The sequence below is a fragment of the Shewanella sp. MBTL60-112-B2 genome (assembly GCF_019655055.1).
In the GTDB taxonomy this organism is placed as follows: Bacteria; Pseudomonadota; Gammaproteobacteria; order Enterobacterales; family Shewanellaceae; genus Shewanella.
This window is the reverse complement of the sequence record NZ_BPFA01000003.1, coordinates 173,014-230,684: the sequence shown is the minus strand read 5'-3', so window position 1 is coordinate 230,684 and position 57,671 is coordinate 173,014. Positions and strand designations below refer to the sequence as shown.

The window sequence follows — 57,671 nt, the reverse complement described above, 5'->3', positions numbered from 1 at the left end:
AGCGTTAAAGAAGAAACTGATGAGTCACTCTATGATGCCGTGTACGAAGGTACGGTTGGTCGTTTACGTCCGGTATTGATGACGGCACTGACGTCTGCGCTTGGCTTGATCCCAATTCTACTCTCTTCAGGGGTTGGTAGTGAGATCCAGCAGCCACTGGCTGTGGTGATCATCGGTGGTCTATTTAGTTCGACAGCTTTGACCCTACTGGTACTACCAACGATTTACCGTTGGTTGTATCAAGGGCGTAAGTAATGCTTGTCTGTTCACGGCTCTCTTGAGCCGTGGCTTATTCACTTAATTCTTTATCAAGGACGCTAAAGGAGCTTGATAATGGCGGTGACGCATTAGTCTGCCATCACCGCTGCATCTTGTTTTTTAGGTACGGTTCGCGAGTCGTTAAATGCGGCTTTGTTCATTAGGGAGCGCGCAGAGGTTGAGTTCGCGGTTATGCCTAACCACCTGATTGACGAAGTACTCAATTGAGCTGGCTTATTTAGTACGCGGAGCAGGACTGCTCCGCATTTTTCTACCATCCTCTCGACCAAAGAAGCCGCCTTAGATACCAAGGAATAAAAAATAAAGCGAAGCACAAGGTATACAAAGCGCTGAAAAGAGGGCTATCACCCCGTTTTGGCCTGTATTAAGCGTTATAGCCCGTGTAACCTATAAGGGCATAACAAAACCCCACACTCCCCGATAACAGCAATAGCGCTTCAGTTAGCCCCTCATTTTGTGATGCTAAATACATAAATAAAGCCATAGGCAACACCATCAACAAGCTGCCAATCAGCTTTGCAAAAAATTCTTTCGCTACGGTTCTGCGCATAAAAAACACCTAAAATTCCCTTTTAATCGACCTTAGCACAACCTAGCATCGCTTGTTAACTGGCGCGAAAAAGCAGTCAAAGCCTGCTTAGCTAGACGTAGTTAGCAATATGCCCATCTCCAGTTACGCTCGATAGTAATCTCAACTATCTTTAATGAAGAGCTCAATTCGAGTGGCCGAGAGGTTAAAGTTAAGTTTTGGAGGTTTGGCGTGATAATAAGTTGGTTACGGCCCTTGGCTTGGCAATCTTTGCTTCAGTATCGGCATCTGTGCCTGAGTTTAAGTTTGTTACTGTGCTCAAATGTGTTTACGACGCCATTAGCACAGGCTAATGAGTGGGAGGCTGTAGATACGCCCTATGCGAGTCAAGCCAGCGCCATTGGCGGTTATGCTAATGGTTGCCTAAAAGGGGCTAAGGCTTTGCCGCTAGATGGAGCGGGCTATCAGGTTATCCGTCCTCAGCGACAGAGGTACTTTGGGCATCCACAGCTTATCGAATTTATTGAACAGTTTTCCATTAGTCTTAATCAGCAGGGCAGTGATGATATTTTGATTGGTGATATGTCTATGCCTAGGGGAGGTAACTTCACTCACGGCCATAGTAGTCATCAGATCGGGCTGGATGTCGATGTTTGGTTTAAGCAAGCGAGTAAGGTACTCAGTGCTGATGAGCTAGCGCAGCCGACAGTGCTCGATCTCGTTAATAAGAAACAGTTTACACTCAACACTCGATTATGGTCGATGCAGCAGACGCAAATGATAAAGATAGCTGCGGAAGATCGTCGAGTTGCACGGATTTTTGTTAGCCCGGTGATAAAGCAACATTTGTGCGACTTAGGGCTAGATAATGATGCTTGGCTTCAGAAGGTGCGCCCTTGGTGGGGGCATACTTATCATATGCATGTTAGGCTCCGTTGTCCTAGTGACAACCCTCTGTGCCGAGATCAGGCTAAAATTCCCATTGGTAATGGTTGTAATGAACTTGGCTGGTGGAAAAGCCAGTTGATTCAAGCTCAACCGAAACAAACAACCGTTGCCAAAGTTAGCAAGCCTGCCAGTAAGCCGAAAAAGAAAAAGGCCAAAGTTAAACCTGAGCAGTGCGCACGGATGATCGCAACAAAGTAGTTGCAGCAAAGTAGAGGGACTCAAAAGCCGCTAACAGTGATTTATCGGCGGCTTGGGCTTCTAGTGCTGAGGAGCGCTATGTTTAAGTTGGCGCTAATGGCTTTGTTTACACGCTAATGGCTTTAAATATCCGCTAATGGCTTAATGCATAGCCGCCTTTTAGGTGGGATATTTGTGAAAAGCCTAATCGGTGCATGGCTTGGGCGGCGACCATAGAGCGGCTACCACTGCGGCAAACCAGCACCCAAGGCTTATCTTTATGATGTTGCTGCTCATGGATAAACTGCACTAGGCGGGTTAAAGGCACATTTTGACTCGAGTCTTGTGAATGATTTAGGGCATACTCGTGAGGCTCACGAATGTCGATGACCTGCAGCTCATCTTTGCAGTCTATCGCGGCAGCTAAGCTCTTTGCGTCATACTCATTGATTGCGGACTTATCGCAGCTTCCCACATAGGCTCCACACATGATCTCTGTGCCCACTTCATCATTTAGGTGACTGTCGAGTTGCGCCTTGCGGGCAATGAAGTCTGCCAATGATACTTGCTCCTTAACTACGGAATTTAGCAAGGCATTGCGCAACATTTCAGCCTGCAGATTAGTGGTGAACTCATTGTTGTAATCATGGCTGGCACAGATAAGTGTATCTGGGCTTATTGTGCGGCTTAGCAACTTAAGGCTATGAAATAGTGCCTCGCTTGAGCTTGAGTCGAAATTAGTACGTCCTAGGCTACCCATTAAGATAGTGTCGCCACAGAAAGCGAATTTAGCTTGCTGTGGCAATGTCTTATCAGCTAACGGCTTTGTGCATAGAATGAGGCTAATGCTATCGGCCGTATGGCCTGGAGTCGGCACCTTAACTAACAGCTGTTCACCAACCTCAATAGACTCATATTGAATGCCTAAATACTCAACTGTTTGAGCCTGATAGGGCCAACCCTGTATGTCGCTGTCTTGCTCGGCTAAGTAACGGTTCGCTAACACGTCACGACCCGAAACATGGTCTGCATGTCCGTGGGTATCGATAATCGCTTTTACTTCGAGTTGCTGGCATTGGATCAGTGTATCGAGTCTATGTTGTAACTCTGGCAGCGGGTCGATAATCAGGGCTTGCTTGCTGTTTTTATCAATATAGACCCAAGTGCAGCTTGCGCCAGAGTTGAGTTGTAACAAGCCATCTAGCGGCGTCTTTTCAGCAAGAGCGGGAGAATGATCCAGCACCATACAACTTTGAGTGAGCGCTTGTGATGCGGTTTTGATCCGTTCACATGCAAGATCAACTTCGGCCTGGGTCATGGCTGGACCAAATGACATTCTAATCGCTGATTCGCTTTGCCAAGCTGGCAGGCCCATGGCATCGAGTACAAAGCTTCGGGTCACCTTAGAGCTGCAGGCAGAGCCTGAGCTAACGCGAATGTTGGCGGCATCGAATAGATCCATGATCTCTTTGCTGCTAAAGCTCGGTACGGCAAAGTTAATCGTGGTCGGCACACTGTGCTCAAAACTATTATTAAATACGATGCGGGGAAAGCACTCGATTAAGGTATCGGCAATTTGCTGTCGAAAACCTTGTAACTTTTGCTGGTCGCTAAAGGCGGAGTCTTGAGGGTGAAGCAACATCTTAAATATGACATTGAGTGCCGCCATACCTGGAAGGTTTTCGGTACCTGAGCGTAGACCGCTCTCTTGTCCACCACCCGCAATAAAGGGCGTGAAAGGCGCACCTTCACGAATATAGACAAAGCCGATCCCTTTCGGCGCATAGAGTTTGTGACCACTAAAGGGGGCGTAATCTATGCTGGTTTGCGCTAGGTTTAGTGCCGTTTTACCCAGAGCTTGCACGCAGTCGACCATCCAGAAAATATTGGGGTTTGCATGACGAATAGTGTTCTCTAATTGCTGAAGATCTTGAAAGACACCAGTTTCATTGTTAACTGCCATGGTACAAATCATCAGTGCGCTAGGAGCGTGTTGAGCAATAAACTTATGGTCCAAAATACCAAACTCGTCCACAGGGATAGCAACCACTTCAGCTGCGATATCCAATACCTTAAGCCAATGTTTTAGCGATTCAGGCACCGCTTTGTGTTCTGTTGCTCCATAAAGAACGCTGTAGTTTTTCTCCGGTTTAATTCGCTTTTTTGCCGCGATTAAGGCGGACAGAATAGCTGTCTGGATCCCTTCCGTTGCGCCACTAGTAAAAATGAGTTTTCCCTTACCTGTGCCGAGTAAGGTCTGTGCTCTTTGGCGAGTCTGCTCCATAAGATCTTTCGCCTTCAGACCCGTGATATGGCTGCTACTTGGGTTACCAAACAGTGTTTGCATTGCGGATAATGCTGCATCTGCAGCTTCAGGTAGCACAGGAGTTGTTGCATTGGCATCGAGGTAAACTTGGGTTAGTTCATTGTTATTTGGCATGGTGTAAGGCTCTTTATTGTTATTTTATTTACAATGAAAACTTCATATTCTTTTTAGGTATAACTAATTCTAGTTGGCTATATTAGCAGTTTGGTAATAATGATCAAGATCACATTTTTTATGCGGGGCAAGGTCTAATTAGAGGTTGCTTTAGAGCTCACTCTGGTGGTTGTCATGAAGGAAAGTGATGGGGGATTAATGCCATCCAAGATAAAAAAAGCGCCTAAATAGGCGCTTTTTAGAGGGGCTATAAGCTTGGTAAGCCAAGTCTATTGGGCTATATCAGATTTTACCTGTTCAATCAGAACTTGCCATTGAGGGTACTCTTTTAAGCTTTGTGACAGCTCTCCCCATGGCGCCATGACTTGTTGTTGGTAAGCCAATGAGTCTCTTTTGCCGCGTTTTAACTGATACAGATAATAAAATGCTGACGCTCGATAATTGGCTGCGCAGTGCACTAAAACTTGTTTGTCTTGGTTAGCGTCCATAATGGCAAAAAACTGCTGAACATTTGCAAGCGTTGGCTGTTTCCAGTCCACATCAATTTGCGCGTAATCCATACCTGCTTGCTGAACAAGTTCTGCTTCATTGGCATAACCCGTCTGATTATCTTTAGGGATCAAGTTAATCACTAGCTCAACCCCAGATGCTTCAAGTGTCTTGAATTGGGATTGCGTTGGTAAGCCTGCAGTGATTACCTTATCGCTATTAAACTGCACAGCTTTAACTTGCTGTAAAGCATCCGGTGTTATGGCAGCAAACGCCAAAGGGCTAAGCAGGCTAGTTAGCAATAAAATAAAGCGCATCTTGGTTTCCTTTTATGTAATCAATATCGACTTACATAAGAGTGAGCCTGAAGACATAAGTTCAAGTGGCTGAACTAATAGTTAGCCTTAATAATGCTTTGACCTAATGCTTAGACTTTGACCTTAATCACCACTTTACGTACTTGGCTCGCGTTATCGCCAGTGCCCGGCATATGGATATCACCTGGGAAGAAGAGGGCAAACATGCCTGCCTTAAGTGGAATAAAGGCGGCATCATCTTTATTGGACTCATAATCGTAGTTAGCGAAGTCATGATCTGCAAAATAGGCCTTAGACTGTGTCTGATTGGCGAGTGGCAGATAACCAAATTCTTCTTCACCACTTACCACATACTGCACATCAATATATTGCTCATGGGCTTCAAACGCTTGTTGCTCTTTAGGCTGGGTTTGATAGTCATTAACAATCACAAATAGATTTTTACCATCGAGCTCATATTTGCCGACTTCTAGTTGGCTAAAGTCTGTTGTTGCAAGGTGCTCAAGTGCGCTAGCAATACGAGGGTTAATGGCAGTGTAGATGTTGCGGTTAGCTAAAGTATCAACAATCATGGTGTTTGCTCAAAATAATGCCTAGTGACCTTTGGTCAACAGGAAAGGTTAGACATAGACAAACCTGTTAGATTTGTCATTAATGGTGGCAAGTGTAGCGCTAACTTGAGTTAGGGGATATAGGAGTTGGTCTGCTTATTGCCTGAGTACGCATACAAGTTTAGGCTAGGTGCATGACCACTAAGTTGAGTATTTAAGGAAAAATGTGTCTTCATTACGGTTTATCGCAGGCCCAAAAGCCTTTAAAACGCTGAGCGAAAACGAGTTTAAGCCAGAGCTGTTTACCCAGCTTTTGGCCGCATCGGGTGGGCCTAAGTGGATAGGTATTGCTGCGCTAGACCGCTACCTGTTTACCGAGTTTTTTAAAGATTTGAATCAGCCGCTACATACCCTCGGAGCTTCATCTGGGGCGTGGAGGTTAGCCTGTCTAGGTCAGGCTAATCCGAACTCTGCTTATGATCGTTTAGAGGAACTCTATATTTGTCAGCGATACGATACTAAGCCTACTGCGATAGAAGTGTCGCAACAGGTGGCAGGAATTATTCAAGGCTTGCTGGGCAGTACAGGTGCTGATGAGATAGTCAATCATTCGCAGATCAATAGCCATTATATCGCGTGTCAGGCACGCCACCTTAACCGCCTTGGTGGGCAAGCGCCGCTGGCACTGGGCTTAGCGACTGCAGCAATGACAAATCTCGTTACACGTAAGAGTTTGGCGTGGCACTTTAAACGCTGCGTTTTTGGCGTCGAGCAAGGCACTTCACCTTTTGCTGAGCTTAAGGATCTTCCCAGTGAGTTTTATGCTCTGTCGCAGAGCAATATCCACCAAGTCTTATTAGCAACGGGTTCAATCCCTTGGGTGTTAGCGCCAGTAAAGCGTATTGATGGCGCGCCTAACGGACATTATTACGATGGAGGGATCACCGACTATCACTTTGACCTACCACTACAGCAAAGCCAAGGTTTGACCTTGTATCCCCATTTTTACCCTAAGATGGCACCGGGCTGGTTCGATAAATCGCTACCTTGGCGTTTGGCTAAAGTTAATTATGATAATGCACTTATCTTAGCTCCCAGCGATGCATACCTACAGAGTCTTCCCTACGGCAAACTACCCGATAGAGGTGACTTTAAGCATTTAGACAGTGACAGCAGGATTAAATATTGGCAAAAGTCGGCGGCGATGAGCAAAATTTTAGCTGATGATTTAGCTGAAGTTATTGATAAAGGCCAACTGGCGGAGCGTTTAGAAAGGCTCTAGATCTGAGCTTTTTTCTGCAATAAATTATACCGCCCCCCTGTCTATTTAGTGAGTGATTGCTCATTTGAACCCACTGGCTGAAATTTGTGCAGATGCTACACTTTAGCTTTATTGGCAGCTGTAAAAATGATGTGACCTACCTATCGAAGGGGGGAGGTTATTATGCAGACACAAGAGATGGCATTATTGGCGCACGACGCCTTATTGTTGCCTGGAGGACGAGTCGAGATCCGCGTGATTGCTCCTCGCTGTCTGAATATGATCGCCGAGACCCTCAAGGGACATTACCCTTTGGTATTCGGTATGAGCAAAGCCAATAGTAACCCTCCCTGCTATGAGACCGCGACTCAGTGCGAAGTCATTGATTTTAATCAGCTCGACGATGACTCTTTAGGTATTATTCTTGAAGGTAAGCAAAGGGTTAAAATCCTATCTGCGGCTGAGCGACGAGATGGAACTTGGATCTGCCGAGTATTGCCAAGCAACAATTGGCAGCATGAGCCTATTTATGGTGAGTTTGAGCTTATTAGTGCCGCACTGCAGCAGTTTTATGAGGTCAACCCAGAGCTGTTTGGCCTCTATGAAAATGATATCCACCTTGAAGATGCTTCCTGGGTTAGTCAGCGTTGGTTAGAGGTATTACCGCTGTACAATCAAGATAAATTACGTTTGCTAAACCAGCCTAATTGCCATAAGACGATGAGCTTTGTGTTAGAGCTAATTAAGTCTCACGCCAGAGACAACCCACATTCTTAGCCTAATATGCTGATATCTGGTAAAGAGTGGCTTGGCTGATACAGGTCAGACTTACTTTTAGGCCGACTTTCAGCAGAGCTTGTTTCTGTACCCGCTGATTTTTGTTAGTGATAGCTTTTGATACTAGAGCAAGTTTTGCTAAAGTAGCGCCACTTCTGTTGTTAACTTTCTTATGTTTCGAGTCCTATGAGCTCCTCTGTACGCGCAACCCAAGCTTCTTATGTAGTGTTACCTGAAACGGTAACTGATAAACCAACCGTGCTTAGCTTCCTCGTGAGTCAATTTCCAGCAATAGCCGAATCGGTTTGGCAAAAGCGTATTGTTGACGGCAAAGTACATTGGCAGGATGGCACGCTTATTAAGGTTGAAACGGCATTTATCCCCCGCGAGCGGGTATATTATTACCGAGAAGTTGAACAGGAGTCGTTGATTCCTTTCCAAGAGAAACGTTTGTTGCAAACAGACGAGTTTATGCTGGTCTATAAGCCGCACTTCTTAGCAGTTAACCCCAGTGGTAACTTCGTTAATGAGTGCTTAGTTAATCGGTTACGCTTAAAAACGGGTGAGCAGCAAATTGTCGCGGCTCACCGTTTAGACAGAGCAACCGCGGGCGTGATGTTACTGAGCCTAAAGAGTGAGACTCGCCATGATTATCATGAGTTGTTTAAGACAGGCCAAATTCAAAAGACCTACCAAGCAATAGCACCGCTAACTAATCAGCTTAAGCAAGCATTAGAGCAAGGCTCGCTAACTTTGCCTATGCATTGGACTGTGAAGAACCGGATCACTAAAACGACTCCTAGTTTTAGGATGTGTATTAGTGAAGGCGAGGCAAATAGCCATTCGGAGATCCGTTTAATCGAAGTATTAGCGGGTTATGGTTTGTTCGAGTTAGAGCCTGTCACGGGCAGAACTCATCAGCTTAGAGTGCATATGATGAGCCTAGGCATGTCTATTCTCAACGATAGGCTCTATCCGGAATTACTCGATAAAGCGGCTGATGATTTTGCAAAACCACTTAAGTTAATGGCGAGGCGACTCTGTTTCATCGACCCTATCAGTCATGAGCAAATCGATGTGAGTTGTGACGGCTTTAATCTACAAGATGAAGTACCTAGAACTTAACACCTAGGATCTAGGACGCTTAGTGGTTAGAGCGAACAGCGTCCTGCTTTTTATGTTTTGCCGTAAGCGCAGCGTTCGCTAGGCCGCAGGCCGTTCGACTCTTATCGTTTTGCTTTTACCTAGGATCTTGAACCTGCTTTTCCTAGGACCTAGCTTCTGAATCAATGCCTTGGCGGTAAAAACTCGGTTTCGCTCATATCTGAGTGCAGTACGCCTATTTTTGTCGGCGCGCCGTCGGCCGCAATCTCCACGATTCCTATACCACTGTTATTCACTAAGCGTTTGCTGCGCTCGGCATTGGGGCGTCGGCCCCGAATAGACATACGCTTACGCTTGGTGAAAAAGTTAAGTGGAGAAAAGTGGCCGTATAGCCAGCCATTAAGCTTATCAAAAACCGGTAGTAGCTTTTCAGGGAACTGATTCTTAAAACCACTACAAGTGATCTGATAAATTTGTGGTCCGCCATGACGAAAACGAATACTGATGTCATAGCTAAACGAGTAGTGCACATCGCCGGATAGAATGATGAATTGCTCCGGCGTTTTCCTATGTTGGAAAATACTCAGTAAGGTGTTTGCGGTGCCCGGATGCGCCATCCAGTTTTCGGCATCAACCAGTAATGAACCACCACAAAAGGTCGCTATTCTTTGTATGGTTTCAATCAACTTCACGCCGTACATAGGGGCGGGGGATACGATGATCACATTTGGCTGGTTAACCAATTCGGCTTGAAACTCCATCAAGGCTTCCCAGTCCATTAATCCTGAGGGTTTACCTAGGTTAGACTCACTGCGCCAGCGCCGAGTACGGGTATCGAGAACGAGTAACTTAGGCGTGGTTTGTAAACTGTAATGCCAGTGTTCAAAGCTCAGTAGTTTTTCGATGAGTGCATCTTGAGCTTCGGCAGTCGGTTGCTCAAAGAAGCGATTAAGATCTGCGGTGATCTCAACATCGAATCGAGAAGGTGCATTGCCGAGCCCTTGGAAAAGTGTATAAGCAATCAATGCATTGCCTATTATCCGCTTTGAAAAATGATGCCCATAGGCGGCGAGCTCCCACCTAGCGGTGAGATTCCAGTCATCGGTGACATCATGATCATCAAAAATCATATAAGTGGGTACATGCGCCATTAAGCGCCGCACCTGTTTTAAGCCTGCTTTAAACTCTAATAGGTGAGTCCATTCGCGCTGCCACCTTTGGTTATGGGTTGCACTGAGACCGGTGACATCTTTAGGAATATCGATTAACTCCCACAGCTCTGGTGACCAATAAAGCATATAGAGAGCAATTAACTCATTAAGGCTAACCAGATGATTTTCTGCAATCGAGGAGGTGAATATAGGATGGTTGATGTACCAGCTCGCAATGGCCGTTTTAGCCTTGTACTGAGTCTTAGGTAACAGATTGATGTGACGCTGATACATGGCGGCAGGCTGATAACTTATCTGACTTGAATCTGTAAGCGGTGCATCGACAAACTCTTCTTGATTCAGGCCTAATAGTTCGATGACTTGGCCGATGGCAAAGAGCATTGGGCCTGCAACATCATCAACATACACCTGATCGCCACTCATCATTAGCAAAGCAGGGCGTTCATTAATATCGGCACATTGTACTAGTTGAGTATCGGCAGCCACCAAGGCATCGCCACTATGGTGGTGCGCGTTACGGCAAGAGCCGTGCAGCAGCTTATCTATCTGAGGCTTTACGATAAACTCGCAAGCCGGTTTGTCGGGGTAATTTAGTGCGTCTAAGTCATCAAATAGGTTTGTCGCGTTAGCATCAAATACTTGATACTGCAGTGTGCTGTCTCTAGGCAGTAGCTTATCTTGTGAAACGTTTATCAGGTATTGAAACGCATGTTCACCGAGGCGAATACAGTGCGCTTCCTTATCGTTTAGCTGCCGATCAAACTCTGCGCCCATTAATGCCAAACGTAAATTTGATAATCGCTCGCGGCTAACAAACCACAAGGTGAAATGCTGCTCGTCGCAGTGGCGCAGAATAGGTCCGGCAATGATGAGAGGCAATGAGTTGGCTGATGACATGGAAACACTCTTCGATAAAAGTAAGCTTTATCAAGAGTAAACCAGTGCTTAGAGGATGAAAACCCCTTAAGCTAGCTCACAAGAATGTAGTTGATGATTGGAGGTTCAAGCTCGATGCTAGCTTAGATGCTATCAGTCGTAGCATTGGGACTTCGCCTATAGAGTCAATCTAAACACATAGTCTACACAGTTAGCCTAAACACTCGGTTTCATTACTCTTACTCTACACCGGGCATTTGATCGCTGTGATATTCCCCACAGATAGCGTCAAACATCCAAAGGGCTGCAAGCTAAGCTGTGAGCGACTTGCCAGTTTAGAGATTAAAAGCAGGATATCTTTTAGCGTTGGATTAGCGTTGGAACAAAAACGCCTTGCAGCTGTATTGGTTTCTACAGCAAAAGCTTACCGTAAAAGATGTAAGTGATAACAAAAAAGAATGATTACCCATGATGACAATTAGCCCCATGATGAATACGCGTTTTAAAAACTTACTGATACGTAATCTTGGCGCGACCGACCAATTAGCGTTATTGAGATTTGCCGCCTTATTGCTGAAGATAGGCTTAACCTTTTTTGCTGCAGACACCTTTGGCTTGTCTCTGACTAGCCCTGTTCTCTACTGGGGAATGAGCCTAGAAGCTCTCTATTTAGGTTTTACTTTCTGGCATCGTGGAGCGATTGCACGCTCGGAGAACGGCTTTTTCATCGTGTTGCTGATTGATACTCTGTTTTGGATCTCCTGGCTCTACTTTACGGGAGGGGCTACCAACGCATTTATCTCTTTGTTGCTACTACCGATTGCAATCGCAGCGGTGGTACTGCCTCAGTGGGCACCTTGGGCCTTAGCCTTATTGTCGACCTTTGCCTATAGCTTGATGATTTTTTCCGTGCCAGAAAACCAGATGAAGCACCATGGTATGGACATGAGTTCTCACTATCTAGGGATGTGGTTTAACTTCTTGATTTCGGCATTAGTGCTGACTACCAGTGTGGCCTACATTGCGCAACGAATGCGTAAGCAGGAGGTGGAGTTAGGCTATATGCGCGAGGCGCAACTACGGCAAGAAAGGCTGTTAGCACTAGGTACCGCCTCGGCGCAGATGGCCCACCAATTAGCTACGCCACTAGCGAGTTTGCGCTTGCTGGTGGATGAAGCCGTAGAAGAACAAATCAGTGAGCCAGAGGTATTGCAAGAGATGAATACGGCTCTAGTCCGCTGTGAGCAAACATTGACCTCGCTGCGAACGGCTACCGAATCGATACGCCAGCAAAAGCAAAGCTTATTAACAGCTGATGAATTACTTGAAACTCTTAAACAGCAAGTTTTACTGCTAATGCCTGAGGTAGATTTACAGCTGAATAATACTACAGAGAGCCAAACTGAAGGGCATCCAGCTAAGGCCATAAAGACGGATGCCAGTTTGCTTCCAGCGCTGTTAGCATTAATTGAAAATGCCAGTAGTGCGAGTTTCGCTCACATAGGGGAGGCTAAGGTGGTTGTGTCGGTTATGGCCGCAGCAGACCGAAACAGACTGTGTATTTCTGTGAGGGACTATGGCGTAGGGATCCCTAAAAGTATGCAGCTGCAGCTTGGGCATAAATTGATTGAGAGCGAACGTGGCATGGGGATGGCACTGCTTTTAAGTAATGCTAGTTTTGAGCGTTTAGGCGGACAATTGCTATTAGGTAGCGCCAAAGAGGGGGGCACGGTTGCAGAGGTTTGTTTCCCAATTAGCCACGATAGCGCCAATGGAGAGCATCATGGCTAAAAAGTTACTGATTATTGAAGATGATACAGCGCTTGCAAGTGTGCTCGGAAGGCGGATGACTAAGCAAGGATTTGAATGTCAGCAATGTCACGATGCCACTCAAGGATTACTGCTAGCGAGACAATTTCGTCCGACTCACGTGCTGTTGGATATGAAGTTAGAGCAGGAGAACGGCCTTAAACTTATCTCACCGCTGAGGCAATTGCTCCCCGATGTAATCATGGTGCTGCTAACGGGATATGCCAGCATAGCCACGGCGGTGGAGGCCATTAGGTTAGGAGCCGATAACTATTTAGCCAAGCCGGTAGATACTCAAACCCTATTAAATGCACTATCTGTGACGTCATTTGATAATGATATGCAGCCGTTAGTTGAGGAGCCGTTATCGCCTAAGCGTTTAGAGTGGGAGCATATTCAGCAGGTACTCAATGCCAATAGCGGTAATGTATCAGCTACCGCTAGGCAGTTAGGCATGCACCGGCGCACACTGCAGCGAAAGTTATTAAAGAAACCAACGGCGGATCATCGTTAAGGCTATTTGGCAATACAGGTGTATTGGCCATTATTATGACTCGAATCGCTATATTGCCGGATTTAATGGGTGCGACTCCTTAGAGGGAATAGTCTGAGCAAGCTCTGCGACAAGTTGTAGCTGGATAATCGGACTGAAAGCTTTTGAAGAAGTGTTACCACAATACTTGGATTGAGCTCTCAAGTATTGTGGTCTATACAAGGCTAAAGCAGCGGCTTAAAGCGATGTTACTTGTGGCTCATTACGATTTTATATCTGAATAGATTAGCCATTGACGTCGGCCCATCTCAAGTACAATACCGGTTGCTAATCCGGCTGCGGTATTAACGAGTAAGCAGATAGTAGCCGTGGATAAAATCACAAAAATACAGAAAGGTTTACCGTCGATAAACCGCTGTGACCAAGCTAACTGAGTACCAGCAATAGCAAGCAAACTACCTAAAACTGCCAGCGGAATAAGTGATAATACACCAGCGATTCCTTGGCCCCAAAACGCCGCAATGAGTAAACAGGTACTACCAAAAATAGTCGGTGCTAACCAAGTACGTGCGCCAAAGTGATGCTGTACGGCGAGCCCTCCTGCGCCGTGGCACATGGCTGTGGCGCCAAAAGGTGCTAGCAATAAGTTGGCCCAGCCTGAGCTGGTGGCAAAGCGTTGAGGTGCAAAAGCTGCATCGCCATCTTCTGGAAACTTCTGTTTTGCCATCGCTGAAGTGGCGATAACGGCGTTGGTTAAAGTAAGAGCAAGCTGGGGTAACACCAATAAACCCGCGGCAGACGTCCATTCATCTATGCTTGGCCAAATAAATTGCCAAGGGGTTGAGACTGATAGATCGAAGCTCGGCGCTGTGCCGCTATTAAGCTGCCAAATAATGCCGAGTACGATGACAAGTGGCATTGCCAAGTAGCGCATTGGTAGGAACTTACTCGAAAATAATGCGATAAAAGCCACTAGACCAATAAGCCAAGTCTGACTCATCATCTGACTGCCCATCCAAATAAGCTGCAAACCGATTGCTAACTGAATACCGATACTGATGGCGGGAGACAACTGCTTTGCCATCCAAGTAATGGCGCCGCTGTATGCAAGGACTAATAGAATGATCCCCATTAACATGCCGCTGGCTTGTAGCATCCCCGGGGTTAACCCTTGCGCGATGACTAAAGCGGTAATGACCTTCATAGGTTGCACGGGGATTGGTCGACGGTAATAAAACGCGGTAAATAACGCAAATAGACCAAAGCCCATAAATATCCCTTGTGGGGAGAAATGGTTAAGGGCTATTAAACCTAGCGCGAGGGGGAGGAATGTACCTAAATCGGCGAAGGCGCCGCTAAACTCTCCTGAATACTTGTTAACACTATCAAATTTATTGGTCTTACATCTCATATAGCTTGCCGTGGGAAAAGAACGCTTTAACTATCGCAAGATTAGTGCCACATTTTACAAGAAAAATTGGGAGTAAAATGCTGTTAAGACGGCAATTGTCCAACCGAGTAGAGACAAGTTGACTAGGCTTAAAAACCAAAGTGGTCAATTGGTCTAATATTCGTGATAACTGAATTTTATAGAGCAATTTTGCTAGCAGACCGCAAAGCATAAGTTGAACAAACTTTATACTTTACAGAAAGCTAGCAGTAAGAAGCTGAAGTTTAATTAAGCTTGATTATGCATATCGTTAAGAGCCTGATGTAGTAGGTCATCATCACCTGTTTGAAGATCGCTTTGATGAGCAAGTTGATCGTCAAAGGGGGAAAGGTCGAGCTGCTTTTCATGTTTATCGTCATCAATTAGCGGGTTATCAAATGTATCCACGCGGGCAGTATCAAGCATATCGGTATGTGGATCATTACTCACTAATGTTTCAACTTGCGGTAAGTTATCAGTTGTAGCCGTTGATTCGCTAGCGTGCAGATCTTGCTGACTCATTCCAAGCATTTTTAAGTAATGATCTACAGGAGCTGAAGCCGTTAATGCTGCAGGTGAATCGTGGATATCGTTAGCTTGTACGTGACTTGAAATCGGCTCATCGGGTAACGAGGCCGCAGTATCACTTTGGAGGGCATCATCAACCAGATCAATATTCACTATGATATCGCTACTTTCTTGCGGGGCATCATTTGCGATGAGAGCTGGTGGAGGGGCTTGATGGCCAATAACTGGAGTCACCGTCATATCTAGCACTTCAGAGCCCAAAGTCAATTTGCCGCTATGGCCGGGACCATGGCTTAAAATGCTAACTTGAACATGCATGACTACATCGTTATGGTGCGAGCCTTGAAGGGCGACTTCAAATCTATCTTCGTGTACGCCAACATTCTGAGTACTCCCATGGGGACCAGTATGGGTATTTCCATGTTCTTGATAACTTAACTGACCGTTCTTAGGGTCAATCGTTAGCGTACCCCATTCGCTGGTATAGGACGTTTGGTAATGACCGTTGACTAAAATTTTCCAACCTTGCTCTGCGACAGGTACCGGAGTTTGCCCCGGAATGAGTGTTGGTACGCCTAATGAGGTTCCAATATGGTGACTGCCTGGCGGCGCAGTTACCACTATAGGTTCTGGTTTAGCGCTAGCAGCCATGTTTAAGGCTGAGCTCACGTTGCCGTGTTCATCGGTCATGATGGCTTTGATTATGCTACTCGGTGCGACTTCAATCTCAATTCCATGGGCTAGAGTGTTGGCATCAAGCAGATGATCAACACCGTTAATGTTTAAATGTTCGCCCACTTTGGCATCGGCTGCAGCATGCACCGTTGCGGTAATGGTTCCTGCATGCCCTTGTGCGATTTCGGTTTTGCTATAAAGGTTATCGCTACCAGGGGATTCGAAGCTGATCCTCGGTCTTCCTACTTGGATGTCGGTATCATACTGCAGAGTCTGACTCGCTTGAGCTGAGTTGCCAGCGTTATCTGAGGTACTCACGCTGGCTGATATCGATGAGTTTGACGCTAGCTCACTGCCTGCAACAACATTAAATTGACCATGACTATCAACCGTTCCTGTATAGTTTTGTTGATTAAGGGTTAGGGTTACCACATCCCCTTGATGAACATCGCCACCTACTTGGCCAGTAATGTTTATTGATGTATGGCTTTCTTGGGCATTAATAACATTATCGGCAGTAATAGGATCTATCGTAATGGATGCACTTACTTGGGTGTCGATAGAAAAAGCTTGAGTACCTGTTGTGGCACTGCCTAGGTTTCCGGCATGATCGGTCGTGATAATTGTTGCTTCAATTGAATGAACTTGCTGTTGTCCTACTGCGTAAATACTGTGGGTATTGGCTTTTATCAAGGTTTGGGCTGGAACAGCAATAACGTAATGTCCATTAGCATCCACCGTTGCGGTTAAAGCGCTAATAGTCGCACCGTTGATACTCAAACTCACTATATCCCCAGCATTGAAATCGCCACTTACCGTACCCGTTATATCAATATTTTGTGCCGACTCTGCCAAGTTAATAACATTGTCGGCAGTGACACTATCTACGCTGATATGTGGAATGGGGTTTTGGGTATCAACAATTAAGTTGGTTGAGATCTCAGGGGTTGCATTGCCGGCAAGATCCACTGAACCGATTTTGATCGGATAGTTGCCATCAGCACTAAAGTATCTTTGATGATCGCCTGCACTGACCGTTAAGCTCCAAGTGCCGTCACTGTGTATACTGGCTTCGCGGAAGTGATTGTTGCCAAAATCAATATAGACTCTGTCTCCAGCAGTGATATTAGAAGTGGTGCCGGTGATCACTAAGGGCTGGTTATTTTCTACTGCACTCAGGGCGTTGTCAGTTGAGATAGGGTTGACCGATACTGTCCCCGGAGTGGTGTCTAAGGTAAAACTAAAGTGCGTCGCAGCAGACTGATTGCCTGCAATGTCTGTTTGTCTAACGAGTAAATTGTTTACCCCTTCAGTTGGGTTAAACACTGTGCTCCAGCTGTGGCCACTGTCACTAGAGTATTCAACTTTAGCCCCCGCCTCAGAGTGAATTGATAACCTCGAGTCTTTGGTGAACAGATCGGCAGTCGGGTGGATTTCACCACTGGTATCGTGGCGTAAACTCACCGTTGGGGCACTAACTTGGTTATCTAAGGTAAAGCTCATCGATGTACTTGCAGACATGTTGCCAGCGTTATCGGTCTGCCGCACTGTGACTGTGTTGGTGCCTGCAACGGGAGTAAAGCTTTGACTCCAATGCACGCCATTGTCGGTTGAATATTCCACTGTAGCGCCAACCTCTTGTCCGCTAATTGTTAATGCGCCGTCATTGGTGATTAAATCAGTGGATAGGCCACTATCGTTAGTCAAACTTAAACCCAGTGTTGCTACAGTGATATCGGCACTTGGGGCTACAGAGCTAGTTAAACTTGAGTGATTACCAACAGAGTCAATAATACTGGCCGTCAAGGTTGAACCAGGAGCTATTTCAACATTTACCTGACCTGCTAAGAACTCAGCGTGAGTGAGCGTGTGCGGCACACCATTAATCACTAAGGTATCTGAAGAATAGGAATCATTTGGAAGGTAAATTGTTGCTGTAATGGTATTGGCTGCGCCTGCTGCAACTTCTGCGGCATTGTAAACGTTATCGCTACCCGTGCTTTCGAAGCTGATGCTAGGTGGATTGGCGTGAGTATCAACAGAGAAGTGATCATAATTGCCTGAGTATCCTGCAGGCGTTTGGTTGCCAGCGTTATCGGTGGCTTGAATAAAGGCGGTATAAGCGCCATCGGGTAGGTTAGTTGCATCAACACTGTAGCCACCTTTGCCGTCTAAGTTTGCATGTAATGTCTCTAAAATATGGCTGCCTTGCTTGATGATGATATCGACCTTGGCAGTATCTAAGCTAACCGTGCCACTGAACGTGGGCTGATGGGTGGATTCTGTTTTTAAGTTCACTTTAGCAATAGTGGGAGCAGTATAGTCGACCTCAATAGCGAGCTGTTCTCGGCTTTGATTACCTGCGTTATCTGTTGCCTCAACTGTCAGAGTATGCATGCCTTCGCTAAGTTGATTGGCGGTAAATTGATACTGACCATTGGCATTGCTGCTGCCGGAAGCAAGGATGTTACCGTGCTCGTCGGTAATGCTAATTGTGCTATTGGCTTCGGCAACGCCTGTAACAATGGGACTATGTATGTTAGTGAGGTTATCTGTATTGGAAGTGCCAGAGTCTGAATGAGCGGCTAAATCAATTGAAGGCGTTGCTGTAACACTATCAATTTTGATATCAAGTACTGGTGACACCGCCGGTAATACAGATGATGGGGCGAGGGCTTTAGCTGACAAGCTATGGTGGCCATCTGTTAATGTTGACAGTGTCGCGGTGTAATTACCATTGGCATCAGATAAGGCATGGCCAACAGGATGATTAGCATCGTAAATGGTTACACGAGAGAAAGGAATATCGGTGTGGCCAGTGATGTTAGGTGTGGTGTCTGAGGTTAAGTCATCGATATGACTTTTGCCTGTGTCACTGGTTGCACTGAGATCGATACTGACATGATTTATTGGCGGCGTAGCGACAATATGTCCAGTTGGCAAGCTGCTAGTCACTACGGGGTGCTGAGGGACTTGGCTGGTGATAACAATACTACCCGTTGATGTGCTACTTACCGTGGCTTGTGGATTAAAGGTAATAAATTGGCTTGTTATGCCGCCATGATTGTCGCTCACTTGCACTTCGAAAACATCGACTCCAGAGTAGGTTGCTGTTGCGCTGTTATAGCTCATATGAGCGACTGAACTATTTTGGGTGTACTGGTAAGCACCTGTTTGTGGATCGATGCTTAAACTACCAAAGTCCCCTATCGCTAACGGCGTGGAATAAGTGAGGGTATCTCCAGTGTCGACGTCGGTGGCAACTAGTTTGCCTTGGGTATGGCTGGTTTGGTTTATTGTCAGGGTTGGCAGATCATTCACCGCCGTAACGTTTAATATTGCAGTATGGGCTGTTGAATCTTGATGTCCATCGTTTACCGTATAACTAAAATGCACATCGCCATTAAAGTTTGCCGAAGGTTTAAAGACCAACTGATCGATATTTTTCGCGCTAATGGTTTGTCCTTGGGTAACGGCTTGACCATTTAACTCTAAGCTACCAGATGTTGGGTCGGGTAACTGAGTAATACTGAGATGGTCCAAGGCGTCATTGTCACTATCTTGATAACCAAAACTTGCGCGATTAAATTGGAAATCAGTATCTTCCGCAGTACTGACATTTAAGGTTTGCACAGTAGGTTGATGGTTGGCGTTGAGATGAATGTTCAGCGTATTTTGGCTGTTATCTTGGTAATCACCATGGGCATCAACCACTCGGTAAATAAACCCAGGAACATCGCCAGTAAAGCTACTCTCTGGAGTAAAGCGATAGTCGCCGTTTGCTGCAATATGGATTTGGCCAACACCGGTAATCGACACATCCTGCCCCGTATGAACTGTGATGTAGTGATGCGTCGTTGGATCTTTAAATTGCACATCTTGTAAAGTGAGCTGTGCACCATCGTCTATATCGCTTGCACCTTGAAGCAAGTTGCCCGTGACTGGACCACTATACTGATCCGAGTTTGCGCTGAAACTATGAATAATAGGTTTATCACTGGTGCCGCTGATAATGACTTGTGCTTGTTGGCTCGATTGGTGAGTGTTACTGCCACTGCTTTCTTGTAGCTGGTAGTTGACCCAGATTTTATGTTGAACGCCATTGGCTAAGTGATCAAAGCTTGAGTGAGCAGGGTCGACTTCTAAGGTGTGTCCATCTGCTGCTAGGCTAAACCCTGCCGGGATTTGGCTAGTAAAATTGATACCATCAGTAGAGTATTGTAATTGGCTAATTTGATTACCTTGAATGCCAGCATAAAGATCTAATCCTTGGGTTGTGCCCGCTTCTTGTAGTTGTAGAGTCGGCGTGTCGGTATGGCCGTGAATGGTAATCGCAATAGTCTTGCTCGCTGTGCCATCGGGAGAGGTGACTGTCAGGGTATCGGTGAGTTGCTGCCCGGCATTTAAGCCATTGACTGCGGGAGAGGCGTTGTTGAGTGCATAATGCCAACTACCGTTATCATCTAATGTGAGTTGACCGTATTGGCCTAGTATTTGAGTATTGGCTGCGAACTTTTCTTCGCCAGTATCGGGATCGATTAAGGTCAATTGACCTGATATTGTGCTGGTGGCTGAATCTTCAGTAATTGAAGCACTGCTACTGGACTGTGTCTGTCCATCAATGGTAGCTGCATCATTGACAGGAGTTATATGCAGAGTATTAGTCGCTTTGGCCGAATCGGCATGGCCATCATTTACTGTGTATTTAAATTGCACATTACCATTAAAGTCTTTGGCCGGAACAAACTGCAGTTTACTTATATCTGCAGTGGTAATACTTTGGCCTGCGGTAATATCGTGGCCATCTAAGGCAAACTTACCTTGTGATGCAGGTGGTAGGTCTGTGATTGCTATGGAATGTAACGTGTCGCCAGTATCGATATCTGTGAATCCAAACTGACTAGCTTGCATTTGGTAATGCGTGTCTTCAGTACCGTTACTGAGCACAACTTGAGTAACTGTTGGCCTATCGTTGCTACCTACAACGTCAATGTGTAACTCGTATGCCGTTCCATCATAGCTATGAACACGGTAGACAACAGTTTCCGTTTGTCCTTGGGCAAGATGCTGCAGAGCTGCATTATTAACGCTATAACCCCAATTGCCGGCACTGTCTATTCGTAGCATGCCGCCGAACGGATCGTGTATAGCGGATTCACCAAACTGGCTGTATTGGAATTTATCCTCTCCGCTGTCTGGATCAATAACTTGTAGTTGCCCATTTGCGAGTTCAGTTGTAACGCCTGCATTGTGTCTGCTATGTGGCCCATCTTCAATGACATGCCCAGTTGTTACTTCTGAAATGATGGCGCCGTCAGGTGTGGCTGTGAGTGTGGTGGAAGCGCCAGTATGCGTAATACCACCATGAGCATCTGTCACGTCATAGCTAAAATGAGCTTTGCCGTTATAGTCTTTGGTTGGGGTAAAGGTGTATGTGCCGTCCTTATTATCAACAACAGAGCCGTGATCGACTAACAGATTTGCAATGGAAAGCTTGCCTGCGTCATTAACATCAACGTCGATAGTATTGGCAAGTAAATCGGCTTTGCTGAAAGTAAGCGTTGTATCTTCTGTGCTTGTAGCAAGTGTTACTTCAGAACTGATATAAGGTCTATCATTATCGCCATGAATGGTAATGACTATGTCGTGAGCAGTACCATCTTTAGAGTATACGGTAATGGTGTCGGTTAGGGTTTGATTGTCACCTAACTCATCAATGGTAGTACCGATAGTTGTTTTACGATTACCAACCCAATCAACACTCCCAACGGTGACATGGTAATGCCAAGTACCATCTGGGTTTAATAGTAAGTGACCATATTGACCATGATAAGAGTTATTCCAAGCACCACCTTTAGAGTCAAATTGAGATTCACCAGTATCTGGGTCAACAATATCCAATTTACCATCAGCAGTTAATGCAGATTGCCCTAGTTTCGCCATGCCAGGTTGTGCGTAATCTGGTGACATATCACCATAGCTGCCGTGACCTTCATCGACATTACCTGTATCAACGCCACTTATTATTGCAGCGTTGTTTACCCCTGTTATGGTGAACGACAGGGGGTGAGTCGCGCTGGCATTATGCTCATCTGTCACGGTGACTGGAATAGTGAGTGTTTTTGTCGCCCCTGAGGCCAGTGATTGATAACTTGCATGGCTAGGGTCAAAGCTATAGCTTCCATCAGAGTTAAATATAAGCCCATCGATTTTTGGGGCTGAGTAATGAAGTTGCGCACCAGTATCAATATCTTGGCCGACCATCTGGCCCTGTAATAGAGTGCCGCCTTCAACAACTGTATGCGATTGTGCTGCAATCGTTGGCTTATCATTGGTTCCGTGTACCGTGAGCTCTATGGTGTGGGTTGTACCATCGGCAGATCGAATAACCGCTGAATCTTGTTTGGTCTCTCCTGCGGCGAGATTCTGAATATTGCGATTATCTAAGGTGTAAGTGTAGTGGCCATCTCGCATTAGCAGTATGTGCCCACCTAGCTTGGTGTCGTAACCTATGCCTTGGTAAGTTTGCGACCCAATATTGGGATCAAGCGAGCCTTCACCTTTATCAGGATCTTGAATATTTAACTTACCATCATAGTGCAGGTTATAGTGGGTATCGATATAACCACGATCTTCGGTGACACCTCTAGCGTCAAGGTTTGCTTGAGCGTCGCTAATCACCGCTTTATCGTCAGTGCCGTTAATGGTCACACTAATCTTCTGTTCGGTGCCATCAACGGAATGCACCAATACTGTATCGGTGAGTGACTCACCAGTCTTCAGGCCTTGAATACTGGCCTGCGAGTTATCTGCAGTGTAAGTCCAGTGACCAAGATTGTTGATTGATAGTGTGCCGAATTGACCTTGCAGTGACTCAGCAGTGAATTGCGCTTGACCGTTATCGGTATCAAGGACGTTAAGTACGCCATCAACACGAAGTTGCCCTGAATGAACATCTTTATCTTCGGTTAGATTTGCCGTCGAGGTCCCCGCGATCACTGCTTTATCATCAGTGCCATTGATGGTAACGCTAATCTTCTGCTCGGTGCCATCAACGGAGTGAACCAATAAGGTTTCAGTGAGTTGCTCTCCGGTTTTCAAGCCTTGAATAACCGCTTGGGAATTATCTGCGGTATAGATCCAGTGACCAAGATTGTTGATAGACAGAGTACCGAACTGGCCTTGTAAACTTGTCGCTTGGAACTGCGCCTGACCGTTATCGAGATCGGTAACAATAAGCGCTCCATCGACTCGCAGTTGTCCGCTATGAACGTCTTTATCTTCGGTGAGTGATGCTGATGAGGTTCCCGCAATGTGGGCTTTGTCATCAGTGCCGTTAATGGTTACCGTGATTTTTTGCTCGGTGCCATCGACTGAGTGCACTAGTAAAGTCTCGGTGAGTGACTCACCTGTTTTTAATCCTTGAATAGCTGCTTGCGAGTTGTCAGCGGTGTAAGTCCAGTGGCCGAGGTTATTGATTGATAACGTACCGAAGCTTCCTTGCAGTGATTCTGCTTGGAATTGCGCTTGGCCATTATCAGCATCGGTGACAGTTAACGCACCATCAACTCTAAGCTGCCCGCTGTGGACATCTTTATCTTCGGTAAGGCTTGCTGTCGAGGTACCCGCGATCACTGCTTTATCGTCAGTGCCATTAATGGTCATTGTGATTTTTTGCTCGGTGCCATCGACTGAGTGCACTAGCAAAGTATCGGTTAATGACTCTCCCGATTTGAGCCCTTGAATGACCGCTTGCGAGTTATCCGCGGTGTAAGTCCAATGACCAAGATTATTGATTGATAACGTACCGAATTGACCTTGTAATGACTCCGCACTGAACTGGGCTTGGCCATTGTCTAAATCGGTAACGCTGAGTGCGCCATCGACACGAAGTTGCCCTGAATGAACATCTTTATCTTCGGTTAGGTTTGCCGTCGATGTCCCCGCGATCACCGCCTTATCGTCAGTGCCGTTAATGATCACTGTGATTTTTTGCTCGGTGCCATCAACGGAATACACTAGCACAGTATCTGTGAGTGACTCTCCGCTTTTTAAACCTTGGATCTGGCTGTTATTATTACCTGCTGTATATTGCCATTCACCGCTAGCTGTAATAGAAAATTGACCATATTGCCCTGAGTAATTGTCAGCGAGAAATTGGCTTTGACCGGCATCAGGATCAATGGCTGTGAGTGTTCCGTTTGCATGCAATAATCCAGCACTATCGACATGGTGATCTTCTGTTATTGAAGCGCTATTTATTCCGCCTATTTGTGCAGATTGATTTTTACCATGGATTTCGATGCTAATACTTTGAGTAACTTGCTGACCAGAGCTATCTGTTACCATCACGGTAAATTGTTCTGTAGCTTTATCACCTTGATTTAGTGATTGAGTCTTAGGTGATTGGTTATCAAGTTGGTAGTGCCACTGCCCTGTTTGCGAGTCGATAACGAGCTGGCCAAATTGGCCTTGGTTTTGCGATACACTCCAAGATGCTGTGTCATTATGATCTGGGTCAGTAGCAAGTAACTGCCCAGATACGGTATCTATACTGCCCATTTCATTTAACGATGCATGATGAATGCCTGAAATAGTGGGCAGATCATTACTCCCTTCAACAGCAACAGCAATAACACTGTTGACTTGGTGGCCTTGAGCGTCAGTAGCAGTAACAACAAATTGTTCTGTATGTTGTTCACCGGCAACTAAGGTATCAGTCGAGTTTAATGTGTTGTTGAGATGGTAGTGCCACTGACCCGTTTGTCCGTCAAGAGTGAGTTGACCAAATTGGCCTTGTGCTTGATTAGCCGACCAAGTTACCGATTGGCTAGTATCTCCATGAGCCACTAATGAACCTTGAACTGTATCGACTGATGAGTCTTCTTTAACTTGTTGAATTTGTTGTTGACTGTCGATAGTTAATGGCTTTTCATTAGTGCCAGTGCCAGTGCCAGTGCCAGTGCCAGTGCCAGTGCCAGCCGTTAAGGGCACGGTTGTCGCCGTGGTGCCCGGTAAAATATCGGGAGTGTGCGGTAGTGTGGTAGGTGCAAGTTGAGAATGATGTAGCTGTAAAGCTACAGTAAAATGCGGCTGCTGATGTTCATTGGCACTAAAGGTTAGAGCTTGCCCTAAGTTAGTTAGCTCAGGTGCTTGGGCATTTTCATTGCGAAAATTAGCGCCTGAAGCTAAGCCCGTTGTTTCGGTTGAGCCTATTGGTCTAGCAGCTTTATTGGCTGCTGTCTGCTCTGCTTGCGAGGTTTGATTTGCTGAATCACTTTCGGTCTCGGTAACATTATTCGCTTCTGATTGGGGGCTGTTACTGTTGAGATCCGCTAACGCCTGACTATCGGTTTCAAGGTTTGTGGTATCTATGTTGTCAGCAATATTTGCACTAGAGCGATCAAGCGTATTTGTTGAAGCGTTGGTTTGAGTTGACCATGACTTGTCTGCGACCAGATCTTTATTGGCTATTTGCTCAGCTTTACCACCGTCTCTAAATTCTTTGGCTTTTAGACGTTTTGCGTCTTTGTCTAGTTGCTCTGCTTTTTTTGCTGATTGTTGTAAGCGCTTTTTGTGTTCAATTTTATCATCGCTTTTAGGTGCAGATTGAGAAGCTGAATCGCGCTTATTATCGTTGTTACTCATGGGTAGCCTCTCTTTATCGTTCGCCAAAAGCTTCGGTTACGTTGGTGAATACGGGTTTCCAAAGGTATTGAAAGACGGTCTTATCGCCAGTGACAATATCGGCCTCGCCAGTCATGCCGGGGATCAAGTCAAATTGCCCCGGTTTATCTGAAAAGTAAGGCTTATCGATAGAAATTTGCACCTTATAGAACACACCACCTTTTTCATCTGCGTCGGTACTGGGGGAAATACGTTTCACTACGCCATCTAAAGCGCCGTAACGGCTGTAATCAAAAGCATCAATCTTGATGCGCACGGGTTGGCCAACCCTTACAAAACCTATATCTCGAGGTGAAAGCTTAGCTTCCATTAAACCTGTTTTAGTCATAGGTACAATGACTGCTACCGTACCCCCAGGCTGAATAACACTGCCTGATGAGGTTGATGGTATTGATTGAATAATGCCGTCTACTGGCGCGGTTATGGTGTTTTGCGAAACTAGCGAACCGGAAGATTTTAATCTAGCGATAATTCCTAACAGCTCAGCTTGAGCCTCGGTGCGCCTCTCTCCAACCTCCTTGATTAAGGTCGCTTGTTTTTGGTTGAGTTGTTGCTCCAGATTAACCACATTTTTGGCCAATACTTGCTGCTTACTCTCCATTCCTCTTAATTCGCGCATGTAAGAGTCGAGCTTTTGTTGAGACTCTAAAATACGTAACTTAGAGACCGCTTGCTCTTCTGTTACCGAATTCATCATTTTTAAGGTTTGTTTCGCGGTATTGATTTGATCACTAAGGGGCTCAATTTCGGCTTTTAAACCATCAAGCTCCGCTTGTGATTTGGCAATGTCAGACTCTGATAGACTCGCCATAGCTAAGCGTTCTTCATTCATGCGTTTTAGCGAAGAATGATGTAATTTAACTAATTGCGGATATGCCTCTATGAACTCACTAAAGTCGGCATCTCGCTCATTAATGTAAGCATCATAACGTTCAATCCTTAAGAGTAAATTTGCCCGTTTACTGGCCAGTTCTTCCTCTGCTGACTTACTATCGATGGCGACAAAACTAGCCAATACATCACCTGTTTTTACCACATCGCCTTCTTCTACAATCACCGAAGCAATAGTGCCACCTGTTTGGCTCTGTATGACCTGTCTATGACCTAATGGCACAACTTGGCCTTTAGATTTTGAGATCTCCTCTACTTGAGCAAAAATAGACCAAAGCAACATGATGAGTACAGAACCCGTTATTAAAAATATAATTCGCTTAATAAATTTACGTTCTGTGGGAGCTTCAATCGCATCGGTAAACTCATGCTCTGGGTAAACTCGATTTGCCAGTTGACGATTATCCATGTGAGTTTTCCTCCTGCGAATTTGCAGCTTGAGATTGATTTTGATCAGGAATAGGGCCCGCATATACAACAGCCCCTTTATCAAGGATCACCACCTTATCAGCCTGCTGAATCAGCTCTTGGTCGTGACTAGTAAATAGCACTGTTGCTTTGCCCTTTAGCTCTTTAAAAGTATTAAGCAGTGCAGCTTTAGCTGCAGGATTACGGTTAGCAATGGGCTCATCTAAGATGATAAGGGTCGATTGTTTTAGCAGTGCCCGAGCTAAACTGATGTAACTGCCTTCGACTGCAGACAACAAGGTATGACCACGATTAAATAGGTCGATATTTAAGTCATTATTGAGTGCAGCAAATAATGAGCTGCCCCCTGCGGCAAAAAGGGCTTTAATTAGCTCTTCATCTGTTGCATCTGGTTTAGCAATTCTAAGGTTTTCAGCCAAGCTTCCCGGAAATAGATCGGGCTCAGCAGGGCAAAATGCCGCCCATAATCTAAAAGTCTCAGGGTCGTACTGTTTAAGGTTTTTGTCATTGACTGTGATGTAGCCAGCTTGCGCTTCGGCAACGCCCATAGCCGCAAGTAACATAGAGGTTTTACCACAGGCATTAGGGCCGATAATGGCAACGTTTTCACCGGGAGCTATATCCACAGAAACCCCAGCAAGAGCTGGCTCAGTCTCGGCGCTATAGCGTAAGGTGACATGCTGGAAACTAATCGCAGGAGCACTATCTGTGGCGGGGGTATCTAAGCGTAACTCGCTATGCTCAGTACCCGCTTGCATAAAGCGGTCAAACTGCTTAATTGCCGAGTCCATCATGGTGATCTTTTGACTAGACGAGAAGGCCAATTGTGCAGGGCCGGTAATTCGCCAGATCAGCATCACACAAGCAATCAAGGCGCCAGGGCTAATGCTCTGGTTTAACACTAAAAAAATGCCGGTGAAAACCGTCACTAGCGCGGTTAGTAGGCTCATTGCATGAGCGACCGCAGCATTAAGGCCATTGCGCTTGGCGTATAAAAAATTTTGCCGACAGTTTTCTTTGCATTGACGTGCAAATTTAGTATTCCACCCCTCGGTGTCACCACTGGTTTTTAGTTGAAGCAGGTTTTTGGCGAGTTCGTTGACTGAATTTTGATAATCACTACTGATTGTTGGTGAGGCGGACTGGGCATATTTATTGACTGCTTTCATAACAATATAAAACAGCAATAACATCACTATCGGTACTAATACTAACCATCCGCTCAATAGGGCGATAGTGACAAAGGCTATCAAGGTAAAGGGAAGATCGACTAGGCCTGCACCACCAGGGCCAGATAATAAAGTTCGCACTTTTTCAGCATTGCGCATTCTTGCAATATGATTTGATAAGCCCACTCGTGATAGCACCATTAACGGCATGCTAAGCAAGCGTCTAAAGGTGATGTCAGATAAGTCGCGAGCAAATCGATTGCTGACCGTAGCTAGCAGGTTAGCTCGAGTAAGACGGCTAGAAATCAATATCGCTAGCGCCAATGCGGCGCCAAGTGCAATGCTTGGTAATACGTTGGGAGCTTGACCACCGATAACCTTATCGTAAACCGCCATAGTAAATAGCGGCACAGCAAGGCCAGTAATACTCGACAATAAACTTAACCAAAACACGGGCCGGTACCACTTGGTTCTTTTGCTCATGTGGGCTGCAAAAGCACGTGCATTTTGCTTGCTGCTGGGCAGTGACTCAATCACAAAGATATGGCTTGCTTTTGGCAGTGCTGCATAATCTATTTGTTGCCATTGATTACTTGTACGATCATGCTTTTCAATGGCTTCGCCGTGTCTACGAGCCAAAAAGGCTGGCTCACTATCAGGTACAACAATAAAAGGATGGATAGACTGAGACAGTGCGCTTTGATGCAGCTTATAGACTGAAAAGTCCAGATGGTGTTTCTTCAGTAACCCCGCAAGCTGAGCAGTATCGATACTTTCAATTGCTTTATCGTTAATCAGGTTTGTGGCTTGAGCGTATAGTCCTAGTTGCTGCAAAAGGGCGACTAGAATGGTTTTTAATTCAGTGCTATTAGAGGAGTCTGCCGTCCTTTGAGTTGGGCTATCAGGATGAATCATAGTGCTACCAGTCATTGTTTTCATCCTTTTGTAGTGGTTGTTGCAGTCGTTGGTGCCAGCAGCTCTGCTTGGCCTTGTGGGGTGATATTGACTCTTAAATCACTTATCTCGGCTAGCGTGGTAAAGTGAGACGCGCAAATAATGGTCATTTTTCCTCTATATCGGGTGAGCAGGGTCAGTAGCCTCGCTTGGGAGTCTGCATCGAGTGAGATCATCGGCTCATCAAGTAATAAAATGGAAGGGGATTGCACTATTGAACGGACGATGGCGAGTAGCTTTATAGCGCCTTTATTGAGCATTTGGCTGTCATTAACACCCACCTCTGTTTGGTAACCCGCGGGTAACTTGGCGATGCTCATTGTTAGCCCGAGGTGCTCTGCAATTTCCATCGCTAACGACTCTTTTTCAGGCCTAAATAGGGTCATGTTTTCTAATAAGCTGCCTGCAAAGAGTGTTGGCCAAGGTGCAACGTAGGTAACGGATTGGCGATACTCATCGACGCTATGTTCATGCTGGGCAACACCTGCGATATGGATAGCTCCTTGCTCTAGGTGATGAAATACACCGACTACGCTGAGTAACAAGCTGGCATGAGTGAGTGGGTCTGAGGTGATACAAACTAAACTGCCTGGTTTAATCTCAAGATTAAATTCACTGAGTTTTGCGCCAACTTGGCTACTTGCCACATCTACAAAAGTGATAGGGCCAAGAGGGAGCTTTTGTTGATATTGCACATTTGCGTTAAATGATTCTTGTGGCAACTTAGCTAAGTCATCGACATGGGACATGGCTGTTTTAGCGCTGGCGAGTCTTGAACGTAAGCTAATGATGGCACTTAAGGGAGCGATAGCGCGCCCGGCTAATATTGAACATGCGGCTAGTCCACCCGTGGTTAAGTTGCCGTTGAGCACCTCTAAACAGCCAATAAGTACAATCAATAGTGTGGTTGCTTGAGACGCTCCTTGTATTAATTCCTGTAACTTAGAAGACAACCAATCTACTTGCTGCTGGGCTGCTAGGCGGCGATAGTTTATTTCGCTGTAGCTTGATGCGAGACGTGACTCCATCGCTAAAGCTTTGGCTGTGGTTAACCCTGAAAGCACCAGTATCAACATGCGTGAGCGTTCACTATCTGATAGCGCAAGATGCTGAGTGGCTAAAGTGAGTTTTTTGCCAATAAATAACACCATCACTCCTATAAGTGCCCAAACCGCAATAGGAATAAACACCAAAGGCCCACCAATGTACGCGACTAAAGCTAAAAATATCAGTACGAAAGGAAAATCCATTAAGGCGACTAAGGCTTGGCCTGAATAGAGTTCACGCATAGCTGCAATGCCAGAAAGGCCGTTATAAACCTTACCAGTACCCAGCTTTTCGACATGGTGATAATCCGATCGCATTAACGCAGTCACAACTTTAGTGGTGGTTTGCAGCTCAAAGTTGGCAGCCGATGAGGCCAGCATCCAGCTACGGGCGTAACGTAAAATCAGTTCAAGTAATATAGCCACAGCAACAGCAGATGCCAGCACACTGGCGGTGCCGTAGCCCTGATTAGGTAAGATCCTGTCGTAAATTTGTAGCATGGTGAAAGGTAAAGCGAGAGATAGGAGGTTGATAAATGTTGATGACAGCAAAAGCTCTGCCCAAGCGCGATTAGCTGTTATTAGACTGAAGTTTTCTCTCATTGTTTACCTCATCCTTGGATAAATCAAATCATAGTTTTAGACACGTCACTTGGCGGTTAGCTCAAATACACCTTTGTACTTTTGGTGGTTGGATACGATTTAACTTAACAGCAAATTTGTCGTTTGTGTATGGATTTGTAGATGATTTTTAAACTAATTTTTATCGTCTATAGAGCATAGCAGAGAGCTGAGAATATGAAGGTTTACAGTAAAGCTAAAAGTGAGAAATAAAAAAGCTCCACTTGTTATTTCAAGTAGAGCTTATCTTTATTTAGCAATAATATTATTATGGCTGTTGACGTGTAGGTGCTAATACGATTTCACGTACACATACGTTTTGTGGTTGCTCGAAGGCAAATACTGCTGCATCAGCAACAGCTGTTGGATCCATTACACCGCCCATAAATTCTTTCCAGTCGTTATAACCGTCTTTAATTTCTTCGCTGGTGGTATGGCTAAGTAATGCTGTTTCAACTGCACCAGGTGCAATTGTTATCATACGTACGTCATCCATTGCCACTTCTTCACGGATGTTTTCAGTTAGTGCGTGTACTGCAAACTTAGTTGCACAGTAAGCGGCGTGATTCGGGAATGTCTTACGGCCAGCAACTGAGCTTACGTTGATGATAGTACCTGTTTTACGGGCTTTCATATCAGCTAGTACTGCGTGAATACCGTTTAATACGCCCATCACGTTGATGTTAAGCATACGGCTCCATTCTGCAGGGGCTTGCACATCAGCAGCGCCAAGCAACATTACGCCAGCGTTATTAATTAGGCAGCCAACAGGGCCAAATTTAGCTTCAGCTTCTACAATCGCGGCTTTCATCGCGTCAGCATCGGTTACATCAACACTAATAGATAGGCTGTTTTCTAAGCCTAGTGCTTGCATTGGCTCAACACGGCGAGCCAATAAAAGAAGTGGGTGGCCTTTGGCGCTGAATGCTTGAGCCATGGCTGCGCCAATACCAGAAGATGCACCTGTAATAACGATTAATTGTTTCATATCAGCCTCAATAAAAAAGGGGGTCTTGGTGAATTGCGAGTATTTTATCTAACAGTTAATTGTTGATATATAATCTACAGAGAATATGATTGTTTACATATGGCTTCTAATCTCTTGCTGTCCTCTGAGATAACACGAGTTCCTATTTATGTACCAAGACCTAAATTTAGCAGATGTGCGTGCTTTTACCGTGATTGCGGAAAAAGGCAGCTTTACCTTGGCAGCCGACAAACTCGGATGTTCACGCTCGCACCTTTCTAAGCAGCTAACCCAACTTGAGCGCTATCTAGGGGTAACCTTGATTACCCGTACCACTCGGGCGCAGCGATTGACTGAACAGGGGCAGTTTTTTTATGAGCGCTGTCAGCATGCGCTAGATGTGATGGAGCAAGCTGTAGCAAAAACCGTAGATGATGCCCACAACTTGCAGGGGAAGATTAATATCAACTGTGTGGGCGGCTATATCGGTGAGGATATCGTTAACCAGCTAGTTAACGACTTTATGAGCCTGCACCCCAATATTCAAATCCACCTCGACTTTAGTAGTCAGCGGGTGGACTTAGTGCTGGATGAGTTTGATTTAGTATTTCGTATGGGTGAGCTTGAAGATTCAAGCTTAGTGGCTAGAAAGCTGATGGATATCGCTAATTGCACCTTAGTATCGCCTAGCTATATTGCTAAATATGGCCTCCCCGAAACCCCGAAGGATTTAAAGAGCCATGCCTGTGTCACCGGCTCAGTGTATCACTGGAATTATCATCGTCGATCCGACAAAAGCCAGAAGACAGAGGTGACCATAGCGGGTGCCTTGTTGTGTAAAAATGGTCGAGTGATGAAAAGTAGTGCGTTAGCGGGTAACGGAATCGTGAGACTCCCTGAGATATATTGCAGTGCTGAGCTGAACAGCGGGGAATTAGTGCATGTGTTCGATGACTGGACTATCTCTGATACCCCCTTGTATCTACTTTATAGCAAAGATCAATTTCAGCCAGCTAGGCTTAGGCGGTTTATAGAATTTACGATAGAGAATTTTATGAAGTATGTCGAATTGCCAAAGGTATAGGGCCGAAGTGAGGAGAAAGATATCACTGTGGATGCAGGGTAGGTCGACCTCCCAAAACAATTGCTAAATAAATGTTTGTAAAAAGTTAATTATTTGCCTCCAGTTTTTCTGGTTTTGTCTTAAAATATCTTAAGAACAGAATCACCTTTTATCGATTTGAGCCGTATTGCAGCTTAAAGCGTTAAAGATATTGAAAGGGCTGAATGGATGAAATTACAAAGAATTGTCTTGGCTTGTGCCTTAGTCTCCTGCTTTTCAGCTCAAGCAGGGCAAGAATACTATGAGGCTCGAAGTGATGCGATGGGAGGGGCGGGAGTCGCAGCTTCAAATAGAGAAGGTGCGGCATTTATTAATCCCGCCTTACTGGCAATTAACGCCCATAAAGACAATTCCACCGTGCTGTTGATCCCTGTGATAGGTGTTGATGTGGCCGATAGTGATGACATGATTGACAAGTTCGACTCATTAATCGATTCCTATGATGCCCTTGAGACTGCGATCGATGTCAGTAATACGGGGGCTATTGATAAATTTCGCGATGATCTGGTAATCGATTTAGAGTCATTAAATGGCACCTCAGCCTATGCTAGTGCGGGGTTTGGATTTAGCGTGGCGATTCCATATCAGAGGATGCCGATGGCTATCTTCTATAAGAGCTATGTTAATGCCATTGGGGTTGCCGATATTGCCCAATCCGATATTGATACCCTCAATAATCTCGATCCTAACAACCCTCCACAGATAAGCGATTTGGATTCTCAAGGTCAAGTGGTTGGCGGGGCTGTGTCTGATTTAGGCATAGCATTGAGCTTTCCATTATCGATTGTGAATATGCCTATCTCTGTGGGGATTTCGCCTAAGCTTCAACGTATCGACAGTTACAACTATATCGCCAACGCTAACAACTTTGATGCTAGTGATTTTGATGATGCAAAGTATCGCAATGATGAGACCAATTTTAACCTAGATCTTGGTGTCGCTATGCAGCCATTCGATGGGTTAACCTTAGGTTTATCGGGGCGAAACCTGTTCAGCCAAGATGTAGACACAATAGAAGTTGAAGGGCAGAAGTTTACTTATCGAGTGGAACCTCTGGTAACCGCCGCAGTGGCCTATGATTGGGATATTCTATCGGTGACGACGGATATCGATCTGATTGAGAACAAGAAGTTTAAAGAGCTTGATGGCACCCAATACTGGCGCTTAGGTGGTGAAGTGAGGGCTTTTGACTGGATGGCATTACGGCTGGGTTATCGTCACGATATGAAGGACTCTACCGCTAACCTTTACTCTTTGGGGACAGGATTTTCCTTTAGTGAATCATTTTTCTTAGATTGCACCGGTATGTTTGGTGACGACAATGCTGTAGGAGGCGTGCTGCAAACCTCCTACCACTTCTAGAGACGATTTATCCCATCAACTCAATAGTCGACTTGATAGTTAGGATAAATGCGCTGACCCCACATAAAGCCAGAGTTAACGCTCTGGTTTTTTGTTTATCTACCCGACCTACTAAGCGCCCCGCAACGATATAACCTAGCACTACTGACGGTAACAACATTAACGATATGTAGAAGTGCTCTATGGTTAGCAGGCCGGCAAATGCCAGAATGATAAGGGCAATCATCGAGCTAAAGATGAAGAAGGCCGAAAGAGCGGCGCGAAATTGTCCGGCATCCTTACCTGATAGTAAAATTGCCAGCGGCGGTCCGCCAATAGCCGCGATATTTCCAAAAATTCCAGATAAAATTCCGGCGAAGAAAAGGCTACAACGATTCACTGGAATACTGAACTTCATCAGGCTTAAACCGACGGCTAAAGCCACGATTGCGGCAATGGCTAGGCCTAAGATTGGCTGTGGTGCGATTACAATTAGAGTCGCACCTAATATGCCTCCTGGGATCCGCCCCAATAGCGCGTATTGCAGACCATTGAATTCAAGTTGGCCACGCTCTCTAAACAGCGTGAGGACTGCAATTGAAAAGCCCATCATAATAACAGGAGCAGGAACTAAACTAGGATCGACGATATAGAGCAGGGGGCTTGCCACTACGGCTAGTCCAAAGCCGATAAGACTTTGAGTCAGTGCGCCACAGAAAATAATAAGTGAAGCGAGTAAAAGCGTAACAGGATCGATCATCGGTTTATCCAGCCATTAGCGAGAAACTTATCTAGCCTTGGCATTATTGAAGCTATGTTTTGGCTCTGTAAACAAACAAGGACTGCTAAGCAGTCCTTGTTTGTTTTTAATGTCTTTGATAATCAATGAAGATTATTCAAGTTCTTCCCACTCAATGCCCATTTCATCCATTAGACGTTTAACCTCAGCAGGCATGCTGTCAGGTTTATCTTTAGTAAGATCGGCGTCGTTTGGTAGTGGCTGACCTGTGTACGCATGCAAGAATGCCTCGCATAACAGTTCACTATTGGTGGCGTGACGCAAGTTGTTCACTTGGCGGCGTGTGCGTTCATCGGTAAGTACTTTGAGTACTTTCAAAGGAATGGACACAGTAATTTTTTTCACTTGCTCATTCTTTTTGCCGTGTTCAGCATATGGGCTGATATAATCGCCATTCCACTCAGTCATTGACTCACCTGTTATTTCAAAATTCGGGGCAGATTTTAACCCTTTAAATTGTGCAGTCAAATTATTGCCTCTTATTTATGACAATTGCAAATAGATTTCTATATGCATGGACGTCTAAACGGCTAAAGTGGTTGACGCAGGCTGAGTGCTTAGGTACATTTAGCCGTCCAGACATCTCTTGAGTGAAAAGTTAACAGCAAAAGGAGTAGTACATGACTGAGCGTAAATTAGCCACTGCGGCTGTTCGTCAAGGAATTGAGTCCGATAGCCAGCATGGTGCAGTAGTACCGCCGATCTACCTTTCTACTAATTACTCTTTTGATGGTCATAAGAACCCAAGAGACTTCGACTATAGCCGTTCAGGTAACCCAACACGTTCTATTTTAGGTGATGCCATTGCCGAGCTTGAAAAAGGCTCGACGGGCGTAGTGACTTGTACCGGCATGGCGGCAATAACTCTTGCCACTAGCTTGCTTGGTCCAGATGATCTTCTTGTTGTTCCCCATGATTGTTATGGTGGTAGTTACCGCCTATTTACCAATTTGGCCAAAAAAGGTCAGTTCAAGTTATTAGTGGTAGATCAAACTGACTCACAGGCACTTAATCAGGCAATAGCACAAAAACCTAAGATGGTATGGCTAGAGACACCGTCGAATCCATTGCTGCGTGTGGTCGATATCGAGGCTATCAGCTCTGCCAGTCACGAAGTGGGCGCATTAGTGGTTGTCGATAACACTTTCTTGTCACCTATTTTGCAGCAGCCGTTATTACTCGGCGCCGATATCGTCATTCATTCCACGACTAAATATATCAATGGTCATAGTGATGTCGTTGGCGGGGCAGTCGTGGCTAAGGATCCTGAGTTAGGTGAATTGCTGCATTGGTGGTCAAATACGCTAGGGCTAACGGGCTCGGCATTTGACAGCTACCTTACTTTGCGCGGAATTCGTACACTTGCAGTACGAATTCGCGAACATCAGGCGAATGCACAGCGAATTCTTGATACCCTTATCAACCACCAAGCCGTGTCCAAGATATACTACCCAGGACTGAAAGAGCATCCAGGGCATGAGATTGCGGCTAAACAGCAAAAGGGCTTTGGTGCCATGCTGAGTTTTGAGCTCAATGGTGGAGAAGAGCAGTTAGTCACATTCTTAAAAAATCTTAGCTGTTTTTCAGTTGCAGAGAGCTTAGGTGGTGTAGAGAGTTTAGTCGCCGTTCCTGCAACCATGACGCATAGAGCGATGGATCCGGAGGCTCGCGCCGAAGCTGGCGTTAAAGATACGCTTATCCGTCTTTCTGTAGGTATCGAAGATGCCGATGATCTTGTTGCCGATATTGAAGCTGCGCTTAATGCCGCAGCCGCTTGTTAATTAAAGGGGTATACGATGGCACGCTGTCACTTACATAAATTTGGTGGCTCAAGTCTTGCTGATGCAGACTGTTACCGTCGCGTTGCTCATATTCTGCTGACTCACGGTCATAGCGATGATTTAGTTGTGGTGTCTGCGGCAGGTAAAAGCACCAATTTCTTATATAAGTTACTCGAGTTGAGTACGACTAAGCAGTTGTGGCAAGAAGAGCTACAAACACTGATTAGTTTCCAGCAAAATTTGATTGAGCAGTTGCTCTCAAATGAGCAGGCACGTTCTCTTAGAGAGCGACTCTCTAACGATAAAGCGCAGCTAATAAGCTTGCTATCGATAGAGTCGATTAATGAATACCAGAGCAATCAGGTGGTGAGCTTTGGCGAACGTTGGTCTGCACGCCTATTGGCGGCGCTGCTACGTGAGTCGGGTGTTGCTGCATCGGATGTTGACGCTCGCACACTCTTGATTGCCGACGAAGGTGCAGTACCACAAATTCGTTTGCAGGAATCTCGTCAACGCGTGCACTCTATGACAGAGACTCATCCTAATGAGCGCCTAATCATAACTGGATTTATCTGCGCTAACGAGCGTGGCGACACCTTGCTACTTGGCCGTAACGGCTCCGATTTTAGTGCGACCTTGATTGCCAGCTTAGCGGATATCGAGCGCGTGACGATTTGGACCGATGTAGAGGGCGTATTTAACGCCGATCCGAATAAGATCAATGATGCTAAGTTATTGAGTAGTTTGTCACTAGCCGAAGCCAATCGCTTGGCACACTTAGGCTCACCAGTTCTGCATAACAGAACGCTGCAACCACTGTTTGATACTCAAGTGAGTTTGGCTGTTCGCTCAAGTTACGCATCTCATACTGACTTTACCTTGATCGCACCAAAGAGTTCGTCGGCGAGCGCACCTGTGGTGACCAATCTAAGTAGCGTTGCGCTGTTTAATCTTGAGCTTAAAACTGAGCTTAAACAGCTTATCGAATTACTTGACGAGGCAGGTCTTAGTCCCCTTGCATACTGGGAACTAGGACAAGATCGCGCCGAGCTAACGGTAACCTTAGAAAACCAAAAGCAGGTATTGGCATTACTGGACATTAACCGTGATGCGTTAGGTGTAAGTGATATTAAAATCACCGAAGATCTTGGCCTAGTCGCGTTAGTAAGTGCTGATGCCAACCTGTATCGTCGTGGCTTTGCAAGATTACTGAGCCGTAACGCTAGACCTTTGTTTAACGACGGCATGAGCCTGGTGACCCTAGTTCCTCAAGGGCAGGTGAACTTGTTAACTCAAAAAGTTCACCGTCGCTGTGCGGGCCCTCGCAAGCGTATCGGTGTACTGCTACTTGGTGTTGGTAACATTGGCGAAGCTTGGGTTGATCTCTTTAGCGGTGCTAAGTCAGCCCTTAATAAAGAGTTAGAGGCTAGTGTCGAGTTAGTCGGTTTACTGAGCTCGAAAAAAGCACTCATTAACGATGACGGTATCGAGCTTGAGACTTGGAAGTCGACGTTCGAGAAAGATGCGACTCCTTGGGAATACGACAGCCTGTTTGAGGACTTACATCAGCTTGAATGTGATGAAGTTATTGCGCTAGATATCAGCGCCAGCGCGGATCTTACTTTGCAGTACCCAGAGTTTTTTGCCCGTGGCATTCATGTTGTCAGCGCTAATAAACTGGCAGGTTCTGGTCCACTGCCTTTCTACCTAGAATTAAAGCAGCAACTGGATAATCGTCGTCTATTTTGGCGTTACAACGCCAGTTGTGGTGCAGGCTTACCGGTGCAACATGCATTGAACGATCTGCATAACAGCGGCGATAAAATCGAAGCGGTAGGCGGGATTTTCTCGGGTACCCTTTGTTGGTTATTTGAAAATTTCGATGCCAAGAAACCTTTCTCTGAGTTAGTTATAGAGGCGAGAGGCTTGGGGATCACTGAGCCGGATCCACGTGATGACCTATCGGGTCGAGATATGCAGCGCAAGCTGCTTATCCTTGCTCGTGAGATAGGCTTTGAGATTGAACTTGAAGATATTGAACTTAAATCTTTAGTGCCTGCAAACTTGGCAGAGTTAACCCTAGAGCAATTTTTATCGCGCATCACTGAACTCGATGATGAGATGCTGCAGCAATTTGTCGCGGCAGCAGAGCAAGATAAAGTTCTGAGATACGTGGCTTCTTTAGATAAGGTCAATGGCGAGTTAAAAGCAGAGGTTGGAATACAGTGGGTTGATATCAGCCACCCCTATGCCAATCTAACACCTGGTGATAACGTGTTTGTGATCCGTAGTGAATTCTATCAGGATAACCCGTTGATTATTCGTGGCCCAGGAGCGGGGCGTTTAGTTACCGCTGCGGCAGTGCAGTCAGATCTCGCACATATCTGCCGTGACTTGCTACAAGAATAATTTTCATGTTAATCAATAAAAAAGGACTCATTTGAGTCCTTTTTTATTGGCTTATTTATTGTCATATTATTGTCTCAGGAAAAAAACTCACTTGCCTGCTTTTTAGGCTTGACTTCAATCTCAGTTTCTCTAGTATATGGACATGTAGACGTCCAAACGTCTATTTCTGAAAGTGCTAAATTAATGCTGAAGTTGAGGAAGTAGAAATGGGTTTTCATCACGCACAACATGCAACATCATTAAACCAGAGCCTATCTGAGCTAAATGGTGATATTAACGTTTCTTTCGAATTTTTCCCGCCTTCAACTCCAGAAATGGAAACATTACTGTGGAATTCCATCCGTCGTTTAGAGCCACTAAATCCAAAGTTTGTTTCGGTCACTTATGGCGCCAACTCAGGTGTGCGCGATAGAACCCATAGTGTGATTGAGCGTATCCAGACAGAGACTGACTTGGTTGCAGCGCCGCATCTCACTTTAGTCGATGCCAGCGATGAAGAGCTAAAAGAGCTGGCGAAACATTATTGGAACAGTGGCATTCGCGATATTGTTGCCCTGCGTGGTGACTTACCAGACGGAAGCCCTAAGCCAACTCGTTTTGCCAATGATCTGGTGGGCTTGCTCCGCTCGGTAGCCGACTTTGATATCTCGGTGGCAGCGTATCCAGAAGTGCATCCCGATGCGAGTAATGCGCAGTCAGATCTCATTAATCTAAAAAAGAAGATAGATGCGGGTGCTAACCGCGCCATCACTCAGTTCTTTTTCGATGTAGAGTCTTACTTACGTTTTCGAGACCGCTGCGCAGCTGCAGGCATTGACGCTGAAATCGTGCCAGGCATTTTACCGGTAACTAACTTTAATCAGACTAAGCGCTTTGCCGCCATGACTAACGTGTCGATCCCAAGCTGGTTACACCGTCAGTTTGAGGGCCTTGAAGATGACGCGATTACTCGCCAGATGGTTGGTGCTAACGTGGCTATCGATATGGTAAAAGTCTTGTCACGTGAAGGAGTGAAAGACTTCCACTTCTACACGCTAAATCGCGCCGAGCTGACCTATGCCATTTGCCACACATTAGGTGTTAGACCGGGAAAATAGTCGACACCATATTTTGATTAAAAACCAATAGTGGACTTATGCTATTGGTTTTTTTGTTTCTATATTCTAGTCTGGTTAAGCTGACTTGGAAGCTTAACCGTTAAGATTACAGGCATAGAGATGGAGGCCAGATGCCAGATGCAATATACTCACAAAGCGCGTTGTCATTGTGGTGCAGTAGAATTTGGACTGTATTTGCCTAGTGGACTAGTAGATCTGCGCCGTTGCGATTGCTCTATGTGCCGTAAAAGAGGCGCGGTGGTAACCTCGATTGCACTCAATGGCATAAGCGTTACTAAGGGGGAGGATAAACTATCTCTTTACCAGTTTAATACCTTCACAGCGAAGCATTACTTTTGTCGGTTATGTGGGATCTACACCCACCATCAAAGTCGTTCTAATCCGCAGCAATATGGCTTCAATGTAGCTTGTATTGAAGGTATTAACCCTTATACACTTGGCGAAATACCTGTGATGGATGGCATTAATCATCCGGCAGACCGTTAACCCACACAGAGTGTAAATATGACTGAGCAACCTAAGCAGTGCCCATTATGCCAACGAGCTAACGGCTGCAGTGTGCAAACGGGTAAAACCATTGAGCAATGCTGGTGCAGTAAACAAAGCTTTCCGGATAAAGACCTGTTAGTTCAGGTTTTAGATAGGGATAAACAGGCACTTTTAAATGGAACTGCTTGTATTTGTGAATCTTGTTTAGAGTCTCTAATGGCTGATCTCACCGCGCAGCAGACTTTATATAAGAGAATCGACTAGCTCTCTAGACCAAGGCAGCTGATTCAGGCACTATCTGCGGTCTTGTTATACCTTCAATGAGTTACCTATCATGGATACGCTTACTCAGCGTGCAGAGTTTAAACTCGGATTTATTTTCATTTCAGTCGCAGTACTTTTTTGGGGGCTATTGCCCATCGCACTAAAACTATCGGGGATGTTTATCGATCCAGTTACCTTAACCTGGTTTCGTTTCTTGGTCGCACTGGTAGTAAGCTTTGCTATTCAATGTGTTAGCGGTAGTATTAAGCAGTTTAAAGGGTTAGATAAACCTTCATGGCTGAAGCTGACATTAGCGGGCATCTTTCTAATCTTTAACTACGTTTCGTTTGTTTATTCGCTTAAGTATCTTGCTCCGGGCTCGGCGCAATTAAACTTCCAAACAGCACCATTTTTTCTCGCTTTTGGTGGCATGCTACTTTTCAAAGAAAGGCTCAATGCATTGCAACTGAGTTGTTTTGCCACTTTAGGTTTAGGTATGTTGATGTTTTTTCATCCTTACCTCGACTTTTCAGCTGGTCCGTCAGATGTATGGAAAGGCGTATTGATTGTTCAATTTTCGGTATTATCTTGGGCAAGTTACGCGCTAATTCAAAAATCGATGATTAAGCGATTGTCTCCAAATAACATTCTGTTGTTCATCTACTTGTTTGGCATCTTTGCCATGGCACCATTTAGTGATCTGAGTCAGTTTGCCTCAATGGATAGTAATGAATGGGCTATAGCTATCTTTTGCGCGATTAATACCTTAATTGCTTATGGCTGCTTTGGTCAGTCAATGAAGTATTGGCCTACGGGGCAAGTGAGCGCAATGCTGGCGTTAACGCCAGTTATTAGCTTTACGCTAACTGCGATTGTCGTCAGCTTAGGTTGGTGGAGTGACTTGATTAAAGGCGCGATTATCGACCCATTATCTTTTAGTGGAATTGTGTTGATTATCGTATCTGTAATCGTAGTGCAGCTATCGCCTATGTGGCAAAAGCGTAGAGCGCAGAAAGTGATTAAGGCTGCAGCTTAGACTTTAAACTTAAGCTTTAGGCCAAAGCTTTAGAGCTTATGTTTTAAATAAGTAGCCACCTTATCGGTGGCTTTTTTATGCCTGTTGTTAACAGAGGCCTATCGATTGACTAGCTTCAAGTACCCAGCTTGCCTTCAACGCTTTGAATTCCCACTCAATGAACAGACTGTTAATGCAATTGGTATATGTAAAAGCTGAAGCCAAGGGGCGGGGGGAGCTAGAAGTAGTGGCGAACTTTAGTCACTGGTAATCGGGGAAGTGAAAAGCTTAATGATAGGTAACAAAAAAGGAGCCAATTGGCTCCTTTTTTAAATCTTACCATGAAACATCAGTTTCAAAGGTTAAGATTTATTCTGCGTCTTTTGGACCTTTACGGTGCGGCTTTCTGTCACCAGAAGGACGACGATCGCTACGCTCACCGCTTGCTGGACGACGGTCGTTACGTGGACGACGTGGTGGACGGCTGTCGCCACCAGAAGTATTAGCAAACGTTTCGCCAGCAGCTTCACGGATGTTTAGTGGACGACCACAAACACGTACTTTCTTAAGGTGCTGTAGAACTTCTTTTGGCATGCCGTCTGGCAAGTCAATTGCAGTCACTTGGTCGAATAATTGGATTTGACCAATGTAACGGCTATCGATGTTTGCTTCGTTAGCAACTGCGCCAACGATGTTACCTACACCAACACCATTATCACGACCTACGTCGATGATGTAACGGCACATCTTAACGTCTGGATTATCCTTTAATGAATCAGCTGCACCTAAGTTAGAAGGTGTTGGGCGAGATTCACGACGTGGACGGTCGCTACGGTCACGTGGGCCACGGTCATTGCGGTCACGAGAACCACGGTCATCACGGTCACGTGAATTACGGTCGTCACGGCTATCACGTTGACGCTCGTTCATTGCAGGTAACTGCAGTGGACGATCTTTCTGAACTTGATGCAGTAGAGCTGCTGCAAGTACGTCAGTATCAACTTCTAGTTCTTGACAAAGAGTTGCTACAGCACCCTTCATAAACTCAAGATCTTGAGAAATGATTTCAGCAACTTGCTCACCTAGGCGAGAAAGACGACGCTCTGTCACTGTCTCTGGGCTTGGCACGTCCATTGGAGAGATGCGGCTCTTAGTTGCACGTTCGATAGTGCGTAACATACGCATTTCACGGTGTGTAACGAAAAGAATCGCCATACCAGAACGACCAGCACGGCCAGTACGGCCAATACGGTGAACATAAGCTTCAGTATCGTATGGAATGTCGTAGTTAACTACGTGTCCAATACGCTCAACGTCAAGACCACGAGCCGCAACATCAGTCGCGATGATGATGTCTAGTTGGCCACGCTTAAGTTGGTCAACTGCACGCTCACGCGCTTGCTGGTTCATGTCACCGTGTAGTGGTGAAGACGCATAACCACGAGCTTCTAACTTTTCAGCTAGCTCAACACAGCTGTTACGAGTACGAACGAAGATAATGATACCTTCAGTCTTCTCTACTTCTAGAACACGTACAAGTGCTTCTAGTTTGTTGTGCTGTGATACTTGAACGAAACGTTGTTCAATAGTTTCAACAGTAGTATGAGTCGCAGCGATGCTTACATGCTGTGGCTCATTTAAGTATTTGTTAGCAACACGCTTAATTTGCTCTGGCATAGTTGCAGAGAATAGCGCTAACTGGCGCGACTTAGGCGTGTGCTCAAGGATCCATTCGATATCATCGATGAAGCCCATTTTTAGCATTTCATCGGCTTCGTCCAGAACCATAGCTTTTAATGTATCAAGCTTTAGTGTGCCACGACGCATATGGTCCATAACACGGCCTGGAGTACCAACGATGATTTGAGGACCACGACGCAATGCATTTAATTGCTGATGCATGCTTTGTCCGCCGTAAATTGGCAGAACGTGTAAGCCCTTCATGAATTTTGCGTAGCTACCAAACGCTTCAGCAACCTGAACTGCAAGTTCACGTGTTGGCGCTAGTACTAGAATTTGTGGTGCATTAGTATTCGGGTCAATGCTGTTTAGTAGAGGTAGTGCGAAAGCACCAGTTTTACCTGTACCTGTTTGAGCTTGACCTAGAATATCTTTACCAGCCATAAGAGGCTCGATACTTGCTGCCTGAATAGGAGTTGGTTTTTCGTAACCTAACTCGTCAAGAGCACGCAACAAAGGCTCGGTAAGACCGAGTTCGCGGAAAGTTTTTTCACTGGATGACATGGGTTGTAGCCTTGTGGAATAGCAGAGCACAAAAGTATGTGCTTAAGTGTAATAGACAGAAAATCAACCCCGTGTCGACTTCCCGCACCGAAAACGTATCAGTAAGCCGACTAGTATAGCAGCTTACAATTGGTAATACCAATTAATAGTGGTCTTTAATCATGTTTTAAAGCAAATAGTAGGCCAAATAATAAGTTAGGGTGTTCAAAAAATGACTAATCAGTATGTTTAATGAGGACTCTTAAGTACTAAACTGTCTATTTCGAGCAATTGGTAGGCAGATTCGCTAACAGCGGCGATAAAATAAATATTTATTTTATCTGGGGTGTCAGTTGGTTGGTGGTAGTCCCTATGAATAGGCACGCCAAAATAGAGCCAAGGTATGCCGACTTGATGGAAGGGGTAGTGATCGGAAGCTCGAAGAAAGTCGATAGAAATAACTGAGCCATCGAAAGCTTTAGGCTGCTGGGTTCGAATGCAGATTTGGTTATGTTGTCGAAGAGACTTTCGTATCTCAGTGAATGAGTCGAAGCGCCTTGTTCCCTCTATATAGATGGCGCCATTAGGATTGGGTCTCCCTATCATGTCAAGATTGATAGCAAGTTCTATCTGCTTAAGATCAGGGCTGGTGTTGGCTAACTTAAGCTTATCTACGAGGGCATAGCTGCCATAAAGCCCAGGTTCTTCGGCATCAGAAGCAACAAACAATAGGTTAACCTTACTGCCTTGGCTTTTGGCTTGTTGTGCAAGTTGTAATAAGCCTGCAATTCCTGAAGCGTTATCATCAGCGCCGGGATAAAAGCGATTGTCATTACCGCCTAAATGATCATAGTGGGCGATGACAATCCGCCACTTGTTAGTTTGTTGTATAGCGGGAATGACGCCGATCATATTGACCCCGACTCTATCACTAAATGAGCGGCGGTAGCTAAATGAGTGCTGATATTGCCCCTGCCAGGGGAGCAGTCCTATCTGCTTGAAACGTTGACTTAGATACTCTCTGGTTAGCGCGGCGCCTTCTGTCCCGGTTTTTCGTCCCGAAAAACTTGTCGAGCTTAGGGTATGAAGATCGGCGTGAATAATCGTGACATCGGCCCATGAGATCTTAGGTTGTCTATCGCAATGGGGGGCAGTCGCACAGGCGGTGAGTAATACTAAACATGCCATCAAGCTGGTTAAAAGCCGCATCCATTTCGCCTTTAAGAGTCATTTATTCTTTAGTATTGAGGTTAGTCTCTAGATCTCTGAATAGCGACTACTTTCATTCATGCCTGTTTGCGCTTTTTTCTGTGGCTGCGACAAGGTTTGCGTAAGCTTATAGACAGGTAAACGAGAGAAAAGTCGCTGCTTAGCGGCAACCTTAATTAGTGATTGTTCTTTGAGGTTGCCGACAGCCACACGAGCGATACTGCCATCGGGCAGGGCGATGGTACTTGAGTCCTCATCACTGTCAATCACACGTGCTTTGAGTGACTTGCCATTACTAATGAGGGGATCGATTACTGCAATAAGCAGTAGGCCTAGAGTCATTACTAGGCCAGTGCTTAAGAAGAGATTTCTAAAGTGCATTGTTTGTCTAACTGGCTTTATGCTTTAGTTAACAGTGGCTTTAAGAAGCGCGCGGTATGGGACTCTGTATGCTCAGCGACCTCTTCAGGTGTGCCTGCAACTAAAATAGTGCCGCCACCTGAACCACCTTCAGGACCTAGATCGATAATCCAGTCCGCAGTTTTAATCACATCCAGATTATGCTCAATGACTACGATAGTGTTACCGTGAGACTTAAGTCGGTGCAATACATCTAGTAATAGCTGAATATCAGCAAAGTGCAGACCGGTTGTAGGTTCATCGAGAATATACAGGGTCTTACCTGTGTCGCGCTTAGACAGTTCTTTAGCCAGCTTCACTCGCTGAGCTTCACCGCCAGATAGAGTGGTAGCGCTTTGACCTAAGCGAATATAAGACAAGCCCACATCCATTAAGGTCTGAAGTTTACGGGCTATCGCTGGAATAGCATCGAAGAACGGACGCGCTTCTTCCACTGTCATCTGCAGTACTTCGTGAATATTCTTGCCCTTAAAGCGTACATCTAAGGTTTCACGGTTATAGCGCTGACCTTTACAGCTGTCACAAGGTACATACACGTCGGGTAAGAAATGCATCTCAACCTTGATTAAACCATCGCCTTGGCAAGCCTCACAGCGACCACCTTTAACGTTGAATGAGAAGCGACCTGGCTGGTAGCCACGGGTACGCGACTCTTGCGTTGCAGCAAACAGCTCACGAATAGGCGTGAAAATACCAGTATAAGTCGCAGGGTTTGAACGTGGTGTACGGCCAATTGGACTCTGGTCGATATCAACTACTTTGTCGCAATGATCCATGCCAACCACTTTCTTATAAGGCGAAGGCTCATCAACCGTTGCACCGTTAAGCTGCATATGAGCAATCTTGTAGAAAGTATCGTTAATTAGCGTTGATTTACCTGAGCCTGACACACCCGTGATACAAGTGAATAAGCCCACTGGAATTTGCAGGTCGACATCTTTAAGGTTGTTACCCGATGCGCCAAATAACTCAATCAGCTTGCTTGCATCATACTGAGTGCGCTCAGTTTTAATGTGAATTTGTTTCTCACCTGACAGATACTGACCTGTGATCGATTCTTTGCAGTTAAGTAAGTCCTGCAAGGTACCCTCGCCAATCACTTGGCCGCCGTGTACACCTGCACCTGGACCGATATCGATGACATGATCCGCCATGCGAATCGCATCTTCATCGTGCTCAACCACAATCACAGTGTTGCCTAAGTCACGCAGGTGAATAAGGGTTTGCAGCAAGCGCTCGTTGTCACGCTGATGCAGACCAATCGATGGCTCATCGAGCACGTACATTACGCCTACAAGGCCTGCACCAATTTGGCTGGCAAGACGAATACGCTGGGCTTCACCGCCTGATAGTGTGTCGGCAGAGCGTGAAAGGCTTAAGTAATTTAAGCCAACATTGACGAGAAAGCCTAAACGATCACGAACCTCTTTTAAGATCTTATCGGCGATCTGGGCGCGTTGCCCCGTTAATTCAAGGTTTTCAAAGTATTGTGCGGCTTCACCGATTGACCATTGAGTCAATACTGGCAGGTTTAGCTCTTCAATAAATACATTACGGGCTTCTTCACGTAGGCGTGAACCGCCACAGCTTTGGCAAGACTGAGTATTGATAAACTTGGTTAGCTCATCACGTACTGCATTGGACTCGGTTTCGCGGTAGCGTCGGTCCATATTGTTTAAGATCCCTTCGAAGGGATGATTTCTTACGACCACATCGCCGCGGTCGTTAATATACTTAAACGCGATGCTCTGATTGCCAGAACCATAGAGTACGATTTTGCGTACATCATCGGTTAGCTGCTCAAACGGTTTTTCAATATCAAACTTGTAATGCTCTGCAAGTGAGGTGAGCATTTGGAAGTAATAGAAGTTACGTCTATCCCAGCCGCGAATGGCTCCGCCTGCTAATGAAAGTTCAGTATTGGTAATTACGCGATCAGGATCGAAAAACTGTTGTACGCCTAGGCCGTCACAAGTCTGACAGGCACCAGCCGGATTGTTAAACGAGAAAATGCGTGGCTCAAGTTCTGCCATTGAATAGCCACAAACTGGACAAGCAAAATTAGCCGAAAACACTTGTTCTTCAACTTTGGCTTTGCCTTCAGCTGGGTCCATGCTGGCAATTTTAGCGATACCGCCAGATAGCTCTAGCGCAGTTTCAAAAGACTCTGCTAGACGCTGCTTGATATCACCACGCACTTTAAAGCGGTCAACAACCACTTCAATAGTGTGCTTAACGTGTAAGTCCAGCTCTGGTGGATCGGTTAAGTCGCACACTTCACCGTCGATACGGGCACGGATATAACCTTGTGCAGATAAGCTTTCTAATAGCTTAACGTGCTCGCCTTTACGGTTGTTAACAACAGGAGCTAGCAGCATTTGACGGCTATCTTCTGGTAGTTCAAGTACCTTATCGACCATCTGACTCACGGTTTGCGCCGCCAGCGGTTCACCATGAGTTGGACAGCGAGGTTCACCCACGCGGGCAAACAATAGACGTAAATAATCGTAGATTTCAGTAATGGTTCCCACGGTTGAACGTGGGTTATGAGACGTTGATTTTTGCTCGATAGAAATAGCCGGGCTTAACCCTTCAATATGGTCAACATCAGGCTTTTCCATCAAACTCAAGAATTGACGCGCATAGGCAGATAAAGACTCGACATAGCGTCTTTGTCCTTCTGCGTACAAGGTGTCAAATGCAAGAGATGATTTGCCAGAACCAGACAGTCCGGTGATCACGATAAGTTTGTCGCGAGGAATAGTCAGGTTGATGTTTTTAAGATTGTGGGTACGAGCACCACGTACTTCAATATTTTCCATCTAGCGTTCAGATCTCAAAGCCGAAAAAAGTGGTTAAGTATCTCACAAAATTGACCATGTAAATAGCCAAGACTGGCTATCAATTGTAGGAGAGAACTAAGATTTTGCTAGCAGAAATGCAGTAAGCCCTTTGATATGGCGACTTTGAGAACCAATCACTTAAAAGATGGCTCAAGTATACATCTTTGGTTTTAACTTTTGGGCTATGAAAAACTTCGTGATAAACTCCGCGACCTATTTCAAGTTCACAGATCAGGGCGGGGCATGGCCAACCAGGGACTTTCCAAGACTGAGAAAAAGGTCGCATTTTCTTTAGCCAGTGTATTTGGCTTGCGCATGATGGGCTTGTTTATGATCATGCCTGTATTTGCACTTTACGGCCAACACCTAGAAGGGTTTTCACCTTTATGGGTTGGTATTGCTATTGGTGCATACGGCTTAACTCAAGCAGTTCTTCAAATCCCTATGGGGATCTTATCTGACAAATTTGGCCGCAAGCCGATTATTCTTATCGGACTGTTGATATTTGCCTTAGGTAGCTTAGTCGCCGCCAATGCAGAAACCATTTATGGCGTAGTGGCTGGACGAGCATTGCAAGGCATGGGCGCTATTGCTGCGGCAGTGTTAGCGCTAGCGGCAGACTTAACCCGCGATGAGCAGCGCACTAAGGTAATGGCGATTATCGGTATGTGTATCGGTTTCTCGTTTGCTTTATCACTGCTAGTAGGCCCAATTGTGGCACAACATTTAGGGCTGTCCGGGCTGTTCTTTATGACAGCGGGCTTAGCTTTGCTGGGTATGTTGATTGTGCAGCTACTGGTACCCAATCCCATTTCACAAGCGCCTAAAGGCGACACGGTTGCAGCGCCTGAAAAGCTCAAGCGCATGTTAATGGACCCACAATTATTTAGACTCGATGCGGGTATTTTTATTCTGCATCTAGTATTAACAGCGGTGTTCGTAGCCTTACCACTCGATTTAGTGGATGCCGGCCTTGCTAAAGAAGAACATTGGATGCTGTACTTTCCAGCCTTTATGGGGGCATTTTTCTTAATGGTGCCGCTGATTATTATTGGAGTTAAACGCAATAATACCAAAGGTATGTTCCAAGTCGCTCTGATCATCATGATGGTGGCGCTGGGCTCGATGGCGATGTTTGCCAATAACTTAGTGGTATTGAGTATTGCCGTGGTGTTGTTCTTTACTGGTTTTAACTACCTCGAAGCCTCATTGCCAAGTTTGATTGCTAAGTTTTGTCCTGTAGGGGATAAAGGCTCGGCGATGGGCGTTTATTCGACCAGTCAATTTTTAGGTGCGTTTTGTGGTGGTTTACTCGGTGGCGGAGCCTATCAACTTGTGGGTGCATCGGGTGTGTTTGCCGTGGCGTTAGGCCTAATGTGCGTCTGGTTTTTATTGACCTTCGGCATGAAAAATCCAGTGCTACTCAAGAGTTACACATTAGAGGCTAATGTAACTGACAAACAGAGCGCAGTGACCATGGCAACTGAGCTGTCGGCACTAGCGGGTGTGTCAGAAGCGATAGTGGTACTCGAAGAGAAAGTGGCTTATTTAAAAGTAGATGACCATTTCGATTTGAGACAAGCTCGAGCTGTGTTACGCTCTGTCGATTAGGTAAAAATTTAATATACGTTCCAGGAGATTTCAATGGCTAGTCGTGGTGTCAATAAAGTAATTTTGGTCGGTAATTTAGGACAAGATCCTGAAGTACGTTATATGCCTAACGGCAATGCCGTAGCCAATATTACCGTGGCGACAAGTGAGTCTTGGAAAGACCAACAAGGTCAACAGCAAGAGCGTACTGAATGGCACCGTGTTGTGATGTTCGGCAAGTTGGCTGAAATCACTGGTGAGTATTTACGTAAAGGCTCTCAAGTTTACCTAGAAGGCAAACTACAGACTCGTAAGTGGAAAGACCAAAGTGGTCAAGATCGTTACAGCACTGAAGTGGTTGTCGATCAAGGCGGCAGCATGCAGATGCTAGGTAGTCGTAACCAGAGTGGTGGCGCACCAGCACAAGGTGGCAACCAGAACTACGGCGGACAGCAACAGCAACAAGGTGGTGGCTACGGTTCACAGCAACAGCAGCCTCAACAGCAAAACAGCTACCAGCCGAAGCCACAAGCTCCTGCTCAGCAAGGTGGTTACCAGCAGCAGTCACAGCCACAGCAGCAAGCACCTCAACAAGGTGGTTACGCGCCTAAGCCACAAGCTGCTCCAGCTCCGCAGCAAGCGCCACAACAGCGCCCAGCTCCGCAGCCACAGCAGAACTTCACTCCAGATTTGGATGATGGCTGGGATGACGATATCCCATTCTAAAGATTAGACGTCAATACTGCTAAATATAAAAAATGCTCCCAGATATGGGAGCTTTTTTTTGCCATAAACTCAAAGCTATTGATTGGTATTAAAATATGATTTGGTATTTGTCGAGGATGGCCTGGTATTCACCGCTTTGCTTAATGTTTTCTATGCCTTGGGCAAACTTAGCTGCATAGTCTCGCCCCTTGTCGTTATTACTAAAGCCTACATATAGCGGCGTGCTCTCATTTTCACTGCCTGCATAACGAATATCTTCGCTATAGCCAAATTCCTTTGCCGTATGATCGATGACATAGCGATTACCGAGCAGTAGGTCTACACGACGTTTTGCTGTTAGGTAAAGATTACTCTTGAGTGGTGTATCTCCCGATGTGCGGATCTGGGGGGAACGCTTTTCTAAATACTGATTTAATGAGTGGCCGTAATCATAGCCGAGGATGGTTGCAATCAGCATATCATCTAAACTTGCGCGGTCGGTATACTGCCAATTTGAATCTACAGGTGTATAAAAGTCATTGGTGTATTGGCCTATGGCAATCTGATTGCCATTAAGAGAAAAGCTGGAAATATGCTCATCGGTGACCGCAAGTACAGCATCGATCTTATGCTGGCTTGTTAGTTTTAGCGCCCTTTGAAAAGGAATGGTTTCGAATTTCACCTCAACATCTACAGAGGCAAAAGCTTGCTGTGTGAGTTCTACTACATAACCTGAATTGTTGGTGCAGATATAAGGGCACCAAATATCGGAAGCCACTACGATTTGCTCGGCACTAGAGGGCAAGCTCATGACTAACAGTATGAGTAATCTAGACTTCAAAACAATCCTATTGCTATTCACCATATTAAGACTAGAGCTAGTCTATCAAAATAGGTCTGAAAAAGGTTGGAAACGAGAATTATTCGTGACTCTTCCAACCAGTTGCTAGCCAGCAAGCTAAATGGCTTTTTTTCCTTAGCTTTGCAATTGTCATCCTCGTGTCATGTAGAACTATTCCTATAGTAATAGGACAGCGTGTTGAAAATAGGCTTGTTGTATTTTGTCAGCTATTGTTGGTTAAATTGTTGATGTTGTGAGGGTTGTCGTCTTGTTTGAGTTTTTTTTGTATTTATTGATAGCGAAAAACTTGAATAACGACTGCTTTGAACTAAATTCGATAAGAGCTGAATAATTTATGTGATTAATTTCGTCTTTGAGAGGAAAAATATGTATTTTCTACTCTTGATATTCGGCAAAAATCTGTAAAAATACCGCTTCTGTCCCTGATGGTAAAATTTAGGGAACACGGGAGTAAATGTTAGCGCAATTTACTTCTTATTTATTTTGTATGTGTTGATTTAAGGGCATTAACATATATGTACAAGACTACAAAGAAACCAGTTTGGTATGGTGAGTTGAGAACCGCTCGCGGCAATACCATTCTTATTCATGATAAACAGTTTCCTGATGCTTCTGCTGGCCGTGTTTATTTCTATAACGCGACTCGTGAAGCAATTATCGAATACGCTGAAGATATCGTTAAGCCTAACTTGCATGAACTTGATGAGCAGGCGATAACTGAAGTTGATAAAACTTGTGGCGCAGCTTGGTTTGCCGCAAGAGAAGAGTTTATGGCTAAACATCAAGGATGGGTCGAGGCGAATAATCCTAAGAGCGCAGCCGCTGCTCCTAAGAAGCCAAAAGCCGTGCCAGAAGACGATGAGCCAGAGTTAGAGTCAGCCGATGGCGATGACTATGATGATGATTGGTCAGACGATTACGATGATTAATCAATAAGAGTTAAATAACAGCGCCTAGGCGCTGTTTTTGTTTTATATTAATCAGGCATCCGCTTCAAACTGATAGCGACTAATATGATGGTAAACCTCACCAGGGTTAATCAACGCATCTCCTGCTATATCAGCTTGGTTAGGGGCGTCAGGGATCTGCTGAGGTTCTATACATATCCCCTGATATTGACCTAGCCTCTGTTGGTTCTTACCTATCACTCCCGCTAAGCTATTACCTCCATACACCTGCACACCCGGCTGATTGGTATATAAAGTCATGCTACGCCCGCTAAGCGGTGAGCTCAAACGGCCAAATCGCTGTAGTTTTGACTCAGTATTAGGCATCAAGAAGCAATGATCGATTCCCGATGTCGTGGTTAATTCTTCACGGCCAATGAGCGACTGCAGCTCTGTAGGCATTGAAAGATCTAAGTCGCTGCCCTTGGTAGAGTTAACAGATTTTGGGATCCCGCTATCATCAATGCTGAGGTATTGCTGGGCATCGATCTGCAGTTGGTGGTTAAGGCTTGTATTACTAGAGTCTAGATTAAAATAACTGTGCTGAGTCAGGCTAATTGGGCAGGATTTATCAGAGCTTGCTAAGATCTCTACATAGAGATTATTGCCAACGAGACGATAATCTAACTGCACGTTACAGTTACCAGGAAATCCCATATCTTTATCTAGACTTTTGAGACTGAGACGTACACCATCTGGTAGTGGTCCAAGTTGCCAATTTTTGCGATGAAACCCTTCTCGGCCGCCATGTAAACAATTGCTGGCCTGATTTACATCGAGCTGGTACTGAGTTTGGTCCACACTAAAGCTACCATTAGCAATACGGTTGGCGTATCGCCCTGCAATGGCTCCCAAGTAGGCATCTTGGGCAAGATAATCTTCAGCGCTATCACAGCCTAATACCAAGTTTGCACGTTCACCATATCGATCAGGCGCCCATAAAGAACGGATGATCCCACCAAGACTTAGCACTTCTATCGCTATTGTGCCGTTATCTATGAGCAGTCGCTCTATTTGTCCACCACGTGGATCGGTCCAAGGCTCGAGAGGGCGAATACGTACCATAATTAAGTCCTGTTAACTGTTAAATTAATCGCTAAGCTAATTGTCGATACGCTTGGCACCATCGCTTGCAGTGCAGAGATAAATATCGGCTTCTAGGCCTGTTCTCTTGGCGTATTTCTGTTCAACGACTTCAACAACTGCATCGGTTAACGCGTGATCGACGAGTGCGACCACACAGCCACCAAAGCCACCGCCCGTCATACGTACACCACCGCGTTCGCCGATAACATTGGAGATTATCTCAACTAGGTAATCGATTTCTGTAGTGGTGATCTCAAAGTCATCTCGCATCGATATATGAGACTGTGCCATCAATTGGCTAACTTTAGCTATGTCACCGGATTCAAGAGCCCATGCTGCATTTTGGGTGCGCCTGTTTTCAGTGACTACATGTTTAGCGCGTTTGTAGCTGTCGTCGGCTAAATCCGATTTCCCCGCCTCTAAGTTGGCAAGGTCTAGATCTCGTAGTGACTCTAAACCAAAGTGACTTGCGGCTTGCTCGCACTGTTCGCGGCGCAGGTTGTATTCCGACTCAACAAGGCCACGCTGCACATTCGAGTTGATTATGATCAGGCTTAAGCTGTCTGGAATACTGACCGCTTCACTGTCAAGGTCAAGGCAATCAATGAGCAGCGCATGATCTTGTTCACCTAGAGCACTGATCATCTGATCCATGATGCCGCAGGCACAGCCGACAAATTGATTTTCGCCGCGCTGAGCCAGTTGAGCGATTGCCAATGGTGATAGCTTTATTTGGCTGCAATCATTGACGGCGGTACCGAAGGCTATCTCTAATGCCGCTGAAGAAGACAGGCCTGCTCCCATAGGAACATTACTGACCACGGCGACATCCAGCCCTTTTGGTGCTAGGCCTGATGTGGCCATCGCTGCGGTAAAGCCTTTAAGGTAGTTTGACCAATGGTTGGCTGTAGGTTGACCTTCTTCACCGAAAACCCATTCCTCGATTTCACCAGGAAAGGCGTCTGATACGGCGCGAAAGCGCAAATCATCACGGCGTTTAACCACCACAGCCGTATAAAAGTTGATGGCGGCTGGAAGTACAAAACCATCGTTGTAATCGGTGTGCTCACCAATAAGGTTAACGCGTCCAGGGGCACAATAAAGCTCGTCGGCTTGGGTGCCAAAAGTTTGCACAAACAGTTTGTTTGCTCGCTGAGCGGGATTGGACATAATCAAAATTTCCGAATGTTAATATTTGCGTTCAGTAAAAAGCATTGCAATAAACTGGGTGGTTTAGCTGAGTTTGATTCTGGCGACCAATTTTTAACAGCGGTTTACATTAAAAGTTAATCTTAATGCATGATACTTTTTGAGCGAAAACAGCCTTGGTATAGTCAATATGGGCTGTGTCATTTTGTATCGCTCAATATCCATCTAATGTTTTATATCATGACTTTGTAACTTGTGTAACTGAGTTTTTCTATCACAGCTTGATGCAAGCTCCAATGCCCCATGATAATCAAAGGGCATTGGAGCGATAGCTTGAGGTTAGTCGCTTACAAGTTGGTTATTGATGCTCTGTGGCCCAAATACAAATTTACTCAGGGCTAGGGTAATCAAAATGGTTGCGGCCAAGGTAATAGCCATCATGTGGATAAAGTGCAGCGGACTCCAGACGAAGGTGAAGACTGCATACATTAATACGCCAAACACTAGGCCAATCTTAATCGCTTTAGCGTTAACATCCTTAAAGACGAGGGCACAGATAAAGGCGGCAAGTACAGGCATAGAGTAGAGGCCATTTAGCTGCTGTAGTAACGAAATAATACTGGCTGATTGGGCAAATACCGGCACTAAACACAATGAAATAAGGGTAAAGACGAGGGCAACACGGGTACCAATTTTGCGAATATCAGCATTCGGATTGATATAGTTTTGGTGAATATCACAGGTATAAAGCGCTGCAGCTGAGTTTAAGCAAGAGTTAAATGAGCTTAAAACCGCGCCCGCCATTACCGCAGCGAAAGCGCCCGATAGCCAGCTAGGTAGAATATCACCAACCAGCTTGCCGTAGGCTACATCACCAACATCACCGTAAAGTTTATAGGCCACAAGTCCAGGTAACACCACGATAATTGGAATAATTAGCTTCATGACCACGGCTGCGTAGAGGCCTTTTTGTGCCTCTTTAACCGACTTTGCCGCTAGTGCTCTTTGGGTGATCACCATGTTAGTGCCCCAGTAGAAGATCTGAATGAAGATCATACCGGTTAACAGGGTATGCCAAGGAATATCTGATTGAGCATCACCAATCAAGGTGACACGTTCAATTGGGATCCCTGATAGATCCCAGTTTACGGCGTTAAGTGCCAGGTAAGAGACCACTATCCCCATGAGTAGTAAACCAATACCGTTGAGGCTATCGGAGATAGCGATAGCTCTTAGGCCACCAAAAATTGCATAGACGGCACCGACAACGGCAAAGATGATTGCAAGCATAGTTACCGATATCGATAAGCCAAACATAGACTTCATAAATAGTGAGCCGGTATAAAGCACTACTGGCAGCAGGATAAAGGCGTAGCCGAGCATAAACAGCACCGATACCATGGCGCGGATCCCTTTGTCTTGATACTTGCGCTCAAGCAGTTCGGTTGTGGTAGTGCAGTTATACTTGTAATAGATAGGGATCAGCCATTTAGCGAGTATGATGAGTCCCACCGCCGCGGCGATCTCCCACCAAGCAACTAACAAGGTTTGTGCGCCGTTCATACCAACAATTTGTTCGGCGCTGATGTTGGTCATCATCAAGGAGCCAGCAACTACCACCCAACTTAAGCCTCCGCCGGCAAGAAAATAGTCTTTGCTGTCGCTGCTATCGCGGGTGACTTTGCGGCACTTTAGGTAGGTGATTAAACCTACCAAGGCGGTTAAGCCAAAAAATATAACCAGTTGAATAGTGTGTTCCATGTTGATCCTTAACCGTTATTTTTAGTTTTTATATCCTTGTGCCATATCTTAGTACAATACTGCCGACAGATATCGCCTTCTATAGGCAGCATTAAGTTGGATATAGCTGAATGCTGCCTAGTATTTTGGTTCTTTGGCTATTAAAGCCCTCTGGCTTGTTTATTGATATCTGTGTTTGCTGAAACGGGCTCTAGACTAAAGCTGAAGTTCATCGCTTTAGGCACGATACGATAGGGTGCGTGCACAGGTCGCCCCCATGAGGTATCACCGCCAACGCCCATCTGTTTGTAATCAATATTCCAGGTGACAAAGTCACGGATTGGGATCTCGGCGCCATGGTTTGCTGTCACAGGTACGAGTCCTGACGCTGAGCCTTCGGCATCGCCGTCCCTAAAGTCGATATCCGCTTGAGCAAATGGCCAGAGGCTGGTCTGCAACATTTCTGCGTCCATGGTGGATTGGGCTAGCAGGCCTGCTCCCTTGTTATTGGTGACTGCAACATAGCGCACATCAGTACGTTGCCCCGTTTCCTGCGGGCGTGAATAGCGGTGGAAGGTTTGCTCTATGGGTAGGGCATACCAGCCGACAGGATTGCCGGTTTTTCTATCGGCATAGGTCTCTTCAGGGCCGCGGCCAAAGTAGTGCATAAAGCGCATCTCGAAAGGTAGTCTGGCTGAAAAACCGAAGCGCGGAAGATCGGCAAGCTCGCTGTCACCAGGGGTAAAATCACTGCTAACAAATAACTCAGCCTGTTCGCTCACTCGATAAGATGAGGTAAGGGTAAAGCCAAGCTGTGGATGTTTATGGGTAACCTTAAGCGCGGCATTCTTGCCTTTGCTGCGAGTGATGGAGACGAGTTCAAGTTCTTGGCCGGCGTCTTGCCACATGCCAGCCCATTTAGGCATTTGGTTACCTAAGT

40 protein-coding genes (2 of these 40 only partly in view) are annotated in these 57,671 nt (G+C 45.6%); 18 read left to right on the top strand and 22 right to left on the bottom strand.

Going from position 1 to position 57,671, the window contains the following annotated elements:
- A protein-coding gene (locus tag K5Q73_RS03300) for an efflux RND transporter permease subunit (RefSeq protein WP_220758956.1) crosses the window boundary here: on the top strand, positions 1-255 show its 3' end. The gene continues 2,898 nt to the left of window position 1, outside the view; only the last 255 of its 3,153 coding nucleotides appear in the window; the start codon falls outside the window, past its left edge; the stop codon is at positions 253-255.
- A 388-nt stretch (positions 256-643) separates the two neighbouring features.
- Here the strand turns inward: K5Q73_RS03300 and K5Q73_RS03295 are convergent, their stop codons facing one another.
- Complete coding sequence (locus tag K5Q73_RS03295) at positions 644-829, bottom strand: hypothetical protein (RefSeq protein WP_220758957.1); 186 nt, start codon at positions 827-829, stop codon at positions 644-646.
- A gap of 303 nt (positions 830-1,132) precedes the next feature.
- Between K5Q73_RS03295 and mepA the strand changes: the two genes are divergently transcribed.
- Positions 1,133-1,954 (top strand): penicillin-insensitive murein endopeptidase, encoded by an 822-nt coding sequence (gene mepA / locus K5Q73_RS03290; RefSeq protein WP_259655220.1) that lies wholly within the window; start codon positions 1,133-1,135, stop codon positions 1,952-1,954.
- Positions 1,955-2,087: 133 nt separating this feature from the next.
- Here the strand turns inward: mepA and K5Q73_RS03285 are convergent, their stop codons facing one another.
- The 3 genes from K5Q73_RS03285 to K5Q73_RS03275 form a co-directional block, all read right to left on the bottom strand.
- Positions 2,088-4,373 (bottom strand): aminotransferase class V-fold PLP-dependent enzyme, encoded by a 2,286-nt coding sequence (locus K5Q73_RS03285; RefSeq protein ID WP_220758959.1) that lies wholly within the window; start codon positions 4,371-4,373, stop codon positions 2,088-2,090.
- A 269-nt stretch (positions 4,374-4,642) separates the two neighbouring features.
- Entirely contained in the window at positions 4,643-5,179 is a 537-nt protein-coding gene (locus K5Q73_RS03280; RefSeq protein WP_220758960.1) for a protein tyrosine phosphatase family protein, read from the bottom strand.
- A 110-nt stretch (positions 5,180-5,289) separates the two neighbouring features.
- Complete coding sequence (locus tag K5Q73_RS03275) at positions 5,290-5,751, bottom strand: YhcH/YjgK/YiaL family protein (RefSeq protein WP_220758961.1); 462 nt, start codon at positions 5,749-5,751, stop codon at positions 5,290-5,292.
- 205 nt (positions 5,752-5,956) lie between these two features.
- On the opposite strand from K5Q73_RS03275, the gene K5Q73_RS03270 reads away from it, so the two are divergent.
- From K5Q73_RS03270 to K5Q73_RS03260, 3 genes are all read left to right on the top strand, one after another.
- Positions 5,957-7,012, top strand: coding sequence for an alpha/beta hydrolase (locus K5Q73_RS03270; RefSeq protein WP_220758962.1), 1,056 nt, complete (start codon positions 5,957-5,959; stop codon positions 7,010-7,012).
- Positions 7,013-7,174: 162 nt separating this feature from the next.
- Positions 7,175-7,768: an LON peptidase substrate-binding domain-containing protein gene (locus K5Q73_RS03265; protein WP_220758963.1), complete on the top strand. Its 594-nt coding sequence runs from the start codon at positions 7,175-7,177 to the stop codon at positions 7,766-7,768.
- A gap of 186 nt (positions 7,769-7,954) precedes the next feature.
- Positions 7,955-8,893 carry a pseudouridine synthase gene (locus tag K5Q73_RS03260; protein WP_220758964.1) on the top strand — a complete coding sequence of 313 codons (939 nt, stop codon included), beginning with the start codon at positions 7,955-7,957 and terminating at the stop codon, positions 8,891-8,893.
- A gap of 161 nt (positions 8,894-9,054) precedes the next feature.
- Here the strand turns inward: K5Q73_RS03260 and K5Q73_RS03255 are convergent, their stop codons facing one another.
- A complete protein-coding gene (locus K5Q73_RS03255; protein ID WP_220758965.1) occupies positions 9,055-10,941 on the bottom strand; it encodes an alkaline phosphatase family protein in 1,887 nt (628 codons plus the stop codon).
- A gap of 447 nt (positions 10,942-11,388) precedes the next feature.
- On the opposite strand from K5Q73_RS03255, the gene K5Q73_RS03250 reads away from it, so the two are divergent.
- Complete coding sequence (locus K5Q73_RS03250; RefSeq protein WP_259650678.1) at positions 11,389-12,711, top strand: sensor histidine kinase KdpD; 1,323 nt, start codon at positions 11,389-11,391, stop codon at positions 12,709-12,711.
- A complete protein-coding gene (locus K5Q73_RS03245; protein ID WP_220758966.1) occupies positions 12,704-13,243 on the top strand; it encodes a response regulator transcription factor in 540 nt (179 codons plus the stop codon). The genes K5Q73_RS03250 and K5Q73_RS03245 overlap by 8 nt, the downstream gene beginning before the upstream one ends.
- A gap of 241 nt (positions 13,244-13,484) precedes the next feature.
- Here K5Q73_RS03245 and K5Q73_RS03240 read toward each other — a convergent pair whose 3' ends face one another.
- From K5Q73_RS03240 to K5Q73_RS03215, 6 genes are all read right to left on the bottom strand, one after another.
- Complete coding sequence (locus K5Q73_RS03240) at positions 13,485-14,633, bottom strand: putative sulfate/molybdate transporter (RefSeq protein WP_220758967.1); 1,149 nt, start codon at positions 14,631-14,633, stop codon at positions 13,485-13,487.
- Positions 14,634-14,900: 267 nt separating this feature from the next.
- A complete protein-coding gene (locus K5Q73_RS03235; RefSeq protein WP_220766127.1) occupies positions 14,901-25,502 on the bottom strand; it encodes a VCBS domain-containing protein in 10,602 nt (3,533 codons plus the stop codon).
- A gap of 13 nt (positions 25,503-25,515) precedes the next feature.
- Positions 25,516-26,841, bottom strand: coding sequence for an HlyD family type I secretion periplasmic adaptor subunit (locus K5Q73_RS03230; RefSeq protein WP_220758969.1), 1,326 nt, complete (start codon positions 26,839-26,841; stop codon positions 25,516-25,518).
- On the bottom strand, positions 26,834-28,960 hold the full coding sequence (locus K5Q73_RS03225) for a peptidase domain-containing ABC transporter (RefSeq protein ID WP_259650679.1): 2,127 nt from the start codon (positions 28,958-28,960) through the stop codon (positions 26,834-26,836). Before K5Q73_RS03225 ends, K5Q73_RS03230 begins: the two co-directional genes overlap by 8 nt.
- 5 nt (positions 28,961-28,965) lie before the next feature.
- Positions 28,966-30,633 (bottom strand): ABC transporter transmembrane domain-containing protein, encoded by a 1,668-nt coding sequence (locus K5Q73_RS03220; RefSeq protein WP_220758970.1) that lies wholly within the window; start codon positions 30,631-30,633, stop codon positions 28,966-28,968.
- Between the two features lie 286 nt (positions 30,634-30,919).
- On the bottom strand, positions 30,920-31,639 hold the full coding sequence (locus K5Q73_RS03215) for an SDR family oxidoreductase (RefSeq protein WP_220758971.1): 720 nt from the start codon (positions 31,637-31,639) through the stop codon (positions 30,920-30,922).
- Positions 31,640-31,787: 148 nt separating this feature from the next.
- On the opposite strand from K5Q73_RS03215, the gene K5Q73_RS03210 reads away from it, so the two are divergent.
- Both K5Q73_RS03210 and traF read left to right on the top strand, forming a co-directional pair.
- Entirely contained in the window at positions 31,788-32,702 is a 915-nt protein-coding gene (locus tag K5Q73_RS03210) for a LysR family transcriptional regulator (protein ID WP_220758972.1), read from the top strand.
- Between the two features lie 207 nt (positions 32,703-32,909).
- The gene (gene traF / locus K5Q73_RS03205; RefSeq protein ID WP_220758973.1) at positions 32,910-34,103 is read left to right on the top strand and encodes a conjugal transfer protein TraF; all 1,194 of its coding nucleotides are present in this window, start codon (positions 32,910-32,912) and stop codon (positions 34,101-34,103) included.
- A gap of 7 nt (positions 34,104-34,110) precedes the next feature.
- On the opposite strand, the gene K5Q73_RS03200 is transcribed toward traF, so the two are convergent.
- Positions 34,111-34,842: a sulfite exporter TauE/SafE family protein gene (locus tag K5Q73_RS03200; protein ID WP_220758974.1), complete on the bottom strand. Its 732-nt coding sequence runs from the start codon at positions 34,840-34,842 to the stop codon at positions 34,111-34,113.
- Positions 34,843-34,974: 132 nt separating this feature from the next.
- A complete protein-coding gene (gene metJ, locus K5Q73_RS03195; protein WP_012153825.1) occupies positions 34,975-35,289 on the bottom strand; it encodes a met regulon transcriptional regulator MetJ in 315 nt (104 codons plus the stop codon).
- 212 nt (positions 35,290-35,501) lie between these two features.
- Here metJ and metB point away from each other — a divergent pair, with 212 nt between their 5' ends.
- The 6 genes from metB to K5Q73_RS03165 all read left to right on the top strand — a co-directional run bounded on the left by metB (position 35,502) and on the right by K5Q73_RS03165 (position 41,978).
- On the top strand, positions 35,502-36,662 hold the full coding sequence (gene metB / locus K5Q73_RS03190; protein WP_220758975.1) for a cystathionine gamma-synthase: 1,161 nt from the start codon (positions 35,502-35,504) through the stop codon (positions 36,660-36,662).
- Positions 36,663-36,677: 15 nt separating this feature from the next.
- Positions 36,678-39,071, top strand: a complete 2,394-nt coding sequence (locus K5Q73_RS03185; RefSeq protein ID WP_220758976.1) for a bifunctional aspartate kinase/homoserine dehydrogenase II — start codon at positions 36,678-36,680, stop codon at positions 39,069-39,071.
- A gap of 206 nt (positions 39,072-39,277) precedes the next feature.
- Complete coding sequence (gene metF, locus K5Q73_RS03180; RefSeq protein ID WP_220758977.1) at positions 39,278-40,168, top strand: methylenetetrahydrofolate reductase; 891 nt, start codon at positions 39,278-39,280, stop codon at positions 40,166-40,168.
- A 138-nt stretch (positions 40,169-40,306) separates the two neighbouring features.
- Positions 40,307-40,675, top strand: a complete 369-nt coding sequence (locus K5Q73_RS03175) for a GFA family protein (RefSeq protein WP_220758978.1) — start codon at positions 40,307-40,309, stop codon at positions 40,673-40,675.
- Positions 40,676-40,693: 18 nt separating this feature from the next.
- The gene (locus K5Q73_RS03170; RefSeq protein ID WP_220758979.1) at positions 40,694-40,942 is read left to right on the top strand and encodes a cysteine-rich CWC family protein; all 249 of its coding nucleotides are present in this window, start codon (positions 40,694-40,696) and stop codon (positions 40,940-40,942) included.
- Between the two features lie 70 nt (positions 40,943-41,012).
- Positions 41,013-41,978, top strand: coding sequence for a DMT family transporter (locus K5Q73_RS03165; protein WP_220758980.1), 966 nt, complete (start codon positions 41,013-41,015; stop codon positions 41,976-41,978).
- A gap of 348 nt (positions 41,979-42,326) precedes the next feature.
- Here the strand turns inward: K5Q73_RS03165 and K5Q73_RS03160 are convergent, their stop codons facing one another.
- The 4 genes from K5Q73_RS03160 to uvrA form a co-directional block, all read right to left on the bottom strand.
- Positions 42,327-44,201 carry a DEAD/DEAH box helicase gene (locus K5Q73_RS03160; protein ID WP_220758981.1) on the bottom strand — a complete coding sequence of 625 codons (1,875 nt, stop codon included), beginning with the start codon at positions 44,199-44,201 and terminating at the stop codon, positions 42,327-42,329.
- A gap of 228 nt (positions 44,202-44,429) precedes the next feature.
- Positions 44,430-45,389, bottom strand: a complete 960-nt coding sequence (locus tag K5Q73_RS03155; protein WP_220758982.1) for a M28 family peptidase — start codon at positions 45,387-45,389, stop codon at positions 44,430-44,432.
- Between the two features lie 48 nt (positions 45,390-45,437).
- Positions 45,438-45,770 (bottom strand): hypothetical protein, encoded by a 333-nt coding sequence (locus K5Q73_RS03150; RefSeq protein ID WP_220758983.1) that lies wholly within the window; start codon positions 45,768-45,770, stop codon positions 45,438-45,440.
- A gap of 17 nt (positions 45,771-45,787) precedes the next feature.
- Positions 45,788-48,631 (bottom strand): excinuclease ABC subunit UvrA, encoded by a 2,844-nt coding sequence (gene uvrA / locus K5Q73_RS03145; protein ID WP_220758984.1) that lies wholly within the window; start codon positions 48,629-48,631, stop codon positions 45,788-45,790.
- Positions 48,632-48,895: 264 nt separating this feature from the next.
- Between uvrA and K5Q73_RS03140 the strand changes: the two genes are divergently transcribed.
- Both K5Q73_RS03140 and ssb read left to right on the top strand, forming a co-directional pair.
- Positions 48,896-50,263: an MFS transporter gene (locus tag K5Q73_RS03140; protein ID WP_220758985.1), complete on the top strand. Its 1,368-nt coding sequence runs from the start codon at positions 48,896-48,898 to the stop codon at positions 50,261-50,263.
- Positions 50,264-50,296: 33 nt separating this feature from the next.
- A complete protein-coding gene (ssb, locus tag K5Q73_RS03135) occupies positions 50,297-50,968 on the top strand; it encodes a single-stranded DNA-binding protein (RefSeq protein WP_220758986.1) in 672 nt (223 codons plus the stop codon).
- 88 nt (positions 50,969-51,056) lie between these two features.
- Here the strand turns inward: ssb and K5Q73_RS03130 are convergent, their stop codons facing one another.
- The gene (locus K5Q73_RS03130) at positions 51,057-51,788 is read right to left on the bottom strand and encodes an ABC transporter substrate-binding protein (RefSeq protein WP_220758987.1); all 732 of its coding nucleotides are present in this window, start codon (positions 51,786-51,788) and stop codon (positions 51,057-51,059) included.
- Positions 51,789-52,324: 536 nt separating this feature from the next.
- Here K5Q73_RS03130 and K5Q73_RS03125 point away from each other — a divergent pair.
- On the top strand, positions 52,325-52,738 hold the full coding sequence (locus K5Q73_RS03125; protein WP_220758988.1) for a hypothetical protein: 414 nt from the start codon (positions 52,325-52,327) through the stop codon (positions 52,736-52,738).
- A gap of 51 nt (positions 52,739-52,789) precedes the next feature.
- On the opposite strand, the gene K5Q73_RS03120 is transcribed toward K5Q73_RS03125, so the two are convergent.
- The 4 genes from K5Q73_RS03120 to K5Q73_RS03105 all read right to left on the bottom strand — a co-directional run.
- Complete coding sequence (locus K5Q73_RS03120) at positions 52,790-53,821, bottom strand: aldose epimerase family protein (RefSeq protein ID WP_220758989.1); 1,032 nt, start codon at positions 53,819-53,821, stop codon at positions 52,790-52,792.
- Between the two features lie 36 nt (positions 53,822-53,857).
- Positions 53,858-55,012 (bottom strand): galactokinase, encoded by a 1,155-nt coding sequence (galK, locus tag K5Q73_RS03115; protein ID WP_220758990.1) that lies wholly within the window; start codon positions 55,010-55,012, stop codon positions 53,858-53,860.
- 318 nt (positions 55,013-55,330) lie between these two features.
- Positions 55,331-56,752: a solute:sodium symporter family transporter gene (locus tag K5Q73_RS03110; protein WP_220758991.1), complete on the bottom strand. Its 1,422-nt coding sequence runs from the start codon at positions 56,750-56,752 to the stop codon at positions 55,331-55,333.
- 140 nt (positions 56,753-56,892) lie between these two features.
- On the bottom strand, positions 56,893-57,671 hold the final stretch of the coding sequence (locus K5Q73_RS03105) for a glycoside hydrolase family 2 TIM barrel-domain containing protein (RefSeq protein ID WP_220758992.1). The gene runs 2,434 nt beyond the window's last position; the window shows 779 of its 3,213 coding nt (coding positions 2,435-3,213); the start codon falls outside the window, past its right edge; the stop codon is at positions 56,893-56,895.

Excerpts from the sequence above, each read along its gene's own strand:
- K5Q73_RS03295 (WP_220758957.1), bottom strand. The coding sequence starts at position 829 with ATGCGCAGAACCGTAGCGAAAGAATTTTTTGCAAAGCTGATTGGCAGC.
- K5Q73_RS03285 (WP_220758959.1), bottom strand. The coding sequence starts at position 4,373 with ATGCCAAATAACAATGAACTAACCCAAGTTTACCTCGATGCCAATGCA.
- K5Q73_RS03280 (WP_220758960.1), bottom strand. The coding sequence starts at position 5,179 with ATGCGCTTTATTTTATTGCTAACTAGCCTGCTTAGCCCTTTGGCGTTT.
- K5Q73_RS03275 (WP_220758961.1), bottom strand. The coding sequence starts at position 5,751 with ATGATTGTTGATACTTTAGCTAACCGCAACATCTACACTGCCATTAAC.
- K5Q73_RS03265 (WP_220758963.1), top strand. The coding sequence starts at position 7,175 with ATGCAGACACAAGAGATGGCATTATTGGCGCACGACGCCTTATTGTTG.
- K5Q73_RS03260 (WP_220758964.1), top strand. The coding sequence starts at position 7,955 with ATGAGCTCCTCTGTACGCGCAACCCAAGCTTCTTATGTAGTGTTACCT.
- K5Q73_RS03255 (WP_220758965.1), bottom strand. The coding sequence starts at position 10,941 with ATGTCATCAGCCAACTCATTGCCTCTCATCATTGCCGGACCTATTCTG.
- K5Q73_RS03250 (WP_259650678.1), top strand. The coding sequence starts at position 11,389 with ATGATGACAATTAGCCCCATGATGAATACGCGTTTTAAAAACTTACTG.
- K5Q73_RS03245 (WP_220758966.1), top strand. The coding sequence starts at position 12,704 with ATGGCTAAAAAGTTACTGATTATTGAAGATGATACAGCGCTTGCAAGT.
- K5Q73_RS03240 (WP_220758967.1), bottom strand. The coding sequence starts at position 14,633 with ATGAGATGTAAGACCAATAAATTTGATAGTGTTAACAAGTATTCAGGA.
- K5Q73_RS03235 (WP_220766127.1), bottom strand. The coding sequence starts at position 25,502 with ATGAGTAACAACGATAATAAGCGCGATTCAGCTTCTCAATCTGCACCT.
- K5Q73_RS03230 (WP_220758969.1), bottom strand. The coding sequence starts at position 26,841 with ATGGATAATCGTCAACTGGCAAATCGAGTTTACCCAGAGCATGAGTTT.
- K5Q73_RS03225 (WP_259650679.1), bottom strand. The coding sequence starts at position 28,960 with ATGACTGGTAGCACTATGATTCATCCTGATAGCCCAACTCAAAGGACG.
- K5Q73_RS03220 (WP_220758970.1), bottom strand. The coding sequence starts at position 30,633 with ATGAGAGAAAACTTCAGTCTAATAACAGCTAATCGCGCTTGGGCAGAG.
- K5Q73_RS03215 (WP_220758971.1), bottom strand. The coding sequence starts at position 31,639 with ATGAAACAATTAATCGTTATTACAGGTGCATCTTCTGGTATTGGCGCA.
- K5Q73_RS03210 (WP_220758972.1), top strand. The coding sequence starts at position 31,788 with ATGTACCAAGACCTAAATTTAGCAGATGTGCGTGCTTTTACCGTGATT.
- traF (WP_220758973.1), top strand. The coding sequence starts at position 32,910 with ATGAAATTACAAAGAATTGTCTTGGCTTGTGCCTTAGTCTCCTGCTTT.
- K5Q73_RS03200 (WP_220758974.1), bottom strand. The coding sequence starts at position 34,842 with ATGATCGATCCTGTTACGCTTTTACTCGCTTCACTTATTATTTTCTGT.
- metJ (WP_012153825.1), bottom strand. The coding sequence starts at position 35,289 with ATGACTGAGTGGAATGGCGATTATATCAGCCCATATGCTGAACACGGC.
- metB (WP_220758975.1), top strand. The coding sequence starts at position 35,502 with ATGACTGAGCGTAAATTAGCCACTGCGGCTGTTCGTCAAGGAATTGAG.
- K5Q73_RS03185 (WP_220758976.1), top strand. The coding sequence starts at position 36,678 with ATGGCACGCTGTCACTTACATAAATTTGGTGGCTCAAGTCTTGCTGAT.
- metF (WP_220758977.1), top strand. The coding sequence starts at position 39,278 with ATGGGTTTTCATCACGCACAACATGCAACATCATTAAACCAGAGCCTA.
- K5Q73_RS03175 (WP_220758978.1), top strand. The coding sequence starts at position 40,307 with ATGCAATATACTCACAAAGCGCGTTGTCATTGTGGTGCAGTAGAATTT.
- K5Q73_RS03170 (WP_220758979.1), top strand. The coding sequence starts at position 40,694 with ATGACTGAGCAACCTAAGCAGTGCCCATTATGCCAACGAGCTAACGGC.
- K5Q73_RS03165 (WP_220758980.1), top strand. The coding sequence starts at position 41,013 with ATGGATACGCTTACTCAGCGTGCAGAGTTTAAACTCGGATTTATTTTC.
- K5Q73_RS03160 (WP_220758981.1), bottom strand. The coding sequence starts at position 44,201 with ATGTCATCCAGTGAAAAAACTTTCCGCGAACTCGGTCTTACCGAGCCT.
- K5Q73_RS03155 (WP_220758982.1), bottom strand. The coding sequence starts at position 45,389 with ATGCGGCTTTTAACCAGCTTGATGGCATGTTTAGTATTACTCACCGCC.
- K5Q73_RS03150 (WP_220758983.1), bottom strand. The coding sequence starts at position 45,770 with ATGCACTTTAGAAATCTCTTCTTAAGCACTGGCCTAGTAATGACTCTA.
- uvrA (WP_220758984.1), bottom strand. The coding sequence starts at position 48,631 with ATGGAAAATATTGAAGTACGTGGTGCTCGTACCCACAATCTTAAAAAC.
- K5Q73_RS03140 (WP_220758985.1), top strand. The coding sequence starts at position 48,896 with ATGGCCAACCAGGGACTTTCCAAGACTGAGAAAAAGGTCGCATTTTCT.
- ssb (WP_220758986.1), top strand. The coding sequence starts at position 50,297 with ATGGCTAGTCGTGGTGTCAATAAAGTAATTTTGGTCGGTAATTTAGGA.
- K5Q73_RS03125 (WP_220758988.1), top strand. The coding sequence starts at position 52,325 with ATGTACAAGACTACAAAGAAACCAGTTTGGTATGGTGAGTTGAGAACC.
- K5Q73_RS03120 (WP_220758989.1), bottom strand. The coding sequence starts at position 53,821 with ATGGTACGTATTCGCCCTCTCGAGCCTTGGACCGATCCACGTGGTGGA.
- galK (WP_220758990.1), bottom strand. The coding sequence starts at position 55,012 with ATGTCCAATCCCGCTCAGCGAGCAAACAAACTGTTTGTGCAAACTTTT.
- K5Q73_RS03110 (WP_220758991.1), bottom strand. The coding sequence starts at position 56,752 with ATGGAACACACTATTCAACTGGTTATATTTTTTGGCTTAACCGCCTTG.